We start from the raw sequence: 57,671 nt of genomic DNA on the forward strand, positions 1-57,671 counted from the left end.
TACAAAACAAGGTGTTCTCAGAGAAGAAGATAATTGAATAATATCTAGTTTTGAAAGAATAAGTTCTTTCATAGTGTGGTGGCGATAGCCTGAAGGATACACCTGTTCCCATGCCGAACACAGAAGTTAAGCTTCAGCACGCCGATAGTAGTTGGGGGATCGCCCCCTGCGAGGATAGGACGTTGCCACGCGATTATTCCGGCATAGCTCAGTTGGTAGAGCACCTGACTGTTAATCAGGTTGTCGACGGTTCGAGCCCGCCTGCCGGAGTCGGGTTAACGGAGTTAACCAAGTATGCCGGCTTAGCTCAGCTGGTAGAGCATCGGTATCGTAAACCGAGGGTCGGGGATTCGAATTCCTCAGCCGGCATCAGAGTAAACGCTCAGTCATCGGACTGAGCGTTTTTTTGTACAATCATTTCTATTGTGATTGGTATAGATGAATTATATAAACTGGTATAGACACCGTATTGCCAGTACAGTAGCTTTAATGACGAACATGTCAAAAATGGAATCGTTGTAAATTCCTGTTGTGGTATAGGAACTTTAGTGATACGCTTGGTTTATCGAGAATTCATTAAAGGGGAGCAACAATCATGAAGAATGTTTTGATTATATCTGGTAAAGAAGACGCTGGTCGGTTATTTTTAGGGGAGGCCAAGCGTTGCGCAGAAACGAAGCAGGCGCCACTCAAGTTCGCGACCGTCGACATGAACACCCTAGCCGCAGACGACCTGGAAGATGCTGATCTTCTGCTACTGGACCCACAGATTTCGATTGCGGACGTCCAAGCGGTTAGTAAAGACGCCACACCGATTGCCGTCATTCCTAATGATGTCTATGGCTGGTTAAATGGCCAAGCATTAGTTAAGTTTACTTGTGATCAACTTGATTTGTTTCCTGTGATGGATTAAGGGCCTTTATAGATAAGGAAAACATCGGCGGCCGCGGCCGCTTTTTTTATAGTCATTTATTCACAATATGACGAATATTAGTTCCACAATATGGATGAATAAAAAATAAAAGGATTGTATGAGATGCCTAATAATTTCATCATTGTTTTTTGCCGTTAGACGGGGCTTAGACGACAATTAGGTGCGGAAAGTTGTTGCGTAATGGGAGTTCTGGCAGTATAATTACTACTATATTTTATTAAAGGTCTATGAGACATAGACGTCTGGTCAATTCTTGTCAGACGGATTAGAAGTCAGAATTATTCATTTTTGTATCACAATTGGAGGTATTATAGTTTTGAATAACAAACCAGAGTCAACTAGCGAAGACCGGTCATTCTTTGGCCAACCACGCGGGCTGCAAACTCTGTTCTTTACTGAAATGTGGGAACGGTTTAGCTACTACGGCATGCGTGCCATCCTTATCTACTACATGTACTATTCAGTGGCTAAAGGTGGTTTAGGTTTCGACCAACCAACAGCCGCATCAGTGATGTCCATTTACGGTTCAATGGTTTACTTATCTTCTGTCCTTGGTGGTTACTTAAGTGACCGTGTCTGGGGTAGTCGTAAGACCGTATTCATTGGTGGTATCCTGATCATGTTCGGGCATATCGCCTTGTCAATTCCTGCAGGTCCGATGGCCCTGTTTATCTCAATCCTCTTAATCTGTTTAGGGACTGGGCTCCTGAAGCCTAACGTTTCCGAAATGGTTGGGGGCTTGTACTCTAAGGAAGATACTCGTCGGGACTCTGGTTTCACGATCTTCGTGTTTGGGATTAACCTGGGTTCCTTGGTCGCACCAATCTTGGTCGGCTGGTTAGGGCTAAACTACAACTTCCACTTAGGGTTCTCATTAGCCGCTATTGGGATGTTCTTAGGTCTAGTTCAATACTGGTTCGGTGGTAAGAAGTACCTGAGTAAGGAAAGTCTTTACCCAACCGACCCAATGGAACCTGGCGACTTGAAGAAGTTGGGTGTCCGTGGAACCATTGGTTTGGTTGCGTTTGCCCTTATTCTGATCTTGATGTCCCTGTTGGGTAAGTTTAACTTAACCAACTTTATCCTCTTACTCTCGATTATCGCAATTGCAACGCCAGTCGTTTACTTTACCATCTTCTTGACGAGTAAAAAGGTTACACCTGTTGAACGGAAGCACGTTTGGGCATACTTAGGTTTGTTCATCGCCGCTGCTATCTTCTGGGCCATTGAAGAATCTGGATCATCCGTCTTGGCCTTGTTCGCGGCTAACCAAACCAACAACAATCTTGGTGGCTTCAAGATCCTGCCTTCTTGGTACCAAATGCTTAACCCAGCCTTCATCTTGATTTACACGCCAATCTTCGCCATCTTATGGACGAAGTGGGGCAAGAAGCAACCTAGCTCACCAGCTAAGTTCGCTGTCGGGATGTTGTTTGCCGGCTTATCATATCTGTTGATGGTTGCACCCGTTGCGATGTTTGGTTCTAGCGCTCGTGTTAGTCCATTCTGGTTAGTTGGTAGTTGGGCAATTGTTGAAATTGCCGAAATGCTGATTTCCCCAATCGGGTTGTCCGTGACGACGAAGTTAGCCCCTCGGGCCTTCCAATCACAAATGATGAGTATGTGGTTCTTAGCCGATGCCGCTGGGCAAGCCGTTAACGCCCAAGTGGTTAAACTCTATACGCCAGCAAATGAAATTGGTTACTTTACCGGTGTGGCCGTCGTGGCCATTGTCGCTGGGTTAATCATGTTTGCTCTGGTTAAGCCATTGAAGAAACTCATGGCTGGTATTAAATAATTAATCCATGTACAATGAGTGCTATCCGCTTGGTCGGGTAGCACTTTTTATTTGGAGGTGAATCAACTTGCGCGTGGGATTGATTAGCGATTTGCATCTTGACATCAATCGGATACCCATTGAAGATGCCGTTAAAATTCAAGCAGATTACTTGCTGCAACAACAGGTTGACCTCTATCTGATTGCGGGAGACATCACGAACTACTTTGACCAGTCGTTAGCCTTCGTTAAGCAGCTCCAACAGGCCCTAGCACCACGCCAGGTTCGTTTCATTGCCGGGAACCACGACATGCTACATGACCGCTCATACGCCGCGCTAGAGGCACCAGGAGATTTGACGTATTTGCATAATCAATTTATCGATCTCCCGGGGACAGACTGGCGGGTCATTGGCAATAACGGCTGGTACGACTATCAATTTGCAGATAATCTCACCGGCCGCGACTTTTTAACCTGGAAGCGGGCCTTTTGGGTAGATGCTACGATTAAACAACCGATGACCGATCCGGAAAGGATGGACCGGGTCTTGGATCAGACCAGACATCAGTTAGACGCTGCCAAGGCAGCCGACAAGCGGGTCTTCTTCATGACGCACTTCGCCCCCGTACGGGACTATATTCGGTATACAGACGATGACCGTTTCTGGAACATGGCGAACGCGTTGATGGGGAGTCCACGGCTCGGGGCCTTGCTCGAGTCATATGGGGTTGAACACGTTCTATTTGGGCATCTTCATCAGCATCACGGCCCATTGGTGAAGGGGAACACCGAATATTTAAACCAAGCACTGGGTTATCATAAGCGGCGAGTGAATGAGTGGCAACAATCGGACTTTGCGACCGAATGGGTGCAACGGCTACGAGTGATTGAATTAAAATAAAAAACCGTCAAAAAAAGCTTGACGGTTTATGCAGAATTTTGTATGATAGTGAAGTTGATTCGTTTCGACGATTCATCTTTTTGGTGGGGTAGCGAAGTCTGGCTAAACGCGGCGGACTGTAAATCCGCTCCTTCGGGTTCGGTGGTTCGAATCCACTCCCCACCATTTTTTATTATTGGGCTATAGCCAAGCGGTAAGGCAACGGGTTTTGATCCCGTCATGCGTTGGTTCGAATCCAGCTAGCCCAACTTTTAACCAGTCACGGTGTGTGGCTGGTTTTTTTGTGCACCTAAATAAAAGTCAGCTGATTAAAAATATTTTAGTTTACCCACTTTTAGTAAGTTGTTCCCCAGAACGATGGGGCAATCGGCAATCAACTGTAGGCCCGACCATGACAGTCCGGGAAACGATGCCATGCCAATCAAAAATACGACATGCCCCTACCTAATTATAACGATAACCGTTGCCCCCTTGTCCGGTTGAGTTTCAATTCTATCGTGCTATCGTGTATATGGGTTATTTTGTAATCGATTAAATTAATCATGAGATTTAAGAAAAAGGGGTGGCATGTCATGCACGAAGAAAAGTTGGTAGCGAAACATAAATTCTGTCGATCTAGTTGTAAGTGGCTTTACGCTAGTGCAACAATGGTCGGATTAAGTGCGGGAATTTTGGCGGATGGACATGTTGCTCACGCTGATACCAATCCAGGCTCCGCTGCCGATAACAGTTCATTAGTTGTGGCCAGCCAATCTGATAGCGGATTTAAGGGGGTCAGTGCGTCGTCGAACGCGGCCATTCCAGGGACGGGCTCTGGATCAGCTATTCAACAAGCCCCTTCCTCCGACGGTGTAGGTCCCGCGGCGACTGAGTCCGGGTCAAAAGACACGGATAAATCCTCGACGACTTCCAAAGTCGGCGCTCAGCAGAATGTGAAATCGCCACAGAACAATGAAAAAGATGATAGCAATCATGTCACGTCTGGGTTGCCGAATGCCACGGAGCAAAAGTCTACACGAGATTTTGTGCCGGAAAAGACGGACACGACCGTTAAAGAGGCTACTGATGAAGTGTCTCAGACGAGCTTAACCTATGCACTGAACGATCAGGGAACAGCCTACACCGTCACGGGATTTGCCGGCGGTAACACTGGTGAACACACGACTAATTTGGTCATTCCCGATGACTATCTCGGCAAGCCAGTCGTCGCTGTTGGTGCCGGGGCCTTTAAGGGGGCCGGTTTAACGTCGGTGACCTTGGGACAACAGATCCAATGGATTGAGGCCAACGCGTTTGAAAATAATGCGTTGAAGTCAATTGTTTTACCAAATGGGCTTTGGTCCGTGGGTGCAGAAGCCTTTGCGAACAACCAGTTGACCAGTGTCGACCTTAACCAAGTGGTGGCCATTAATTCCGGCGCCTTTGAAAACAATGCGATTACCAATTTGCTGGTGCCCAACACGGTTACCGGGATTGGGGAACAGGCCTTCATGAATAATGCTATCACGACCTTGAACTTGAGTGACCAGGTTACGACGATTGGCACCGGTGCTTTTGAAAATAACGCCATTGGTGGGGCATTAGTGCTACCAGAGACCTTGACGGGACTGGGCGATGAGGCCTTTGCCAATAATCAATTGACTGGCGTGACGCTTGATAATGGTTTGAGCGTGATCAACACGGGCGTCTTCAGCCACAACCTGCTAGGCGGTCCATTAATCTTGCCTACCACGATTACCAGTGTTGGTGATGAGGGCTTTAGTTACAATCGACTGACCGGCGTGACCTTGAACGACATCATAACCTCGATTGGGACGGCAGCCTTTGCTCATAACTTAATTGGTGGTTCCCTGACCTTGCCAGAGAGCCTACAGGACTTGGGTGACCAGGCCTTCTATGATAACCGGCTGACCGCGCTAACTCTCAACCATCAAATTACCGGGATTGGAACCCAGACGTTTGCGGATAACCAATTGACTGGTGTACTGGCCATGCCCGATAATATTACCCATATTGGGGAAGAGGCTTTCGATGGGGATGCATTGACAGGGTTGACCGGTGGCGCCAAGCTTGAAACGATCGAGCAAAGTGCCTTTTTAGGCGACCACTTAACCGGTGTTCTAAATCTAGCCGATACGTTGACTGTCATCGGGCATGATGCCTTTGCTGGAAATAACTTAACCGGGCTCACTGGTGGTGCTAATCTGGAAACGATCAACGACCGGGCGTTTGATAATAATCGTTTGGCAGGAACCCTCGAGCTGTCCGATACGGTGCATGACGTTGGTCAATATGCTTTTGCTCACAATGATCTCGTCGATCTGCAGTTGGGTGACGCGGTAAACAGTCTGGAAAACTATTCTTTTGCCTACAACGATCTGAAGAAGATTAATGCAACCGGTAAGATTGGGACCATCGGCGACTTTGCCTTTGCTGGACAACGGAACCTGGACCACGTTGAGACGGCGGCCTTGGTGGCCAATCAAAATGGAACGGTCACGACCACGGTTTTCAATGTCCGAACCGCCATTATGAAGCGACTGGGCCTGAGTAATTTGGATATTGCCGGACTCTCGTTTATCGACACGGATACGCAAGCGGTCTTGACCTACGATGGGGTCAATGACACGCTGACACTGCCGTTGAACTTTGAAGGCGCCACGATTATCGTCAGCCTGAATACCGATAGCACGGATACTGGACGGTACGGGGTTACCAACCTAACCCTCGACATGACGCGGCGAGTCGTCGCGGATGTGGCCATTCCAAGCAACCTGGTCGATGAAGGCATGAGCGATTATCTGGCAATAATTGGGGCCGACAAAGACGAGAACGTTGCGGGTTACGTTGGACAAACGGTAACCGTCGACGTTCCTAAGGTTCCTGGCTGGGTTGCGGACAAGTCCACCATTCAGGCGACAGTGAACGCTAACGGCACGATTACGGCGATTGAGGCCGTGATCTACTCGCCAGACACCAATCCGCATACCGGGCATGACCAGCCTACTGACCCGACAGATCCAACGGGGCCAACAGGGCCAACTGGCCCAACAACTCCCACTGACCCGACAAATCCAACGGGGCCAACCGAACCGGCTGATCCTGTCAGCCCTGCGGATCCCAGTGAGCCAACGACACCGGTTAATCCCACCACGCCAACCACGGGGGATGGCGTCACACCGATGGCCCCAATCGTCGATGACCATAAGGCGGCCTTAATTCAACCGGCGGTCAAGTCGGGTGTCGACACCCGCTGGACCTATCGCCATGACGCATCTACCAAAAGGATGGGGCACCCATCACAATCTTCCGAACCACAGAGAATTGTCAGCGGTCGTTTTGAACAGACGGGTCAAGCAGACCGGGCCACATTCACGAACAACATGGTGAAAACCGGTCATCAGCAGGCGGTAACTGCTACTGGACCATCATCGGCAGAGCGGAGGCTACCTCAGACCAATGATCACCCAACTGGGTGGCAATGGCTGGGCTGGGCCTTGCTAACTATGCTGGGCTGGCTAGGGTTTTCCAAGAAGAAACGTCGTCAATAAATAACTATGAAAAAGGGATTCGGTTTCTTTAACCGAATCCCTTTTTTTCGTGTCGTGCATAAAGAAAGGCTGAAGGATCTTGAAAACAAGAGTTTTAGAATCAGACAACTAGCCAAACATGTGGGGGACAATCCAATCCTAATCAGCTTTCATAACCAATCATTAAAATGTGAGTAGAAAATCAAAAAACTTTTTTCACCACATAAGTGGTCAAATGTGGTGAAACGATGACAACCGTTTAGGGGAATGACGATTTCTACTTACTGTTTGTGCGTGAATTCTCGTTCGTGGAATAAACCATCCTTAATGTCGAGCCACGGATAGGCAAAATGGTTACCCTAGTGTCCAATTAATTAATGCTGGTAATTAATATTAGACGTGATACGATGAATAAACGTTGATTTTACAATGAATAAAGTGATGTATAAGGAGAAAGCATGTTAGGACAAAACGAATGGCCCTCACGGCAGCGAACGAATCGCGGCTGGTTATTTGCCGGAGCGACCTTGGTCGCCTTGAGTGCCGGCTGGATGGTTGGGATGCCATCCGCCCAAGCCGCGAAACAAGTGCCTGCCGCTAAGCTGGTGGCCAATGAAAATACGGTTGGTCAGGTTACTGGGGAGAACGAACAAGCCAACGATGCGGCCGAAGTTACCGCGGGACAACCGGGGATGACGACTGAAGACGAAACGACAGAACCCGATAATCCAAGCGATCATGAATCCGAGGCAATCAACGGGGATCCTGAAGCGACGGAAGACGAAACGCCTGTCACACCACAGACCCAGGCATCGACCGAACGCTCGGATTTTTCTTACTCGCAGGATGAATTTGGCAATTACGTTGTGACGGGCTACACCGGGGAAGCCCAACAACAGGCCAATGGGTCAGCGCCAGTTGCTGGGTATTCGACAAGCATCACGATTCCTGATACTTATCGGGGTGTCGCTGTGGTAGGAGTTGCTGCCAATGCCTTCAACAATGACAATTCGGCGAATGATAACCTCCACATCATTACGGCCCTAACCGCCGTCAAGTTGGGGGCCAACATTCAGTGGATTGGGGCGGATGCCTTTAAGAACAATCTGCTTACAAGCCTCGGCCTGCCGGATAGAACGTGGTCGGTAGGGGATGAGGCCTTCATGGACAATCAGCTGACGATCGTCGATTTGAATCGGGTGGAGCAAATTAACCGCTCCGCCTTTCAAGGCAATGGCATTACTCAGTTGGCAGTTCCGGATACCACGACGGCCATTGCTGAAAAGGCCTTCGCGGATAACGCCATCACTCACCTGACTTTAGGCGATCGGCTAGGCGTGATTAACACCGCGGCCTTTCAGAAAAATCAAATACAGGGCCAGTTGGTGTTACCAGCTAGCATGTGGGGATTAGGCGATCAGGCCTTCCAGGATAATCAAATCACCGGGATTACGTTTAACGCCCAATTAGCAGCCATCAATACGGCAGCGTTTGATCACAACGCACTCGTAGGAACCCTAACGCTGCCGACGAGTGTCACGGCCATTGGGGACAATGCCTTCAGTAACAATGAGTTGTCGACTGTCCAACTACCTGATCAATTGACTAGGATTGGGACGGCGGCCTTTGAAAATAATCAATTAGCTAGTGTGGTGTTACCGGACGCGTTAACGGATTTAGGGTACCGGGCGTTCAAAAATAATCAATTGACGGCGATTACCTTTGGCCAACAGATCCATCGGGTTGGGACGCAGACGTTTGCTAATAATAAGTTGCCAGGAATGTTGACCCTTCCGGAGACCATTACCAACATTGGTGAAGAGTCGTTTGCCGATAATCAGTTGACTGGCGTCCAACTGGGTAGTCAGGTTGCCAGTGTAGATACCGATGCGTTTGTCCGCAATAATTTGCAACACATCAACGCCGCCGGACCGATTGGTAGTGTTGGTCAGGGGGCGTTTGCCGAACAACGCCAACTGACGGTGACCGTCTACGCCACCACCACGGTTGGCTTGGCGGTCAGAAACGCCATTAGCCAGCGACTGGGCTTGGCACATTTAGACCTTGCGGGTCTACAGTTCATCACGAGTGATGGCACCGGCCTCGCCTACGATGGCGTTAACGATTGGCTGACGTTACCGGCCGGTTTTTCTGGCGATACCTTGGTCTTACGGTTAACGTCTGTTAGCGAGGATACTGGTGAATATGGTGTTCAAGAATTAACGTTGCAAATCAAGCCAGCTATGGTGACGGCGCCGGTGACCATTGGCAGTAATCGCGGCGACCAGACGAGCCTGCCCGTTACGGGTCAGGTTGGCAGCCAAGTGAGTGTGACCGTGCCGGCCATTGAAGGCTTTCGGTCGAATAAGCAGACGGTGATGGCGACGGTTAACCTGGATGGGACCATTACGACCACCGAGTTTGTCATGTATGTCGGTGGCCATGACGGTCGTGGCGGGTTACCAGATCCAGTGGTTCCGGTTACGCCAGAACAACCAACGGTGCCAGCAAGACCAGTCGTCCAGCCGGATAAACCTGTTCAGCCGCTGACGCCGACCGTGATGGTACCGACCACGGGTGGGTCAACCGCCCGTCTCACGCCTTATCAGGAGAACCATGAACCGGCGGGATTAACGGCTAATCGTGGGCAGTCTACCATGATTCAATTGACGAGTGACCAACCACAACCGGATCGGTCAGTATCAATGGGGGATGAGCGTCACACGGGAACACCGTCACAGGCAGCAGTCGGTCAGTCTGAGACGACTAGTAGCCAAAAGTCCATGAATGCATCGGCAACCTTACCCCAAACCGGGGAGAAACCGACCTGGTGGCAGGCGTTAGGCGTGGCCATTTTTGCCCTGTTGAGTTCGCTAGGATTCGGGAATCGGCGCTCTCGTCGGTCATAAGAATTTGGTCCTAAAATACTGAGTTAGTCGTCGATCGGGGTTAGAAGGCGTTCTAGCTCATTAAGTCGGCGCTTAAAAAGGAGTTGTGAGAATTTTCACAACTCCTTTTTGTGCTTCTAAGTCACCGTGGCCTAGCCCTTAATTGACATCGTCCGCGAATTTCGCTAAAGTCAACTTAATTACAATGGGAGTTAGGTGACGTTGGCTTCAGGAAAGTGGGGACAATGATGGCAACACTTGTGGAAGCAGAAGATCTGTATAAGTTACGACCGATAGCCCAGCCAGTGAGCGATGGCCAGCGGGTGTATTACATCGAAAGTCGACTGGACCAGGCCACGAATCAGAGCTGTTCAGCCGTTTATAGCGTGTCGCTACACGATGGTCGCGATCGGCGGCGGTGGAGCCCGGAAGGCGTGACGGTTAATGAATTGGTGCTGAGCGCTAGTTGTCGATACCTGGCGTTTGCGGGGGTCGTGGCGGATCACAGTCAATTGTTTCTAGTCGACGTTTCTGGTGGGGCTCCCGAGCAGATTACCCGTGGGGATGCCGACGTGACTGACCTGGTCTGGTCTGCCGACACGGATGTGTTGTATTATCAAACGACGGCCGGTCCGGTCGCCACCGAGTTACCGGCGGTCAAAGTCATCCAGCGCCTGCAGTATCAAGAGAATGGGGTTGGATTATTGCCACAGGGCCGACGGTATCAGTGCATTCGCTACCAGTGCGCGGATGGCGATCAATCACTAGTCCTCTCACGCACGACGCCGTTTACCGTGAGTGCTGCCAACGAGGCGGGCCTCTTGTACAATCAGACGCGGTTACCCGACGATGAGCATGATTTTAGCGAAGGCGTCTACTGGCATTCGTTTAATGACGATGCGGATCACCTCCTGAACGAGGCGATTCGGGCGGGGGCCTTCAGTCAGGCTCGGTTGAACGATGATGGCCGCCATATTGTCATGTGGGGCCAGGATAATCATATACCGAATGTTTCCCAGTTTCATGCCTGGCTGGGGGATGTAGCCGGCACCACGGTTCGTGATCTCACAGCGCCTCGCGACGTGGAGGTGGGCAATATGCTGGCCATCGACAGCCAGCAACGGCTGAGTGGCCAATATGTCGCATGGCTCGATGCGACGACGGTCCTGACTCTGGAAAACGAGCAGGGTCGGTTGAGCCTGGTTAGCCAGGACATCGACGGTAACCGGGCGCCTCGAACCCTCTTAGGCGGTGACCGGGCCATTACGGACTTCAGCGTGGTCGATGATCAGACCGTGGTGTTCACGGAGACCACAATGACCAGTGTGAGCCGATTAAAGGCCCTAGACTTGGTGTCTGGGACCGAACGGGACCTGGTAAACCCCAACGTGACCTATGAGGCCAAACACGTGCTGGTGGCCGGAGAACGCTTTGTATTTAAGGGTGCCGCTGATTGGCCAATTGAGGGGTGGTATTTCGCCCCGGTGAATCAACACGGCCATCATCCGGCGGTGTTATACGTTCATGGTGGCCCGCAGGTCGACTTTGGCTACGGGTTTTATCATGAGCTACAGTATTTGGCGGGCCGGGGTTATGGCGTGATCGCCATCAATCCCCGTGGCGGAAACAGTTATGGTCAGGACTTTGAAACGGCCGTGATTGGTCATTACGGTGAGGGTGACTTCGATGATCTTATGCTGGGTGTCGACGCAGCGCTTAAACTAGACCCGACAATCGATGACCGGCAACTATGTGTGACCGGCAGCTCATACGGGGGCTTCATGACCAATTGGATCGAAACGCATTCCACCCGGTTTGCGGCTGCCGTGACACAACGGTCGATTGCCAACTGGATTAGTTTTTATGGGACTAGTGACATCGGCTATTACTTCACGCCGTGGGAGCTACAGGCGGGGATGCAGGACATTCAGACCTTGTGGCGCTTCTCACCGTTGGCGTACGTTGACCAGGCATCGACCCCGATCCTGATTTTACATGGGGAGGAAGACTTACGCTGCCCCACCACGCAAGGCAAAGAGTTCTTTGTCGGCCTGAAAGAGGCCGGTGTTGAGACGCAATTAGTCCTATTCCCGCAGGCAAACCATGATCTTTCACGGTCGGGCTTGCCTAATTTAAGAATCGATCGCTTAAAACGAATTAATCAGTGGTTCCAGGACCACTTGCCCAAGGAGGACATGACGAAATGAAAATTGGATTTATTGGTGTTGGCGGGATGGCGCAGGCCATCATTGCCGGGTTACTTAAAACGAAAGCATTTACCCCAGAGGATATTGTTGTGCACAGTCGGCGTTCCGAGGTTTACGAACCCTATGCCCAGCAGAATGGTTTAGTGGCCGCGGCCAGTAATGAAGCCGTGGTAACGGCGAGCGACCTGGTTGTCTTAGCGGTCACACCTAATGTGGCCCAAGATGTGTTAGAAGGGGTTCAACCGGCCTTTGAGAACGGAAACCGGACGCTGATCTCGATTGTTGCCGGCCTCTCTTTAGAAGAAATGGCTAACATTGTTGGTCAGCAGGTGCCGACGCTGCGGACCTTGCCCAACCTGAATGTGGCGATTGGCGCAGGGATGACGGCGGTGGCGGCCAATGCTGCCTTGACCGGCGACGATTTGGCCACGGCACAAAACGTCTTTGAGGCGATTGGGTCGACCACCGTTTTGGCCGAGGACCAATTTGGCGTTTTCAGTGCCCTGGCAGGAAGTTCACCCGCCTTCATTGATTTCTTTATCGATAGCCTGAGCCGAGCTGCGGTTAAGCATGGGCTCAGTAAGGATCAGGCGACTAAGATTGCCGCTCAGGCAACCCTGGGTTCCGCACAGATGGTCTTGGCCAGCGACCAGATTCCATTCGACCTAATTGACCAGGTATCTTCACCGGGTGGTAGCACGGTTGCTGGGCTCTTAGCCATGGAAGAGGCCGGGTTCATGACGTCGGTGGTGAAGGGAATTGATGCCACGATTAAGCGGGATGCCGGCGGTCCAGCTTAGCCAACACTGTTGGAAATTGTCTGCGCGTGTGAGTTGCCATCTTGGTCTATACCGATTATAATGAGAACATAAGTGAGTTGTGGTCATTGATGAGGAGGAGACCCATGAGTATTGTTTTGAAGCACGCGAAGATTTACACCGGGGATGACGTGATTGCGGATGGTTATATCCGCTTTGACCGTCAAATCGAAGCGGTTGGCCCCGTTGCCGATTTTCGGCCATTACCGGCCGATGAGATTCACGTTGTGAAGGGGCAGACCATTGTCCCTGGGTTCATTGACGTTCATAGTCATGGTGGCTATGGTTATGATAGTATGGATGGTGATCCGGAACAGATTGACCGGATGGTTAATCTGATGGCCCAAGAGGGGATCACGGCCATCTTTCCAACGACGATGACCCAGTCCAATGAGGCCATTGATCATGCGATGCAAGGCATTGCCATTGCGGCTGAACGCAATCCAATTATTCAGGGGGTTCATCTCGAAGGGCCGTTTATCGCGGCTATTTTCAAGGGGGCTCAACCCGAAAAGTACATCAAGGATCCCAATGTGGCGTTGCTTGATCGGTGGAACCAATTATCCGGCAAGCGCGTCAAGCTCATTACCTATGCACCGGAAGATGCTGGTGCCAAGGACTTCGAAACCTACTGCTTGGCGAATGGCATCGTGCCATCCGTGGGCCATTCCAACGCCACTAGAGAACAGCTTCTAGACAGTCGGGCGACTCACGTGACCCACCTGTACAATGCCCAACGCGGCTTGCGGCACCGGGAACCTGGGGTGACCGGGCACGCGATGTTAGAAGACAGTCTTTACTGTGAATTGATCTGTGACGGGTTCCATATTGTTCCCGACATGATTGAATTAGCCTACCGGCAAAAAGGGTCACAACGACTAGAACTCGTGACGGATTCCATGCGGGCTAAGGGGATGCCCGAAGGGGTTAGCGAACTTGGCGGTCAGAAGGTTATCGTGAAGGACCGGCAAGCCCGGTTAGAGAGCGGTAATTTGGCTGGGTCCGTGCTACGCTTCGATGAGGCCTTTAGGAATGTCATGGCCTTCACCGGCTGTGATGTTGCCGACGCCGTGCAAATGAGTTCCGTCAACCAGGCCGAGGAATTTGGCTTGACCCAGAAGGGAAAATTGACGGTGGGTAGAGACGCTGACCTGAACCTAATGACCAGCGATCTGAATATCAAGAAGACCTATAGCCTGGGCCGCGACATGCAGGCTGTATTAAACAATAAATAGTTGGATTTCAAGAAGGGACGTTGAGTAGTGTGAGCTCACCGATTTATATTCAAATTCATAATGACATTAAACGAGCAATTGAGGCTGGTAAGTGGGCCGTTGGCGACCGGATACCGTCTGAACGAGAATTGTCCCGTGATTTTGATGTGAGTCGAATGACGCTTCGTCAGGCGATTCAAACGTTAGTTGACGAAGGGATCTTGGAGCGTCAGGTGGGTTCCGGAACTTACGTTGCCAACCAAAAGGTTCAAGAAAAGATGTCTGGGGTCACGAGTTTTACCGATCTGATGTTGACCCAGGGCAAGCAGCCAACGAGTAAAACCATCTCGTATCACGTGATGAATCCATCACTGAGTGAGGCCGAAAAGCTGGAATTGAGTGAAGACGATCGGGTCTTGCGGATGGAACGAATTCGTTATGGCGACGATGTGCCGATTTGTTTCGAAGTTGCCACGGTGCCAGAAAAGCTGGTGGACGGCCTGAATAAAAAGGAAGTTACGAGCTCACTGTACCGTGCCCTAGAAGACAAGAAACAATTGAATCCGGGGAAGGCCCAACAGACCGTTTCCGCGATGTCTGCTTCCGAAAGGATTGCCGAGTACCTGAAGATTAAGCGGGGCGACGCGATTCTGCGTCTGCGTCAGGTCACCTACCTGCAAGACGGGACGCCATTCGAATATGTTCGGACCCAGTACGTTGGGGAACGATTCGAATTTTACTTAGAGAAGTAATTAAAAATGCCTCACGAAACGAGCCAGTTACTGACTCGTTTTGTGAGGCATTTGTCATGAATGTTAGTGATTAGCGTCGCTGCCGCTTGGCCTGTTGGCGAACCAGGCGCAGGTATTGTGGAATGACGGCAATCCGCTTTAAACGTTTGGGTTCCTTGACCGTCCGGTAGAACCACTCAAGGTGATGAGTTTGCCAGAATTTTGGCGCCCGGTCGACCATGCCGGCGAGAACATCAAAACTACCACCTACCCCCATCCACAGGCCGTTGGCAACGTGACGATGGGCCTGAATGAACTCTTCTTGCTTGGGGAAACCCAAGGCCGTGAAGACCATGTCGGGTTGCTTATCCCGGATGTCTTGGACGATGGGCCCGTCATCGGTGAAATAACCATCGTGAAGGCCGGCAATCGTTAAACCAGGAAAACGTTCAGGTAAGATTTTAGCGAGTGCTTCGATCACGGCTGGCTTGGCACCAACAAAGTAGGCGGAACGGTGGTTCTGACTGCCCCATTCGAGGAGGGCTTCCAGGGTGTCATACCCGGTAATTCGTTCGGGAAGTGGCTGATTCAGGATCTTGGCACCGTCCAGGATGCCGACGCCATCCGGTGTAATGAAGTCCGCGGTGTGTAAGAGGCCATGATAGGCGGCGTGCTCATGAGCGTACATCACAATTTCAGGATTGGCCGTGACCACAAAGGTATTCGTGTGCGTGAGAATACGGTCCTGTAAGACGGGCAGCAGTTCGGCCGCAGTGGTTTTGACGAAGGGAACGTCGAGGACGTTAACGGTTGGAAATAGGGTTTGCATGGCGGTGACTCCTTTCAGGGATAGTCATGGGAACTAATTAAGCCAGCATGACCGTATTAAAAATTAGGACGCTCTATGTATTTCATGCTAGAATAAGCCCATTAGAAGTAAAAAACAGGCATAAAAAATCGGTTACTGACCGACTAAGGGAGTAAGTTTATTATGACTAATTTGTATCCAGACGACAGTTATACTCTGCATACGGATGCGTATCAGATTAATATGATCCAGACCTATTTTCAACAAGGGATTGCCGATAAACACGCGGTTTTTGAAGTGTTTTTCCGCGACATGCCCTTCCATAACGGGTATGCCGTTTATGCTGGACTGGAACACATCGTCCATTATATCCAAAATCTACATTTTTCCCAAACCGATATTGAATATTTACGAGAAGCTGAAGAATATCCTGAGGACTTCTTGAAATATCTTGAAAACTTTAAGTTTACCGGCACGGTTCGCTCAGCGGTAGAAGGGGAACTGGTCTATGCCCATGAACCGATTCTCCAGGTGGAGGGCCCCTTGGCCGACTGCCAATTGGTTGAGACCGCGCTCTTGAATATTATTAATTATCAGACCCTGATTGCCACCAAGGCCGCGCGGATTCGTTCCGTGGCCGGGGATGACGCGTTGATGGAATTTGGCACACGGCGGGCCCAGGAATTTGACGCCGCCATTTGGGGAACTCGGGCCGCCTATATCGGTGGGTTCAATGCGACCTCAAATGTTCGTGCGGGCAAAATCTTTGGGATTCCCATTAGTGGAACTCATGCGCACGCTCTGGTTCAAACGTATGGCAACGATTACGAGGCGTTCAAGGCCTACGCAACCACACATCGTGACTGCGTTTTCCTGGTGGACACCTACGACACCTTACGGAGTGGGGTCCCAACGGCCATTCGCGTGGCTAAGGAACTGGGCGACCAGATCAACTTCCAAGGGGTGCGAATTGATTCCGGCGATATGGCCTACCTGTCCAAACGGATTCGCCAAAAATTAGATGAAGCCGGTTTTCCTAACGCGAAGATCTATGCGTCGAATGACCTGGATGAAAAGACCATTCAGAGTTTAAAGATGCAGGATGCCAAGATTGACGTCTGGGGCATTGGGACGCGGTTAATCACGGCCTTCGATCAGCCTGCCTTGGGCGCCGTCTACAAGATGGTGGCCATTGAGGGCGACGATGGTGAGATGCGGGCAACAATTAAGCTGTCCAATAATGCGGAGAAGGTTACAACCCCAGGCAAGAAGCAAGTTTGGCGGATTACTAAGAAGGCCGACGGCAAGTCCGAAGGGGACTATGTGACCCTGATTGACGAGGATCCGCGTCGTGAGGAATCTCTGTTCATGTTCCATCCTAGCTACACGTATATCAATAAGACCGTGACAGACTTCAATGCTCGGCCGGTCCTTCAAGATATCTTTAAGGATGGCGAGTTAGTCTACAAATTACCAACGCTATCGGCGATTCGAGATCGCTGTCGTGGGGCATTAGCGAACCTTTGGCCAGAGTACAAGCGGGATCTGAATCCGCAGAAGTATCCGGTCGATCTCTCTCAGGACTGTTGGGATAACAAGATGGCCATTATCAAGGACATCCATGACTACGTTCATAAGTTACCAGAATAAGGCTTAAGTAGATGGGGGTAAGCAACATGCGAGCAATGCAGCAGGAAATTATTGAAGCTTTGAAGGTTCAACCGGAGATTGATCCCGCTACCGAGATTCGCCGGAGTGTCGACTTCTTGAAGGCTTATTTAAAGCGGTACGACTTTTTAAAAACCTTGGTCCTTGGAATTTCTGGCGGCCAAGATTCAACATTGGCCGGCATTCTATCCGAACAAGCGGTGACCGAACTACGGCAAGAAACCGGTGACGAAGATTACCGGTTCATTGCTGTACGGTTGCCATACGGGGACCAGGCAGATGAAGATGATGCCATGATGGCGATTGACTTCATGGGTGCCGATGAGGTTGAACGCGTGAATATTCAACCGGCCACGGACGCCATGGTGGCCGCCGTCAGTGCTAACGAGGCTGACATTAGCGACTTCAACAAGGGCAACATTAAGGCCCGGCAACGGATGATTGCACAGTATGCCATCGCGGGTGCTCGAGCGGGGGCTGTCGTCGGGACCGACCATGCCGCCGAAGCGGTCACGGGTTTTTACACAAAATACGGTGACGGTGCCACCGATATTTGCCCATTGTGGCGCTTGGATAAACGACAGGGTGCGGCCATGTTACGGCACTTGGATGCACCAACGCATTTGTACGAAAAGGTGCCAACGGCAGATCTGGAAGATGACCGACCGGCGTTGCCGGATGAGGCGGCGTTAGGCGTTCGCTATGTGGACATCGATGACTACCTTGAGGGTAAGTCGGTGTCCGCTGAGGCGGCCGAAAAGATTGAATCCTGGTATCGCAAGACGGCTCATAAACGGCATTTACCAGTCAACGTCTACGATACTTTCTGGAAAAAATAATAGTTAACGGGGGCAGTCACGATGCAAAAAGCAAATATGTCAGGATACATTAATCGTTTATCACAGGTCTTACAAGGAACCGAAGAAGCCGCCGGTCAGATGAACGCCGACTTCGAAAAGCTACGGGGGGCCATCGACAACCAAACCGTCGGCGACTTTTCGCAGGCCGACTTACAAGCCATCGCCGATAACTTCCAACGGGGAACTGAGGGCTACGTGGACAAGTTAAATCAGTTGGAACAGGCCAGCGTTCCCGTCCGGGTTTTGGGCAAGCATAAGTCCTTAGTGGGCGCCTACCGGGTCTATACGGAGGCTTGTCAGTCGATGACGGACAGCATCGATGTTGAACATTTGACGGTCGACCAAGCGGCGTTTGATGCTGCTGAGAAGACCCAAGAGAATGCGATGGAAAAGGTGACCGCAACCACGCAACGGATCATGAGTAACCCCATGTAATCGATGATCTGGTAGGCTTGAGCTTAGTGCTCAAGCCTATTTTGATCCGGTTCAGCGGTCGGTGGATTGCTCTGGCCAGGAGGGAAACCATGGTATAATGAGAGCATTAGTGAGCATGATGGAGGATGAGTATGGTACAGAGTAAAACAGAAGCAAGCATGAGTGATTTTGCCCGTCCCGTGCAGCAGTTGCTCGGGCAATATCAGTTGCGCCAGGTCACGGCAGTCCTGAATCTGTTGGACGAGGGGAATACGGTGCCCTTTATTTCCCGATACCGTAAGGAACGTACGGGCTCATTAGACGAGGTCGCGATTCGTGATATTGAAGATACGGCCAATCGTTTAGGCAAATTAGCACAACGCCGGGCCGAGGTCTTGAAAATTGTTGAAGAGCAGGGCCAATTAACGGCGAAGCTTCGTCAAGACCTCCAACGAGCAACGACGATTCAGCAGGTCGAGGACCTGTACCTACCGTATAAGCAGAAACGTCGCACCAAGGCGACGATTGCCCGGGAACATGGGTTGACGCCGCTGGCGGAATGGCTATTAACCTTTCCACAGGATCAGTTGACCCACAAGGCCCAAGGCTTCGTGAATCCGGCCAACGAGTTGCCAGATGTTGCGGCGGTCTGGGCTGGTGTCCATGAGATCTTAGCCGAAACCTTTAGTGAGCAGGCCGCCTTTCGTCAGTGGATTCGGCAGTATACCTGGAAGAATGCCCAACTCGTTAGTCGGTTGAAGCGAGGCGCGGCCGACCGGGATGAGCAACAGGTCTATGCCACCTATTACGAGTTCAGTCAGGCGGTCCGGCAGGTTCCGCCCTACCGAGTGCTTGCGATTAATCGTGGCGAACGGGAGAAAGTCTTGTCGGTTAGCCTCCTGGTTGATCCGGCTTCAATCCTACAGTACGGTCATTTTCGATTGATTGGTCAGCACAAGGGACCGGCAGTTGCCAAGATTGAAGCGGCCTTTGCCGATGCCTATAAGCGGTTCTTAGGGCCCGCGATCGAGCGGGAACTTCGACGGGAGTTGACGGATCAGGCCGATCAGCACGCCATTCAGGTCTTCGGTGATAACCTGTATCATCTGTTGATGCAGGCACCGATGAAGGGCAAGGTTGTCATGGGCTTCGATCCGGCCTACCGGACCGGCTGTAAGTTGGCTATTATGGATGCTAACGGTCGTTTCCTAACCAAGCAGGTCATTTATCCACATAAGCCCGCCTCGGCCCAGAAGCGCGCCGCAGCGGCACCAGAATTCCGGCGTCTCTTGGCCGACTATCAGGTTGAGATGGTAGCCATTGGGAATGGGACGGCCAGTCGCGAATCCGAGGAGTTTGTGAGTGATATTCTGAAGTCGCTTGACCGACCGGTTTACTACGTCATCGTGAATGAGGCTGGGGCTTCGGTCTATTCGGCAAGCGCCAACGCCCGCGCAGAATTTGCGGATCTACACGTCGAAGAACGTTCCGCCATTAGCATCGGCCGCCGTCTTCAGGACCCATTAGCGGAGTTGGTGAAGATTGACCCGAAGGCCGTTGGCGTGGGTCAGTACCAACACGATGTGCCGGAGAAGGCGCTCGATGAACAGTTGAACCGTGTCGTTGAGACGGCGGTTAATCAAGTTGGGGTCAACGTGAATACGGCAAGTCCGGAGTTGCTAACGCACATCTCTGGGTTGACCGCCACGACGGCCAAGAACATCGTGACCTATCGTAATGAGCATGGGGCTTTTCAGTCCCGCTCGACGTTGAAGGCCGTGCCGCGGTTAGGCCCTAAGGCCTTTCAACAAGCGGTCGGCTTCTTACGGATCATTGCCGGTGCCGAACCATTGGATAATACGGATATTCACCCCGAAAGTTATCGGGTCACCAAACAGTTGTTGGCCGGGTTGGGTGTGGCCAGCGACCAGGTTGGGTCCCAACAACTTCAACAACAATTAACGCAGCTGAATCGCTCTCAATGGCTTGAACAATTGGGCATTGGTTCGGCAACCTTAAATGATATTATCTCCAGCCTGCAAAAGCCCGGGCGCGACTTGCGGGACAACATGCCAGCGCCATTATTGCGGCAAGACGTCCTCACCATGGCGGACCTTAAGCCAGGGATGGAATTACAGGGGACCGTCCGTAACGTCGTCGACTTCGGGGCGTTTGTTGACATCGGGGTTAAGCAAGACGGTTTAGTTCACATTTCCCAGTTAACGGACCATTATGTGAGTGACCCTAGTACCGTCGTGACTATTGGCGATATCGTCACGGTTTGGGTGTTGTCCGTTGATGAACAACGGCAACGCATTCAATTAACGATGCGAGCCAATGCTCATGACTGATGCGGAGCTTCAACGGTTAGTTGAAACCATTTCGCAAAATAGTTTTGGCCGACCATTTCGGCACCACGCAACCTTTAATCGTCGTTTGCGAACGACGGGAGGGCGCTATCGGCTGGGTGACCACAACCTCGAGATTAATCCCCGGATGTTAAGCGAACACGGTGAGACGGTGCTGGTGGGGGTTATCAAACATGAGCTGTGTCACTATCATTTGCATCTAAACGGACAGTCGGGACAACACCGGACTGCGGCATTTAAGACCTTGCTAGCCCAGGTAGGCGGCTTGCGGTACGCCCCAGCGCCAGCAAGGCCGGCCCCGCAACCGCGTAAGTGGCAGTGTTACGAATGCACACAGTGCGGGCAACGCTATTACCGTGCCCGTCGAATTAATTTGAAGAAGATGGTTTGCGGTCGGTGCCGTGGCCAGCTTGTCTGGCAAGGAACCGTGATCGCTGCACAGCGACCGCAATCGACTTAGGAGGTCAGTGTTTATGGGTAAGACGATTATTCGTGTCCCAGCAACCTCGGCAAACTTTGGACCCGGGATTGACTCCATTGGGGCAGCGCTACATTTGTATTTAACCGTGATTATTGAAGAAAAGACCGACAAATGGCGGGTTAATCATGCGCTCGGGACAGAGATTCCCCGCGATGAAAATAACCTGATGGTGCAGACGGCCCTGAAGATTAAATCAGACCTGCCGGCCCACCAACTGACGGTCATGTCTGATATCCCGGTGTCACGGGGTCTTGGGAGCTCAACCAGTGCCATCATTGCCGGAATTAAGATTGCAAATGAGTTGGGCAATCTCGACCTGTCGATTGGGGAGCAATTGAATTGGGCCGTGAAGCTCGGTGGGTCACTGGATAACGTGGCGGCAGCTTTGCTAGGCCAAGCGGCAGTCGCCACGGTTAACGATGGTGAGGTCTCGGCCTTACAACTACCGTTGCCAGAATTGCGGGTCCTGGTCTTTATTCCGGGGCAAAAGCTATTGAGCCGAAAGAGTCGGAGTGCTTTGCCTAAGCAAATGGACTTGAGCAAGGCCATTCATGCCAGCAGTGTGGCCAACGTCTTAGTTGCCGCGTTGCTCACCAAAGACTGGGCGCTAGCCTCTAAGATGATTGAAAGCGACGAGTTTCACGAGCAGGCCCGGTCGCAATTGGTGCCGGAACTCAATGAGATTCGGGCGGCGGCCCATGATCTTGACATTACCGGGACCTACCTTAGTGGTGCCGGCCCAACGGTGGTGACCTTTGGCTCCGCGGCCCAGTTAACCTTGTTGCGGGCGAAGTTAGCCGATCTTGATTTGGCTGGTAGTCTGCGCATCTTGGACCTTGATCGAGATGGTGCGAGTGTGTTAACGGATGCATAATTGATATTTTTTTGAATTAACTTACAAAAAATATTGTCAGTGCCGCTTTCATTTGGTATACTATTTCTTGTGAGTTAATGCGGCCATGGCGGAATTGGCAGACGCGCAAGATTAAGGATCTTGTCCGGGTAATCCGGGTGGAAGTTCGAATCTTCTTGGCCGCATCATATTAATCGAGAATCTCGTCGAGTAATCGACGGGATTTTTTTGTGGTTTCACGAGGGGAAACAATTAAAGAGGCCCCTTAACATGACAAACAGATAACAATTGTGCTACGCAATCGTTTTCAATGAAAATAGGCCTTCTCAATTTCCTGGGATGGGCGTAATATTGAAAATTAATCGATTACTTTCATAAAGTTAAGCAAAACTGCTGACATTGAGCGCCAATGGCGTTATAGTAATCGTCCTGTGTCAATTGCGATTGACAAATTCTAGAAGGAGGTCGGCATATGAGCGACTTAACCAAGGGTAATTCCCTAAAACTTATTTTCTTTTTCACGATTCCATTGTTAATTGGGAATCTTTTTCAGCAATTATACAATGTGTCTGATACGGTCGTGGTGGGGCAAACCCTTGGTGTTAAAGCGCTAGCCGCCGTCGGGGCAACCGGATCCATTAATTTCCTAATTATTGGCTTCGCCCAAGGGCTTACCGCTGGATTGGCCATCATCACGGCCACGCGGTACGGGGCGCGTGATTATCGTGGCGTTCGCCGCTCCTTTGCCGCGAGTATTATTATCTCGTTAATCATGACCGTCGTCCTGACGGTGCTGTCCCTGACGTTTGTCGACCCGATTTTGAAATTAATGCAAACGCCGGCCTCAATCTTTGCCAACGCGCGGATCTTCATCACCACCATCTTCATTGGGATCTTCGCGTCAATGGCTTTCAACTTACTCTCAAACATCATTCGGGCCCTTGGAGATTCCCGGACACCCTTAATTTTCCTGGTTATTGGGACCATTATTAACGTGGCCCTGGAACTCCTCTTCATCTTGGTCTTTCACATGGGGGTGGCCGGTGCCGGTTGGGCGACCGTCCTATCCCAAGTGATTGCCTCACTGCTCTGTGTGGGGTACATCGTGCGGTCCATTCCCTTATTACGGATTGGCAAGGCCGACTTCAAGATGGGATTCGACGAACTCTGGCAACATTTCTCAACGGGGATGCCAATGGGCTTTCAACTCTCAATCATTGCGATTGGGACGATGGTTATGCAGGCGGCCCTGAACTCATTAGGAACTGACTCGGTGGCCGCGTCCACAGCTGCCTCTAAGGTGGACCAACTGTGTTCGCTACCAATGTCTTCCTTTGGGGTCACGATGGCCACCTTTGCCGCCCAGAACTTTGGTGCCGGTAAGTTTCAACGAATCATGGAAGGGGTTAAGAAGACCCTGTGGTTGTCAGGTAGCTTCGCCGTCTTCGCTGGGGCCATGGTCATCTTCTTTGGTCGGCCAATTGTTCACCTGATCATTGGGGATGCCGACGAACACGTCATTCAATTATCACAGACGTACTTCAACATCATCGGGAGTACCTACTTGTTGTTGAGTGTGCTGTTTGTTATCCGGAACACCCTGCAAGGACTGGGCCGGCGTGTGCTGCCAACCCTAGCCGGGGTTGGTGAATTGGCCATGCGGGTCTTTGCCGCCTTGTTCATGGTCAAGGCCTTCGGCTATGCGGGTGCCGTCTCGGCCGAACCTCTGGCCTGGCTGGGATCATGTGCCATCTTGATTCCATCTTGGTTGCGAGCCGTTAAGCAATTACGGAACTTGGTCCGGAGCCAAGCGGTGGCTAATGGCGAAACGGTTCCAGCCGACTCCGAGGAGGCCGTCGACTTGGCCGATGAAGATTTACCGGTTAAATTCGAGTCTTAATTCAAAACATGCTAAACTTAAAGCGAGACCAACACTGGTCGCGCTTTTTTTGCGGCGCGATTGAGGAGGAAACCTTTTGCAAACGTATATTTTTGATATTGATGGAACATTGATGGATACAGAGGCCATGTACATGCGGGCGTTACAGGCTGTGCTCAAGGAACAGGGGGATCCGCGGCCGTATGCTGACTTGACCGCAACCTTTGGCATTCCTAGTCGTGATGCCTTGGAAGATCTTCATGTGACTGACTTAGAAGATGTTCTGGTGGCATGGGGCGAGCGCACGGCGGCCTACCGGGAGACGGTGCACGTCTATCCGGGTGTCCTGGCGGCCCTGGATCAGTTACGAAAAAGGGGGGCGCAGTTGGCAATTATGACCTCTAAACGGCAATTCGAATACGAGCACGACGTGGTGGCCTCGGGCCTGGCCGACCATTTTTCATTGGCGATCGTGGCCGAAGATGTGCAACACGGGAAGCCGGCACCCGATGGAATTAACTTGGCCGTGGAACGGCTGAACGCCGATCCAGCCACCACCATTTATATTGGGGATACGCACTTCGACCAAGAGGCCGCCCAGGCGGCCAATGTCGCGTTCGGCTATGCAGCCTGGAACGACCGGCAACCGCGTGGTTTCACGCCGGCGATCAGTCTCGCCAGTCCTCGTGAATTAATCACAAAATTTGCCGCAAACTAGCTGAAAACGCTTATTTATGCTATATTAGGTGCAGATTTAATTTTGAGATGGCCAGAATCGATGGCCGTGGATGAAGAGGTGGCACGATGTTAGCCATAATCGTTACCAGTCACGGGCAGTTTGCCCGCGGACTGTTGCAAAGCGCAGAGATGATTTACGGCAAGTCGACCAAGGTGACAGCCGTGACCTTGGCTGCCAATGAAAGCCTGACCGACCTGGCCAATCACTACGAGACGGCTATTCAACAAATGGAACCGGTTACGGAATTATTGTTCCTAGTTGACTTGTGGGGTGGATCGCCGTTTAATGCGGCCAGTCAAATGGTTGCGCAACACCCAGATAAGTATGGGCTGGTTGCGGGGCTTAATTTACCGATGTTAATTGAAGCGTTATCGCTACAGGAGCAGACCATGGCCGAAGTGATTCCGCATTTGGAACGAGCAGCAAGAAGTAGTATTCGCCACCTGGATTTACAGGCGGGCACAGGAGATGACGAACTGTTATGACAATGACCATTAGCTTGGCACGAGTTGATAGCCGATTATTACACGGTCAAGTGGCGACGGTCTGGACCAAAACCGTCCGACCAAACCGAATCTTAGTGGTATCTGATGCCGTGGTCCAAGACCAGCTCCGCAAAACCTTAATCGTGCAGGCCGCTCCGGCTGACGTTAAGGCCAATGTCATTTCCGTTGATAAGATGGCTAAAATTTTTCACGATCCCCGGTTCGATAGTTTTCGCGTGTTGCTGTTAACGGAAAATCTGACCGACATGCACCGCTTGCTCGCGGCAGGAGTTGACCTGCGCGGCAGTGGGGTTAACGTGGGAAACTTGGCGTTTTCGACCGGGAAAACGATGTTGACGGACAGTGTGGCGGCGGACGCCACCGATGTTCAGGTTGCACAGAAGTTGATGGGTCAAGGAGTCACCGTGACGGCACAGACGGTTCCGTCTGATCGGCCACAGGATTTCTTGAATCTGGCAACAAAAAAAGGTCTAGCCTAAACACCTGACGCGGTGGGTTACCCCACTCGCAGGTGTTTTTGGATCTCTGATGAAAGGCGGTTGAACATGAATCTAGAATTTTGGGGAGTCTTGTTGGTCGCCTTTTTGGCCGGCCTTGAGGGCGTCATTGACGAATGGGAGTTCCATCAACCGATTGTGGCCTGTGCGTTAGTGGGGCTGGTTACCGGTAATCTGGTGGCTGGACTGGCATTGGGCGCCTCACTTCAGTTGGTGACGCTTGGATGGATGAATATCGGCAGCGCGGTGGCGCCGGATGCCGCCCTGGGGGCTGTGGGTGCGGCCTGGCTAGTGACCGGTCCCGCCCACTTACCCGTGGCGATGGGCGTGATCATGGCCATCCCGTTGGCGGTCGTGGGTCTTTGGTTGACACGGGGCCTTCGGCGAATTATCGTGCCGTTGGTGGCTCGCGGCGACCAAGCGGCCGCAGAGGGAAACCTGAGCCGAATCACGAGGCTTCAATGGCTTAGTGTCGGGTTGCAGGGGCTACGGGTCGTGATTCCCATGGTGATCCTGATGGCCTTACCGAGTGTCTGGATGACCACGATTTATCAAGGGTTACCTGTGACCTTACGCGGTGGGTTACGCGTGACGGCGGGGCTTTTAGTGATTGTGAGCTTCGCCATTGTGATTAACATGATGGCATCGAGGCGGTTGTGGCCGTTCTTCTTCATGGGCTTCGCCTGTGCGACGGACAGTCATTTGAACCTCACGGCATTAGTGATGATTGGGGTAGCCTTGGCGATTATTTATCTCAATCTAAAACCCAAGGATCAGCATCCCCAAGGTGGCGGTTCGGGAACCTCAGCGGATGATGACCTGGATCGTGAATTGGATGATTTATAGAAGGAGGGGCGAAGATGGCGGAACCAACTAAAGTTAAGTTAACCATGGGGGACCAGTTCCACGTCTTTGTCCGCTCAGGGTTTGAACAGGCTGCGTGGAACTATCCTCGGCTCCAGAATATGGGTTTTTGTTACCTGATGATTCCGGCCATTCGGCGCTTATATCCAAATAAGGCGGATCAGGCTGCGGCCGCCCAACGACACTTAGAGTTGTTCAACACCATGCCATACATGCAGTCGCTCATTACCGGGGTGACCTTGGCCATGGAAGAGGACCATGCCAACGGTAAGCCCGTCACCGAAACCGAGATTAAGAGCGTCAAGGTGGCGATGATGGGGTCATTGGCGGGGGTCGCCGATCCCGTTTGGTGGGGCATTTGGCGACCTTTGTTAAGTGCCTTCGCGGCAACCCTGGTTTTTAGTGGCTTTGGGATTGTAGGCCCATTGACCTTCTTTATTGGGTGGAATGTGGTGCGCCTCGGCTTTCGGTGGCTGACTCAGCGCTGGGGCTACCGCCGCGGCATTAGTGCCGTGACTGGCCTGCAATCGGAGACATTACGGCGGCTGACGGAAGGCGCGTCAATTGTGGGGCTCTTCGTCATGGGGGCCATCGTGCCTCGTTGGACGCAGTTACAGTTGGCACCGTCGTTTCATCTCCCTGGTGGGGCCACTAAGAGTCTGCAAGCAATGCTGGATCAATTGTTACCCGGTGTCTTGCCCCTGTGCTTAACCTTGTTAGCCGTCTGGTTGTTGCGTCATCGTGTTCGACCACTGTGGCTCTTTGTTGGGGTCTTCGTGATCGGCATTGGCGGTTACTGGATCGGGTTGTTTCATTAAAGTGAAAATAAAAAGCGGCTGTGACAGCGAACTTTCAGTGATGAAAGTGGTTGTCACAGCCGTTTTTAGTTAGGCCAGGGTTTCAACAAGACTGGGTTGCCCGTACAGGTAACCCTGATGGAGATTGATCCCGAATTGTTTAGCCAGTTCTTGGTCCTCGGCGCTTTCGACACCTTCTAGAACTAACTGAAGGTGATCCTCACGAGCCGTCTGCGCCCAAAAGGCCAGGCTGGCGGGAATGAGATCGCGTTCACCGGTAGACCGCAGATTTTGCATGGCAAACTTGATCCCGTCAACAAATGGTAAAAGATGCTTGATGTTTTCGTAGGTGTTGGAACCCGTGCCAACATCATCCAGGATCAAACCAACGCCATATTGATGAATCGTCATACTGAAAAGCTTCATTTCCTCGAGGGTCGGGGCCTCGGTCAATTCGATGTTTAGCGAAGCCGGTGCCAGCCGTTTCTTCAATAGGATAATCGCACCCAAGGTGTAGGGATTTCGCAACTGTTGGGTGTTAAGGTTGAATGACAGCGTCTGTTTAGTCACCGCCGTATGTAAAGCAACGGCCGTTTCTTCGAGGAGCTTCGCCTGGTCGGTCACAGAAATATCAGTGAAGTGATGTGGAAGAACCCACTCATCGTTATCGTTTTGTTTGCGGAGAAGAACTTCGTAGCCAAACACGCGGTTGTCGTCTTCATTGATCTGTGGTTGAACAAAGAACCGATACATGTGGTCAGCCCCTTTCATAGTTTTAAGTATCTCTATTTTAACGCATTTGAGGCAAACCACAAACAGATTTTATGGCAATGTGACAAGCGGTCACGCTTGGCTAAGGATAGCCACCGATCAAGGCAAATGGCTGAGACGGATTCATTGATACAGATGAAATGAGTGGGATGGCACGGTCTATCGGGGTCACCATTCGGACAGAGTGTCGAAAATGTTTCGTCAGATTCTAAACAAACTAACGGTTGCCAAGACGGTGGGATGGGATCAAAAAAGTCCGAACCATTGGTCCGGACTTGATGTCATGATTAAAATTAGTAACCGTAGCCGTTGTTACCGCCCGTGGTGTCGGCGGTTGGCGTCGTGCCATCCGCATTCGTGGAGCCATCGGTCGTCGAGGTATCGGCATCAGTGGTGAACTTACTGGTGTTACCCAGACCCAACGTCTTGCGAATGTGGTTCGAGACCTTTTTCAATTCTTGCGTGGTTGGGACTTGGTAGGAGAGACCATCGATCATCGCGTCTTGTCCTTGTAAGGTTTCAGAACTGATGTGATGAGAGGCATCGCCATACTTGGCCCGAATTTGCATCAAGTCATCGAAGGTCAGGTCGGTCTTCAAGTTACCATTCAGTGATTTCAGGATGGACTGGTAACGTGTGATTGAGGATAAACCAGCAGCCTTAACGACCAACTTCTGGAGGACCTCACGTTGCCGCTTTTGGCGACCGTAATCACCAAGTGGGTCATCATGCCGCATTCGGGAGTAATCCAGGGCTTGTTTCCCATTCAAATGGGTCTTCTTGCCCTTGACGACGTTCGCCGCACCATACTTGAAGGTCAGGGTTGGTTTGACATCGACCCCACCAACGGATTCAACCATCTTTTCCAATCCGCCCATGTTCACAATCGCATAGAAGTCGATCGGAATGTCGAGCAGGTCCTCAACCGTTTTAACGGCTGTCTTGGGACCACCAATGGTGTAAGCCGCGTTAATCTTTTGGATGGAAGCATTCGCCCCAGAGCCAACCGTTACCCGGGTATCCCGGGGAATACTGGTCAAATAGGCGGTTTCCGTCTTTGGATTAATCGTCGCGACCATCATGGTATCGGTCCGGCCGACATCGGAACGGCCCAAGGCCCCAGTATCGGTTCCCATTAGAAGAATCGAGAAGGGCTGGTTCTTCTTCAAAACAGCCGAAACATTTCGACTCTTGGCGCCGCTAGAGGCCTCATAGGTTTCACCGAAGGTCTTCTTAGCTGAATTCCATGCCTGATAGCCATAGGCTAGGCCCCCGCCTAGTAAGACTAATAGGGTGACTACAATGGTCCACATGACCGGACGATGTGGGTGGACCTGGGGCTGTTTAAAGTGGGAGTTGCGGTCAGCCCGCCGGTCATACACCTGTTCAAAGTCCTCGGGCGCGTGACGGCGCCGACTGTTTTCGTTATCGTTTGGCATAATTTATTTCCTCATCCTCGTCAAAATCTTAACCCAATTATAGGCTTCTCCGTTCATTCCTCAACGAAATCTCGGGGACCTTACCGGATTTTTAAAAATCCCCGATCCGGCAGCGGGCCCAATTAACCCATTAGACCATAAAAACGGCCATTCGTAAATGTTTCGGGCGAGAAAACGCTTTATAATTATGGGATTTGTAAAGTGGTATTAAAAAGTTGCTGATGACGGCATGCCTTGGGTAACCCCGTTCTGCCACTATTATGAAGGAATGACACCGAACGATCATCATCATTTATGCTATAATGGTGCAGTGTTGCTTAAGAAAATCTAATTTTTTTGGCGGGGAGGATCGTGGATGGCTGTATTTATTCGAAGTGTTTCTGGCGTCTTGATAATCCTCGTCATGATTGGCTTGGGATACGTCTTGTCGCGGCGGGGATGGTTTGATGATCAAGCGCCCCGGCTAATTGCTCGACTTGTCACACAGATTGCATTGCCGGCCTATATGATTAGTACAATTACGTCAAAGTTCACGGTTAAAACGTTAAAGGAAACCTTGCCGGACCTGCGTTTCCCGGTGGTTTCGATGCTGATCATGTTTGGCCTTTCGATTGCGGCGTTTCACCTGTTTCGTATCCGTCGAAGTCATCAAGGCTTATTCGAATCGATGTTTTTGAATTCCAACACGGTCTTTGTTGGTTTACCCGTCAATGAAGCGTTGTTTGGGACCAAGAGCCTCCCGTACGTCCTGGTTTACTATATGGCCAACACCACGTTCTTCTGGACGTTAGGGGTTTATTTGATCCAAAAGGATGGGAAGGGCAAGGCAACGTTTAGTCTTAAGGAGACGCTCCAGAAAATCTTCTCACCACCGTTACTCGGCTTCATCGTTGGGGTAATCCTGGTGCTCTTAGACATTCAATTGCCTGCATGGATCATGCAAGATTTCCAATACATTGGTGGATTAACTATTCCACTATCAATGATCTTCATTGGCACGGCGATCGCGGGTGCGGGTCTGCAAAATATGCGGATCGACCGCGATGGTTCCGGAATCCTACTGGGACGATTCATTATTGCCCCCATCCTGATGGCGTGTTTGGTGGTGCCAACCAACATGCCCGTCTTAATGAAACAGGTTTTTATTTTACAAGCGGCGATGCCCGTCATGACCAACGCACCGGTAGTAGCGAAGCTCTATCATGCGGATTCTGACTATGCAGCCATTATGGTAACCGAAACGACCCTCCTAAGCTTAGTGGTGATTCCGATTCTGATGGTCATCGTTCAGCACATTGTCTAGTCAATTTTGATTTTACATAATAAGGAGAATTTCGTTTTGAGAAAAACGCTGTTGTACATTGCCTTTTCGACGTTAATGTTTAGTTCCATGGAAATCGCTTTGAAGGCAGCTGGCGGGGCGTTCAACCCCATCCAGCTGAACCTCATTCGATTTTTAATCGGCGGGATTGTTTTATTGCCCATCGCTTGGCATGCCCTGCGGATGGAGAGCCGTCTAATCACCTGGTCCGATGTGGGGCTCTTTTGTCTCACCGGGTTAGCCTGTGTGATTGTCAGCATGACGCTTTATCAATTGGCAATCATGGTTGATGAAGCGTCCACGGTGGCCGTTCTGTTTAGTTGTAACCCCGTCTTCGCGCTGATCTTCTCTTATCTGATCCTGCACGAACGGTTGGGCCGGGCAAACTTGATTGCCGTGATTGTGTCCATTGTTGGGCTAATTGTGATTGTTAACCCCATGCATTTAACGAACCCATTGGGATTAACCTTGTCGATTGCTTCGGCTTTAACCTTTGGGTTATACAGTATCATTTCTCGTTGGGGATCAACCCGTCATGGGTTAAATGGAATCGTGATGACCTGTTTCACCTTCTTGGCTGGTTCAGCTGAGTTGTTTGTCCTGGTCATGATTACCCACATTCCTGCCGTGGCAACGGCCATGCGTTCCGTTAGCTGGCTGCAGGAGTTCGCGGCAATTCCGGTTTTGAAGAACGTTAGCATGCAGTATTTCTGGCTACTCTTCTTCATCGGTGTTTGTGTGACCGGTGGGGGCTTTGCCTTTTACTTCCTGGCCATGGAACGTTCCGACGTGTCGACGGCGTCACTGGTCTTCTTCATTAAGCCAGCTTTGGCACCAGTCTTAGCGGCGTTATTGATTCATGAACACATCATGCTTAACACCATCATTGGGATTGTGATTATCTTGATCGGGTCCGTGATTACCTTTATGGGGAATCAGGTTCACGAGCAAGAATCGACTTTGCCGGATGATGCTGAAGCGGCCGGCGAGGAAGCTGGCGATGCCGACTTACCAGAGGACGTGCGGGCCAAGTTAAAGGCACGGGCGCGGATTGCGGAACGAGCACGTGAGAACGCGGAATCGTCCACAACCAATTAACGATAAATAAAGCGAATCCAGGACTTGTTCAGTCCTGGATTTTTTTGTGGTATGAACGACCTTGAATTTCGTTTAAGGTGACTCACTGACCGATGATTCACTTTCGGGCTGTGGTATGATTACAGCAGAGACTGAGAAGAGAAGGGAAGGATGGCAATGGCAACCCTAGTGGTTCTACGGCACGGGGAAAGCACGGCCAATCGCGATAATATCTTTACAGGTTGGAATGATGTGCCTCTGACGGCAAAGGGACGACAACAGGCGGCAAAAGCGGGACAACTGGTGGCGGAAACCCACCTTCAGTTTGGTCGGCTACACACGTCAATGTTGCAACGGGCCATCGTGACGTCAAACATTGTTTTAGAGCGTCTTGATCAACTGTTTATTCCGGTAGAAAAGTCCTGGCGCCTCAACGAACGGCATTATGGTGCCCTGCGTGGTCAGAACAAGGATGCCGTTAAGGCAGCGGTTGGTGAACGTCAGGTCAAGATTTGGCGGCGGAGCTTTGAAACGGTACCGCCATTACTGGATCACGTGACGCAGGATCGCCGATATGATAAATTTGGGCCGCACATCGAGCCTCGGGGCGAAAGCCTGGAGATGGCCTATCATCGATTGATGCCCTATTGGACGGATGAGATTGCACCACGGTTACTAGATGGCCAGAATCAGTTGGTCGTGGCCCACGGGAGCACATTGCGGGCCTTAATTAAGTATTTGGATGACGTCCCTGATGAACAGATTAGTCAGGTGGAGGTTGCCAATGGGGAGCCGATCCGCTATGATTTCGACGATCGACTTAGAATTCAAAATAAAATCGTTTTATAGCAACACCTTCGGTTGGTTTGAGTAAGGCCGACTAAGAAGCATGATCTTTTAGAATGGGGACTGAAAGAATTGAATAAATCAGGTTGGGGCCGTTGGGTGGCTCTCGTGATGGTATTGGTGGGCCTTGGGGGCGTCTGGTACGGACATCGGCAGGTTAACTCGAAGAATCAGGCACAACAGGTGGTGACGAACCATCGGCATGCCAAGAAGACCAAAGAAAGCATTGCCCAGGACGCGGCGATCAGTCGCGCTAAACGGCCGAAGAAGAAGTCGGCATTCGATCGTGAAAACTTGGGAAAGAAACACCCCCAGTTTGCGGCGGCCTTTACCAAGAAGCTTCGAAATAAGCGGTTTAGTGGGACGGCGCTCGTGGTGAAGGATGATCAGGTCATCTTTCAGCGTAGCTTTGGGATGGCCAACGCGGCGAAGAAGCGGCGTAATAAAGTGACGTCGCAATTCCTAGTGAACTCGATTCAAAAGTCGATGACGGGAACGCTCATCATGCGTGCCGTTCAGGCCGGCCAGCTACAATTGACGGACCGGCTTAGCCAGTATTATCCGACGATCAAGGACGCGGATAAGATTACCCTGCGGCAATTATTGGATATGCGTGGGGGCATTGTGGGCGCCATGGATCCGCCAACAACACTGACGGAGTCGGGGGTGTATCGCTATGCCGCCAAGCAGGCCCGAGTCGATCCGACCAAGGTCAATAAGTTTGACTATCAACCAATCAGTTATGTTCTCCTGGCGGGCGTGCTCCATCAAGTGACGCATGAATCCTATTATCAGGCGTTCTATGAACACATCGTGACGCCACTGGATTTGAATCATACGAGTTTTGCCCAGCTGCGATCGCATATCAAGGACATGACCTTGGGGTATGCCGGGACCATGCCGGGAGATTATTCTAACCCGGTTAAGCCTTCGATGCGGGAGCTGGAGGTGGAGATTGCGACTGGCAATGTGACCATGAGTGCCGGTGATACCTTCCGCACGGAGCGGGCCCTGATTCAAGGGACGTTATTGCCGACGGCTAGTGGTGCTGGCGTTTTGCATGAAACGAACGCGCCGGCCGAGACCTATTCGGGTGGGATGTATCACCTGGGTAAGATTGGTTACTATGGCCACGGTATTGGTGATTTTTACGAAGGGGCCTTTTCACTCAGTAAGGATGGTCGGACCGGCGTCGTTTTATTGTCGAATAACTTTTATAAGAAGACGATGTGGCCAGACTGGTCGATCGAATCGTTAACCAAGTCGACGTTTAAGCAGGTCCTAACGACGGCAAAATTAAAATAATAAAATAAAAATTGAGCAAGTTTCAGAGCCCGCTTAGTCGATCGGTTTACCGATGGCCTGGCGGGCTCTTTTTCGTTGTCACTAAAGGATTAGTAAAACGATCTACTGTTCGCAGAAGAGCTGAAACCGTGCCCCATCCACCTTCCATTTGTGAGAAATGTGTCGTATAATGCATCACGTTTGTTAAAGTTGTCACATTAAATAGTTGGGAGTGGACGCGACGTGTCAGTGTCAGTAAGTTGGATTGGGGCCTTGGTTGGATTAGCCCTCGCAATTATTTTGATTCTGCGAAAATTAAACCCAGTATATTCCCTGCTGTTGGGGACGATTGTGGGTGCGCTGATTGGTGGCGCGAACTTAACGCAAACGGTGAACATCGTGGTGACCGGGTCACAGAGTGTGATGGGCACGGTTGTCCGGGTTCTAGCCGCCGGTGTCTTTGCCGGGGTCATGATGGAGTCCGGGGCCGCAAATGCGATTGCCCGGGGGATTGTCACAAAATTTGGTGAAAGTTTAGCCATCTTGTCACTGGCTTTGGCCACCATGATTATAACGGCGGTGGGGGTCTTCATCCCAGTTGCCGTCCTGATTGTGGCGCCCATCGCCCTTGAAGTGGGGAGTCGCATGAAGATTTCCAAGCTGGCGTTGCTAGTGGCGCTGTCCGGTGGGGGTAAGGCGGGAAATATTATCTCGCCCAACCCCAACACCATCGCCGCCGCTCATGGCTTTAACATCGAGCTAAGCCAGCTGATGGTGGCTGATTTTATTCCGGCCGTGTTTGGCCTAATCGTCACCGTCCTTATCGCCACCTTGTTACGGCATCACGGGGAGATTGCCACGATGGCTGACGTCGAGGCCAACCAAAGACAGGGAACCGACGCGGCCCCCACGCAGCTACCTACGCTGAAGACAGCGATCGTTGCGCCGGTCCTAGCGGTCATTCTGTTGCTACTGAATCCGGTTGGGAACATTTTACATATTCAAATTCTAGAAAAATTCGAAGTGGATGCGATGTACATTCTGCCATTGGCGGGGTTGATTGGCATGTTAGCAATGCAGCAAGGTCGCCAGGTCTTGGCCTATACCAAGGCCGGAATGGCCCGAATGACCGATGTTGTCTTGATCTTAATTGGCGCAGGGGCGATTGGCGGGCTGATCACCACCTCGACCTTGCCGGCGTTGATTGTTCATCTGATCAAAGTCTCCGGGATATCCGGCACCTTCCTGGCGCCAATTGCCGGGATTCTAATGGCTGCGGCAACCGCCTCCACCTCGACTGGGGTTATTCTGGCCACCGGTTCCTTTGGCAAGGCCATTCTGGCCTTCGGAACGGCGCCATTGGCGGCCGCGGTCATGGTTCATACCGGGGCAACGGTCATCGACCATTTGCCACAAGGGAATTACTTCCATGTCACGGCTAACGCCATGAACATGACCCTGAAGGATCGGATGAAGTCGGTCCCTTATGAATCTGCCGTGGGGTTGACGATGACGCTCGTGGGAACCATCATGTTTGGTCTTTTATAGCGACGGGAAGGAATGTTAAAAAATGAAAATTGTCATTGCACCGGACTCATTTAAGGGCAGTCTGACTGCAAAACAGGCGGCTGGGGCCATTTATGCCGGCGTGAAGCGGGTCTTTCCCGATGCCGATTACGAAGTTGTTCCCATGGCCGATGGCGGCGAAGGGACTGTGCAGTCGCTGGTCGATGCAACCAATGGCCATTTTAAGACGGCCGAGGTCTTGAATCCGTTGGGTGAACCGGTCTCTGCCGAGTATGGTTTTCTTGGGGATGGCCAAACGGCGGTCATCGAAATGGCTGCTGCCAGCGGAATTCAATTTGTCAATGAGACCACGAAGAACCCCTTAATCACCACAACCTATGGGACGGGTCAATTGATGCTAGATGCGATGCATCATGGCGCCAAGGAAATTATTATTGGTATTGGCGGTAGCGCCACCACCGATGGCGGCCAAGGGATGGCCGAAGCGTTAGGCGTGAAATTTCTGACGGCCGCCGGGACGCCCATTGCCCGTGGTGGTGGCGGCCTAGCCGATCTAGCCACCATTGACACGAGTGGTCTCGATCCGCTGGTCAAGACCACGACCGTTCGGATTGCTTCTGATGTCACGAATCCTCTGGTTGGGGCCAAGGGCTCGGCTGCCGTCTTTGGTCCGCAGAAGGGGGCAACCCCGGCCATGGTGGCAACCTTGGACGCCAATCTGACGCACTATGCGGCGGTCATTAACCAGACATTGGGACGCAACTTAGCCGAGTTTCCGGGTGCGGGAGCCGCCGGTGGACTAGGCGCCGGTCTCTTGGCCTTTACACAGTCGCAAATGGAAAGTGGTATCGAGATTGTGGTGCGGGAAACGCGTTTGAAGGAACGTGCCCGCAACGCGGATTTGGCCTTCACCGGTGAGGGCGCCATCGATTTTCAAACGCAGTATGGTAAGACCCCGATGGGGACGGCCCAGGCCGTCAAAATGGCGAGTCCCCAGGCCAAAGTTATTGGGCTAGCCGGTAACGTGGGTGAGGGAATTGACCAGCTTTATGATTTGGGAATCGATGCCATCTTTGGCATCCTACCCGGGGTGGTTGACCTATCAACGGCCATCCAAACGGGCGAGGCCAACCTGACCCGGACGGCCGAAAACATTGCCCGGGTGATTAAATAATTAAAACGGATCGCAAAAAAAAGTCCTCGGAAATTTTCCAAGGACTTTTTAAATTGAAATCGATTCGGTTAAGCCAAGGCGCCCATTGGGTCCCATGGTGCTAAGACCGTTGGTTTTTCATTAGCTTGAATGGTCTTCAGGTCATCGGGCAGGAATTGCTTGTTGACGACGACTTGGTAACAGTACTCGTCCATCCAGGCATCGCTCATAACGAAGTAACCCTTCGTCCCGACTTTTTCACCCCAAGAGTTTTCAACTTTCCACTTGGTTGGTTGGCCATCGACCAGGTCGACACCGGTCAAGACCATGGCGTGAGTCATCAGGCTTTCGCCGTAATCCAAACGTTCGGCCTTGGTGGTCGAGAAGTCGATGTTGAACAGGGCGTCTTTGTCGTAATACTTGGTATCCATGATACCCTTTTGCCGTTCGGATGATTGACCAACATCACAACCAAACCAGACGGACTGGCCAGCTTGGAGCTGCTTGATGGCCAAGTCCTTGAAGTCCTTCATGGAAACGTTCAAATGCTTAACTTGCCGACCGCTGACCACGTTACCCAGCATTTCAACCGTGTAGGTATGATTGTAAGGCTTGTCATCGGTTGGGGCATTGATGATCGAGACGTAGTCGGAGAGGTCCCAGCCAACATATTTGTCGAAGAAGGTCTTTGGTGTCAGGCCCTTGTCGATATGGTAGTTTTTGTCATCGTCCCGGTATTCAAAGTCGAATTCGCTAACGGGTTCGCCCAGGGAGAAACTCAGTAAGCGGTAAACTTCCCCAAGCATCTTGTCCTTGGCTGCGGCGATATCGTCATCGCTGGCGTGATCGGCAACTAACTGACGTAAAATAATGGCATCTTTACGGAGCTTAAGGTTAAGCGTGCTGTTAAGCTCGCTGGACTTAGAGCTGTTGTAGGTTTCGGGCATGACAGACTTAGGCACGATCCCGTATTTTTCGATGATGGCACAGAGCATGTCCCATTGGCCACCGTCTTGTTGAGGGGTTGTCATTAAGAAGGCCACCTTACGGCTAGACGTTGGTTGGTCAGCGGTTGCTAAGACGTTTTCGTAAAAGTAGTTGGCCTTTTCAAATTTATCCCAGAAGTTGGTGTAATTTTGAGAAAGTTCGAAGTCGCTTAGGTTAAAGAGATCGGCTAAGTGATGACGCATGGTGTTCAGTGCGGCAAACATCCAGCAACGACCACTTTGTTTTTGGTTGGCAACTTTACCGGTATCTAGATCAATAGAGAAGACCGGGGTCATGTCGGCTTCAGAGGCATAGTCGGCTGAGGTGGCCAGAATTCCTTGATGGCTGACGGCGCGCTCCAGCACCTTGGCAGTGGGATCGGTTGCTAACGCATGTTGATAGCGGGCGGTTTGGTCCGCCGTGATTTCTTTACTCAATGACGTCACTCTCCTAACATATTTCTCTCATTGTACTCCAATATTCTCATTTTTGTATAGATACTCGGAAAGTTGTTTAAAAATTGGGCGGTTAGTCCCGACTTGGTAAAGCTCGAAGTTGCCAAATAATCGGGTCTTACAACAAAAAAGGTCCCTCGATACGAGTCGTATCGGGGAGGCCTAATGAGCTGGTTATTAATATATTTATTGATCCCCAGTGGGCTAGATACCCACGACCTAGTCGTAATTGAGGTGCTTGTCCTGATCGAGCGCGTTAATTTCCGCAATCTCGGCGGCGGTTAAGTTAAAACCGGAAATTTCGAAGTTTTCTCTAACTCGTGCTGGCTTTGAGGACTTAGGGAAAACCACGAAGCCGGTGTCAACTTGCCACCGTAAGACAATTTGTGCAGGCGACTTACCGTATTTGTCGGCCAACTTTGCGATCACGGGGTCTTCAAGAATCAGGTGACCATGACCAATTGGGGAGTAGCCTTCATTGATCAGTCCGTTATCGGTATCGAACTTTCCTAAGTCGGCTTGAACTTTGTAAGGGTGGCGCTCGATTTGGTTGACCATCGGCTTAACTGTGGCCATGGCAAAGACCTGTTTGAGTTGGTCTTCGGAGAAGTTGGAGACACCGATAGCCCGAACCTTCTTTTGTTGGTAAAGGGTCTCCAGCGCACGCCAGGTATCTAAGGTGAGGTCGAAGTCTTTTTCGTTAGGCCAGTGGATCAGGTATAGGTCCAAGTAGTCCAATTGTAAGTCAGTCAACGTCTGGTCAAAGGCAGCCAGCGTCTTGTCGTAACCCTGGTCAGCGTTCCAAACCTTGGATGTGATGAATAGATCCGAACGGTCGATACCGGAAGCCTTGATAGCCGCACCAACGGCAGGTTCATTGCCGTAAATATGGGCGCAATCGAGGTGCCGATAACCGGCATCTAAGGCTGTCTTGATTGCAGCAGGGACATCCTTACTATCGATCAAGTAAGTGCCGAATCCTAACATTGGGATGGTAACGCCGTTGCTTAATTGTGTCGTTTCCATGCAATTACCTCGCTCTACAAATATTTTATAACTTAACAAATATGCTTTCATGATACACTACTCCACCAATAGATCCATGGATTGGATCTTCTCGGTGACCATAAAAAAGTCACCCGCTCGGCTCCAACGGAGATAAGCGGGTGACTCGAGAAACTTATTTTATGAAGGCTAATCGCGGGCGTTTAAGACCTCTGGACCGTCGGAACGACCAACGATAACCGTGTTGACCGTGTCTAAGAAGAGGCCATGTTCGACGACACCAACGATACCATTTAGGGTATTGGCTAGTTCGTGGGGGTGGTCAATCCGACCCAAGTGCAGGTCGATGATGTAGTTCTTGGAGTCGGTCATGACGTGGTGACCGTCAGCGTCCATCCGGAATTCGGGATGGAGATCCATCTTGTCCAGTTTTTCTAAGACATGCGTGGAGCCAAAGGGAATGACTTCCAAAGGCAGTGGAAATTGTCCCAGGTGGTGAACCATCTTGCTTTCGTCAACGATCCACATATTCTTGGTCGAGTTGATAGCAACGATCTTTTCCCAAAGGTGAGCGGCACCGCCACCCTTGATACCTTGGAAGTTTTCATCGATTTCATCGGCGCCGTCGATGGTTAAATCGATGTGGTCGACATCGTCCAATTCCTTGATGGTGATGCCAAGCGATTCGGCCTGCTTTGCGGTCCGGTCGGAAGTGGCCACACCGATGATGTGCAAGCCTTCTTCGGCGACTCGCTTGCCGAGGGCATCAACCATGTATTTAACGGTTGATCCGGTTCCAAGACCGAGGATCATGCCGTCTTCAACGTACTTTACAGCAGCCTGGCCGACGAGGGCCTTGAGAGCGTCTTGATTCATTTTGTGTTTTCCTCCTCTAGAGATGGGTAATGTTCACTGACGGGTTGTACCGCACCTGGTCCGGTGACTGGTAACTGATTCGGTGCCAGTAACGAAGTTGGGTGGGCACTCAAGTAACGTTTAGCGTAGGGATCCAGAATCTTTAGAACCATGGATTTTTCCGCGGCAATTTCCAGAAATCGACGGATCAACTGATCGGCCAGCTCTGCCGATTGACCGGGCCGGACGAAGAGTTGTTCGAGAACCCAGGTTTGATCGGACAAGGCCAAATAGTGCAGGCTAGCCAGGCGTTGATCGGCCGCGATAAGGTTTAATTGTCCAGGTACTTCCTTGATTACCATCGTTCCCACCTCCGTTTCCTAATTGATTTTGGTCGATCACACGGGCAATGTCAACTCCTTTTGACCGGCCACGGTTTTACTGGTATTCTCTTACCAGTTTGCTTATTCTAGTAACAGAGCCAACGAAAGCGATTTATTTAATAGAAGGAGTGTCGATAATGAAACGTGGATTTGAAATTGTTTCACGGTACCAAAACCAGGGCTTACATCTACCTTACCGAACAACCCAACAGGCTGCGGGTTACGACTTTGAATGTGCGGAAGACTTTACCCTACCTTCGATTTGGCGGCATGACGTCCTGCACGCCTTTAAACGATTGCGGCAACAGGCGCCGCTGACTACGGCCGAGCTTGAGGCGGGGCAACACGATCTGAAACCGTGGCTAGTTCCCACGGGCATTAAGGCCTACATGGCGCCAGGTGAAGTCTTGATCCTGGCCAATCGGTCTAGCAATCCTTTGAAGCATAACCTCATCTTGCCGAACGGGGTCGGGGTGATCGACGCCGACTATTATGATAACGAAAAGAACGAGGGAGAAATCTTTGTTCAACTCGTGAACGTCGGGCTGAGCGACGTTGTGATTAAAAAGGGCCAGCGCATCGCCCAAGGGATTTTCATGCCCTACTACCTGGCCGACGACGAACAGGCGCCACAACAGGAACGCCAGGGGGGCTTCGGCTCGTCCGATCGCAAGTAAAACTTTAGAAAATGTGTCAACAGACTAGTGTAGGATCAGCTGGTAGTTATGCTAAAATAAAAGTATTCAGAAGAATGACTAAGGGGGAGCTACGGTGGCTAAAGCCAAAACTAATTTTGTTTGTCAAAATTGTGCATACAGTTCACCACGTTACTTGGGCCGCTGCCCAAACTGTGGCGAGTGGAATACCATGGTTGAAGAAGTGGTGACGCCAACGGCGAAGCCCCAATCCACTCGGGTTAGTGCGTCTGGTCAACATTCGCATCCCCAATTAATGAATGAGATTAAGCACACGAGCGAGACTCGGGTGAAGACCGAAATGGGCGAGCTAAACCGGGTACTCGGTGGGGGAATTGTCCCAGGTTCCTTAATTTTAATTGGTGGGGATCCGGGTATTGGGAAATCGACCCTGCTGCTACAGGTGTCTGGGCAGTTGAGTGCCACTGGTGGCAAGGTGTTATACGTTTCTGGGGAAGAAAGTGCGCCCCAGATTAAGATGCGTGCGGACCGGTTGGTTGTTAACAGTGATAACCTTTACCTGTATCCAGAGACGGACATGGCCAGCATTCGGGCCAACATCGAAGAGATGCAGCCGGACTACGTGGTTATCGACTCCGTCCAGACGATGCAAGCACCAGATGTGACTTCAGCGATTGGATCCGTTTCCCAGATTCGTGAGGTGACGGGTGAGCTGATGCAGATTGCGAAGACCAATGGCATCACCATTTTTGTCGTGGGTCATGTGACCAAGGGCGGGGCCATTGCCGGTCCCAAGATTCTGGAACACATGGTGGACACGGTGCTCTACTTCGAAGGCGACCTGCATCACACCTATCGGATTCTCCGGGCGGTGAAGAACCGGTTTGGGTCCACCAATGAGTTGGGGATATTTGAGATGCGTGAGGGGGGCCTTTACGAGGTCGCTAACCCTTCCGAAATTTTCTTGGAAGAACGACTCAAGGATGCCACCGGATCGGCTATCGTGGTCTCCATGGAAGGAACCCGGCCAATTCTGGTGGAGGTTCAAGCGCTGATCACGCCATCTGTCTTTGGTAATGCCCAACGGACGTCTAGTGGACTGGACCGCAATCGTGTGTCGCTATTGATGGCCGTGCTGGAGAAACGGGCTAACCTGATGCTACAAAACCAGGATGCCTTTCTGAAGGCCGCCGGTGGGGTTAAGCTTGACGAACCAGCGATTGACCTGGCTATCGCGTTGAGTATTGCCTCCAGCTACAAGGACACCGCGACCGAGCCCACGGACTGTTTCGTTGGTGAAGTTGGGCTGACCGGTGAAATTCGCCGAGTTAGTCGGATCGAACAGCGGGTGGCTGAGGCTAAAAAGTTAGGCTTCAAACGGATCTTTGTTCCTAAGAATAATCTTCAAGGGTGGGTTCCACCTAAGGGGATCGATGTCGTCGGGGTATCGACTCTACGGCAAACATTAAAGCTCGCACTCGACGTTTAAGGCAGGTGAGCAATGAAAGGAGGTGAAATTTAAAATGCGTAAAAAGAGTGTTGTTTTATTTATCTTTGCCGTTTTGGGTGGGGTTATGGGCGCCGCCTATCTCCCTCGAATCTGGCAAATTTCAGGCGTCACTAGCCCAATGGTGAACAATCTGGCGGTAAACATACTGGTTGGTGCACTTATTTTTCTTATTCTCGGGTTGCTCTTTGCAGGCTTACTGCTTCGATTGATTAACAAGATTGAAGCCTACCTGAATCGACAGAACCCCATGACGCTTATTTTTGGCAGTTTGGTCACCATTGTCGGGCTAGTGTTAGCGTTACTGATTTCAGTTTCACTTCGCGAATCAAAGTCGGTGTTTTTCAATACCGTGATTCCGTGGATATTGATGATTCTATTTGGTTACCTAGGGTTTCGAATTGGGACCCGTCTTAGCAAGCTTAAGCTGGAAGATTGGCGACGATTGTTCCAAGCACCTGGGCGTAAGGCCACAGGTGAAGACGCCGGCAAAGAGGTCTTGGACAGGGAAAGCGAACCAAATTTTCACCACTATAAGATTCTAGACACCAATATTTTAATTGATGGGCGGATCTATGACTTGGCGAAAACCGGATTCCTGGAAGGGACGCTGTTGGTTCCTAACTTTGTGTTGTATGAACTGCAATACATAGCGGACTCCAGTGATTCCATCAAGCGGGTTCGTGGTCGGCGTGGCTTGGACATCTTGAACAAGCTTCAAAATGAACAAATCATGCCAATCGAAATGTATGAAGGGGATTTCGAAGATATTCCTGAGGTTGATAGCAAGTTAATCCAATTGGCCAAGGAAAATGGCGGGATTATCGTGACGAATGATTACAACCTGAACAAGGTTATTCAATTCCAAAATGTTCAGGTCCTAAACATCAATTCGTTGGCCAATGCCTTGAAGCCTCGTGTTATTCCTGGCGAAGACCTGCATGTAATGGTTGTGAAAAACGGGACCGAACGGCAACAAGGGGTTGCGTACCTGGATGATGGGACCATGGTCGTCGTCGAAGACGGTCGGTACTTCATCAACAAGCAACTCGATGTGGTCGTGACGAGTGCCATTCAAACCGATGCGGGACGAATGATCTTTGCTAAACCGGTGCATTCAAGTAAAAATATTGAGGATGGCAACGGTGCTAAGAAGTCTGGTAATAACAATCGCAACGGTAAAAAGCCGTCGTAACGTTGGCGAAGAGTAACGAAACAATTAAGAAGTCGATCTGTCTGCCTATTGGCTGCAGGTCGACTTCTTAATTTTTGGTCGAATATGCTACAATAGACATAATTTATGTCGTGACGCGAAAGGAGTTTCGGGATGCTTAAAGTTTTTAATACCATGACTCGCCAAAAAGAAACCTTTGAACCGATGACCCCCGGCGTGGTCAACATGTACGTCTGTGGCCCGACGGTTTATAACTATATTCACATTGGGAATGCGCGGAGTGCGATTGCCTTCGATACCATTCGCCGTTATTTTGAATACCGCGGCTTCAAGGTGAAGTACGTTTCTAACTTTACCGATGTCGACGATAAGATGATTAAGCAAGCTAATAAATTAGGCATTACGGTGCCAGAACTGGGTGACCGGTTCATCAAGGCCTTCAAGGAAGATACGGCGGCGCTGAACATTGAACCAGCGACCGTGAATCCCCGGGCGACGGAACACATTAATGAAATCATTGAATTTGTTCAGGACCTAATCGATAAGGACTATGCCTATCCAGTTGATGGGGATGTCTATTATCGAGCACACAAGTTTGCCCACTATGGTGAACTTTCACACTTGAAGTTAGACGATCTGGAAGAAGGGGCTTCCCAGCATACGGCCGATGAAGAGACCGCCCGTAAGGAAGATCCCGTCGACTTTGCCCTATGGAAGGGCGCTAAGCCTGGAGAAATTTCTTGGCCATCCCCGTGGGGTGCTGGTCGGCCCGGTTGGCACATTGAGTGCTCGGTCATGTCCACCCACTATCTGGGCGACACCTTTGATATTCATGCCGGTGGCGAAGACCTGGTCTTCCCCCATCATGAGAATGAAATCGCGCAAAGTGAGGCTAAGACCGGGAAGACCTTCGTTCATTACTGGTTGCATAATGGCTTTGTCACCGTTGGCGATGAGAACGAGAAGATGAGTAAGTCACTCGGCAACTTTGTCACGGTTCACGACATCTTGAAGACGGTTGATGCCCAGACGTTGCGGTTCTTTATGGCAACGACGCAGTACCGGCGCCCCATTCAATACAGTCAACGCAACCTGGATACCGCTGCCCGCAACCTCGAACGCCTGCAAACGGCTTACGATAATATGGGCTATCGGCTGAAGGATGCCGAGGGTGGTAACGATCCTAAGACGGACCAAGAGGTTCGTCAGATTGCGGCCAACTACATGGATGCCATGGACGATGACTTCAACGTCCAAAACGGGGTCGCTGAAGTCTACGAAGTTGCCCGGCTGGGGAATGTCTATGCCGAACGGCCGGTCGTCTTTGCTGGTACGCTGAGCTTCATTCGCAAGACCTTAACCGATTTGCTCAGTGTCTTTGGGGTTGAACTCAAGGAAGCTACCGAATTGGCAGACCAAGACATCGAAGACTTAATCGCTGAACGGATTGCCGCACGGAAGAACAAGGATTTCCTGCGCAGCGATGAAATTCGTGAGCAATTGAAGAACCAAGGAATTATTTTGGAAGACACGCCCCAAGGGACGCGTTGGCGAAAGGGAAATTAATGACAACTGAAGTAGATTATCGACAATTAAACGGGGTCGCATTGGCCTATATGGGGGATGCCGCCTACGAGGTCATCATTCGGCGGCATTTAATCGCCGAAGGGTTGGCCAAGCCAAACCATTTGCAGAAGACAGCGACGCATTACGTCTCCGCTAAGGCCCAGGCGGCACTGATTAACTTGATGGAACAAGACGAGATTCTCAGCGAGGATGAATGGACGATGTTCAAGCGCGGGCGTAACGCCAAGAGCTACACGCATGCCAAAAACACGGACGTGGTGACTTACCGGATTTCAACCGGGTTCGAAGCCTTGATGGGCTATCTAGCCCTAAGCGGTAAACAGGACCGGGTCGATCAGTTAAGTCAATGGTGCATTGAACAAGTGGAAGCGGGGCGGACTGAATAATGAATCCAGAACAGACAACACCAGCCAACGACACCGACTTTGTCATCGGTCGTCATCCGGCCGTAGCGGCTTTACGGAGCCAACAAACGATTAACAAGGTCTTCTTGCAGAGCGGATTAAAGGCGGAAGCCATCGATGAGATTCGGCAACTGGCTAAGAAACGTCACCTGGTGATCTCCGAGGTGCCGAAGCAAAAGCTGGACCAACTGACTGACCACCAGAATCACCAAGGGGTGGCACTGGGCGTTGCGGCCTTTGAATATGCCACGATTGATGATTTGTTTGCCAAGGCAGATGCCGCCGGCGAGCCACCATTCTTCTTAATTCTGGACGGGGTCGAGGATCCACATAACCTGGGGTCCATTTTGCGGACCGCCGATGCCAGTGGGGTTCACGGGGTCATTATCCCTAAGCGCCGGGCCGTTGGCTTAACCTCCGTGGTGGCTAAGACCTCAACCGGGGCCATTGAACGGGTACCGGTTGCTCGGGTTACTAACCTGGTTAACACCGTTCGCGATTTGAAGGACCGCGGTGTCTGGGTCTTTGGCACCGACATGGATGGCAACGACTATCGTGACTGGAATGCTAAGGGTGCCAGTGCCCTCATCATTGGTAACGAAGGCAAGGGAATTTCTCGCCTATTAAAGGAAACCGTTGATGAAATGCTGACCATTCCAATGGTCGGCGAGGTGCAAAGCTTGAACGCCAGTGTGGCCGCCGGGCTCTTGATGTATCAAGGCTTCAGCTCACGGCATCCGGTTCAACACTAACTTTAGAAGAAATGAGTGCGGGATAAGATGAAAAAAGATATTTTAATTGTCGATGCTTATAATATGATCGGCAACTGGCCCGAACTCAACCGTCTAAAGTTGACTGATCGGTTACCAGAAGCCAGAGACCAGCTCTTAAATATGCTGGCTAACTATCATAAGCTGCGGGACGCGGCCATTACGGTGGTGTTTGATGCGATGTACGTTCCCGGTATTTCGAAGAGTTACCGGCAATTTGATTTAGACGTCGTCTGGACCAATCGTGACGAAACGGCCGACAGCTATATTGAACGGTTAGCCAAGGAACGCCAAACGCGATTTACTCAGGTGACGGTGGCCACCAGCGATCAGGCTGAACAGTGGACCATCTTCTCTGAGGGCGCACTACGAATCCCAGCGGGTGAATTACTGCGGGACATCGAGCGGGCACAGAATGAAGTCAAGCAGACGGCCCGCGAGTATGCCGACCGCGGGATTGTGCGAAAATCACCGTGGAATGATCAGCAACTCTACAAATTAGAAAAATTACGAGACCAAATGATGTCTCGGCCTAAGCAACGCCCTAAGAAAAAATAAACGGGTGTTCGCTAAGCGATTGGACGGGCGTCCTTTACACTGGAGTAACCAGTTGAAGGAGGCCTTTTTAATTGAAAACCATGAGTGATATTGTGTTAATTGAAATGATTCGACAAACCACTGAATCCCCAGCACTACCCGTGTTATTTGACCGGTATCGTCCGGTTTTACTGCGGATGGAGCAACGTTACTTTATTCCTGGGTATGATCGCGACGACTGGGAGCAGGAGGCCCTGCTGGTCTTCTGCCAAGTGGTCACCAAGTTTCAGTTAAGTCGATCCGTGAACTTCGGGGCCTTCTATCGGCTTAACCTGCTACATCGGGTCTACGATTTGATTCGTCAGAGCAGGGCACAGAAACGGCAGAATTGTCGGGGGATGGTTTCAATCGATGCCAATGGGCCGTTCTTTGCCGATACGCTGGTTGACCCGCGCTGGATTATTCGTGAGCAATTGGAGGTTAAGGAGGCCGTTGGTCTGGTTCAGAAACGGTTGTCGGCGATCGAACGATTGGTGTTCTTGGGACTGATTCGTGGGGCATCCTTGAGTGAGATTGCCCAGAATGCTCGTTTAACGGCTGCCCAGGCCTCGGCGGCTGCCTATCGCAGTCAGGCGAAACTTCGGCAAGTCTTGGCCGAATGATTGACGGTCTTGCCCAATGATGGTAAGCTAACACAGTATGAGTTAGACAGGATTTTATTAAAGGTGGTGGCAAAATGTCACAAAGAAAGATTGCGTTGGCCTGTTCCGTTTGTGGGTCACGAAACTACACCATCACAGCGAGTGCAACCCGGACTCAGCGACTTGAGGTTAAGAAGTTTTGTAAGTTTTGCGGGAAGCACACGCTGCATCGCGAAACACGTTAATTGATGAATTTAGCTTATAACGGATACTAACATTTAGGGAGGCAACACCATGCATTTACTCCGTTTCTTCAAATCGGTCGGCAAGGAAATGAAACAAGTTTCTTGGCCAGGCGTTAAGCAACTTCGGCACGATACCGGAACGGTTATTGGCATCTCAGTGCTTTTCTCCATCTTCTTTGGCGCTGTGGACTGGCTCGTTCAATACGGCCTGAAGTTCCTCGCGTAGTCGAATTATCGGTGGTCAAAGCAGCTTAAATATGCTATATTAGTAGCTAACGGGAACTTCGTGTATGCGGAGTTTTTTTATTTTGCTCGAAAAGTCAAAGACATTAAAGGAGTGCACCATACATGGTTGAGTCAGCTGAAAAACAATGGTACGTTCTGCATACTTACGCAGGATACGAAAACAAAGTCATGGCAAACTTGGAATCACGGGCCGAATCAATGGGGATGCAAGATAACATCTTCCGTGTGGTCGTTCCTGAAGAAGAGGAACATGAAGTTAAGAATGGTAAGGACAAGGTTTCCATGGAAAAGGTTTTCCCTGGCTATGTCTTGGTCGAAATGGTCATGAGTGACCAAGCTTGGTACATCGTCCGGAACACGCCTGGCGTTACTGGTTTCTTAGGTTCTCATGGTCAAGGTAGTAAGCCAACGCCATTGTTACCTGACGAAGTCGAACGGATTCTCCGTCGTGTCGGTATCTCGGCTCGGCATGCTGAATTGGATGTTGCTCCTGGTGACTCCGTAACCATCGTGGATGGTGCCTTCAGTGGCTTGGTCGGTAAGATTACCGAAGTCGATGACGAAAAGATGAAGTTAAAGGTTAACATTGATATGTTCGGTCGGGAAACCAGTACTGAACTGAACTTTGACCAAGTCGACCCAATCCTGGGTTAAGCCATTCGTCATTAACCAGTCATCACCCATGACTCTATCGGCCACCGTGTTTTAGTCGCGGTTGGCCGTTAAGACTGACGACGATTGTTCCGAAGCTGGGCAGGCTGAATCCTTGTTCTATCAGGATCAGCCGTCGTGGGTGACCTTTAAATTTTGGTTCCAAAAGAACTTGTTGTAGTTAGTAAAGTGTGGTATGATTCTCAAGTATGCGTTAGAGCATACAGTTAACGTGGGAGGAGCAAACTAACAGCTCCACTTACCACACACGGACTCAAGGAGGTATTGTCTCGTGGCTAAAAAAGTAGCTAATGTCGTCAAATTACAGATTCCTGCGGGTAAAGCAACCCCAGCTCCCCCAGTTGGACCAGCTTTAGGTCAAGCAGGGATTAACATCATGGGCTTCACTAAGGAATTCAACGCTCGTACCGCTGACCAAGCTGGTATGATCATTCCTGTTGTGATCAGTGTCTATGAAGATCGTTCCTTTGATTTCATCACCAAGACTCCTCCAGCAGCAACGCTGTTGAAGAAGGCTGCTGGTGTTGAACACGGTTCCGGCGAACCTAACACGAACAAGGTTGCTACTGTAACCAAGGACCAAGTTAAGCAAATCGCTGAAACTAAAATGCAAGATCTAAACGCAGCTGATGTTGAAGCAGCTATGCGCATGATTGAAGGTACTGCCCGGAGCATGGGCTTCACGGTCGAAGGTTAAGCTCAGTTTTCGGATAGTCGGACACTTCACGAAAATGAAATGTGTCAAGTGGGAGGTTTATCCGTTACAACCACATTTGCAAGGAGGAATACACAAAAATGGCTCACAAACGAGGTAAAAAGTATCAAGACGCCGTCAAGATGGTTGAGGCCGACAAGGTCTACAACATGAGCGACGCCATTGATTTGGTAAAGAAGATGGATTTCGCTAAGTTCGATGCAACTGTCGAAGTTGCTTTCAAGCTTAACGTTGACACAAAGCAAGCGGACCAACAACTCCGTGGCGCACTGGTACTGCCTAACGGTACTGGTAAGGATACAACGGTTGTTGTATTCGCCAAGGGTGACCAAGCTAAGGCTGCTGAAGCAGCTGGTGCTGACGTTGTCGGCGAACAAGACTTAGTAGAACGCATCCAAGACGGCTGGTTGGACTTTGACGTTGCTATTGCAACGCCAGACATGATGGCCCAAGTTGGTCGTTTAGGCCGTGTCTTAGGACCTAAGGGCTTAATGCCTAACCCTAAGACGGGGACTGTTACGATGAACGTCGAAAAGGCTGTTTCCGACGCTAAGAATGGTCAAGTTACTTACCGGACTGACCGGGACGGTAACGTTGCTGTTCCATTTGGTAAGGTTTCCTTTGATGCTGACAAGCTTGCCGGCAACTTGAAGACCATTGCCGAAACGATTGTACGTATCCGCCCAGCCGCTGTGCGTGGGACTTACGTTCAACACGTTTCAATCGCTTCTACGTTCGGCCCTAGTGTCGACGTTGACTTGAGCACTATGATCTAGTCCAAGTTATGAAGTGAATAAAAAAATCCCTCGCAATACATTGACACTGGTTGTTGAGTATTGTATGCTATTAAAGTTATTAATAGATCTACCTAAGACTCAGGTGGCCCAACGGCCTTAATTGACGCCTGCCGAGGCAGAAGTTTACTTAAACTTTTGTTTCCTTATGTCTTGGTGGCATAGGGATTTTTTTATCCCACCAATCTACTCTGGGAGGTGAACAATTTGAGTGAACAAGCTATTGCTATTAAAGCAAAACATGTTGATGCCGTTGTTAACAAGTTCAACAACGCAACGAGTGCCATCGTCGTTGACTACCGTGGTTTAACGGTTGAACAAGTAACCGACTTACGGAAGCAATTACGTGACGCTGGCGTTCATATGAACGTCATCAAGAACAAGGTTTTGACTCGGGCTGCCGACAAGGCGGGCTACGGTGACTTAAACGATGTCTTCGCAGGTCCTACTGCCGTTGCTTTCTCTGACGAGGATCCAATCGCCCCAGCTAAGATTTTGAAGAAATTTGCTGATAGTGTAGATGCCCTTGAAATCAAGGGTGGTTACATCGAAGGAAAGATCGTTTCCGTTGATGAAATCAACACCTACGCTACCTTGCCTAGTCGTGAAGACTTGCTCTCCATGCTGGCTAGCGAACTTCAAGCACCAGTACGGAACGTGGCCTACGCAATTAAGGCTATCGTTGACAAGGGTGACGAAGGCGACGCAGCCTAAGTACCCACGCTACACAAAAAATAAACCCAATTATTGGAGGAAAATAACATGGCTTTTGATAAAGATGCTATCATCGCTTCTCTTAAAGAAGCATCCATTACTGACCTTAGCGACTTAGTTAAGGCAATTGAAGACGAATTCGGCGTATCCGCTGCTGCCCCTGTTGCTGCAGCCGGTGCTGCTGGTGGCGACGGTGCCGCTGCTAAGGACTCATTCGACGTTGAGTTGACTGAATCTGGTGACGCCAAGGTTAAGGCTATTAAGGCCGTTCGTGAAATCACTGGTCTTGGTTTGAAGGACGCTAAGGGTCTTGTTGACAACGTACCATCTGTCATCAAGGAAGGCGTTTCTGAAGACGAAGCTAACGACGTCAAGGAAAAGCTTGAAGCCGTTGGTGGTGTGGTTACTCTTAAGTAATCATCCAACTTCTGAAATAAAACTCAGCGTCATCGTGTCGCATTATGCGGCGCGATGGCGCTGTTTTTTTGTCCCATTATTTTTTCCTAACGGTCAAGCTGGCCAGTAGAACTTCGACTCGTTGCTGACGGTTAGGTGTTATGGGAGAGTCTAATTCGTTCAAGATGGCGAACCCAGTGCTAATGGCTGATTGACAGTGATCGTCCGTGTCAACCAAAAAGGCCACCTTTAAGAAAATTTCCAGGTCTTTCGTGGCAGTCAAATCACCAGCTAACGCAGCGTGGCCATAGCGTAAGATGACCGTTTTAAACTTTGTGCGTCGTTGGTTAGCCATACGGTGGGTTGTCCAATAGGGTAGGAAGAGGGCGACACCGACGGCTAAGAATTCCGCGAGTGCCCCGATCCACTCTGATAAGGGTCCAAGTTCCAAAGTTATCACCTCTGGGAAAGCGTAGCATAGGTTGTTGGTGGCTAGCTCACCATTGCTTGTGGGCGGGCCTGTTCGGTGAGTCAATTAATGAGGTGTGGTGTAAGGGCAAGTCAAGGCCGCCTCGACGACCTAAGGAATTTCTGAAGCTTCTTAAATGTTTAGGTCAACCGGCTAGAAAATGATAGCTTTCTTCAACCTGGATGAGTAAGCTAGTAACAGAATGACAAACTGAACGGAGTGAAATTATGGCAGGGACGATCCTAATCGTTGAGGATGACGAAGCATTGCTGGCGTCATTAACGACCGAACTACAATTTGAAGATTATACCGTTCTTAATGCGCGTAACGGTAAAGAGGCATTGACCGTCTATGAAACCAATCGTGGTCAGTTGGATTTAATGCTCTTGGACTGGATGTTACCAGAGCTTGACGGCTTGGGCGTTCTACGACGGGTTCGCAAGCACGATAGCCTGCCAGTTATCATGATGACAGCCCGGGACTATGTTGGGGACAAGGTGGCAGGCTTGGACACGGGGGCCGATGATTATATTACGAAGCCCTTTGAGATTGAAGAACTATTGGCACGAATTCGGGTTATTTTGCGGCATCAACATCATCAGGAGGCGGCGGACACCCAACTACATGTTGCGGATCTAACTTTGGACACACGGTCGCGGCAGGTCCTAAGAAATGGCAAACTTATTCAATTGACGCAGCGAGAATATGAATTGTTGCTGTATTTGATGAGAAAATCCGGTCAGACATTAACCAGAGATGATCTTTTGGATGCCGTTTGGGGAGTGGATTTTGAAGGACAACCGAACGTGGTGGATGTTTACGTCCGCTATTTGCGGCGAAAATTACATGAAGACCCAACGGCGCCCCTGATTCACACGGTTCGTGGCATTGGTTACGTCTTATCAACGGATTACGACGGGTGATGGCATGTCAAAGAACAAGATGAAAACGACCGCACAGGAGATTCAGTCACGGTTTCTTTGGTTACTGGTATTGGTGACGTTAATTATGGGTGTGTCAGTGATGGGAATGGTTGGCTATAAATTAGTGAAACAAAGTGAACAGTCTTCGGTCGAACTGATGGCTAGTTTGAAACGGTCGATTATTGACGACCGACCTGACTGGGATCAGTGGCGGAAGAGTAGTTCCATTAATACGAAGAACACCTATGTACGGGTACATAACAGCCGGTTGGGTAATGCGCCAGGGACCTACTACACGCCGAATACCAAGGCTTTCTTAGGCGCCAAGCATTATCAAATGCCATTTTTTCCAGCGGTTGCCTACAGCAGAGACTATGGGTTTACCTACTACCGGTCGGGGACCCGTCTTGGCATAAAATCAGAGATTTGGCTCCGATTGGCCCCTGTGACAGCCATCCTGCTGTCCGTCATGCTGGTGGTACTAATGGTCATGGCCCTAACGGTCGGGCTGGGCTGGGTGTTTATTCGATTGACGGCCCGCAAGATCACAAAGCCGTTAACCGAATTGAACGTGGCCGCACAGGATCAGGCGGGGGCACAAAGCATTAAGGCAACCTTACCCATTCCGACTCATCCAAAGGAGGTTCATCAATTAGCGCTGAGCATCAACGATTTGTTGACGTCAATAAACGACCATGCCATGCAGGAACGGGAATTTATTTCCAATGCGGCTCATGAGTTACGGACACCCATTGCGGCCATCCGGGGCCACGTCCGGTTGGTCGAACGCCGAGGCGATCAGCACCCGGAAATTATTCCGCGCTCCATTCAGTTTATTGATGATGAATCGGGCCGCATGCAGCGGCTGGTCAACAGTCTGTTAACCCTGTCGCGAGCGGATCGGGGAACCTTAAAGCTGACTTTTTTTGATGCCACCGAGGTTATCCGTGAAACCGTTGCTGAGGAGCGGGCAGTACGTGAACAGTCAATTGTGGTTAAGATTCCGGATCGGTTCGTGATTTGGGGAAATGCCGAGAGTCTACAACAGATCCTCATGGCGTTAATTGATAATGCTGGGAAATACTCACCGGGTGATCACCCCATCACGATTACCGCCAAGACCGGCCAACTGGTCAATATCATTACCGTTCAGGATCTGGGGCCGGGGATCGCGGACGCCGATAAGGAACGCGTCTTCGAACGTTTTTATCGGGTGGATACCGCTCATAATCAAGCTGTGACGGGCACCGGACTTGGATTGGCCATTGTGTCACAGTTAATCAAGATGAACCAGGCAGAGATCCGTGTCTTGAATAATCAGCCACAGGGAACGAAGATGCAGATTAAATTTTTCTCGCCGGCAACGAATTCTGATAAATTCTCAGAATAATCTCCTTTCGAGCCAGTATTAGACCTTGGAACACTTAAGTATGATGGAATTAACCTCAATTCCAGCGTACCTAAGTGTTTTTTTGTTAAGGAGGATTTCGATATGCCATTAATCTCTATCGTGGTGCCCTGTTATAACGAACAGGAGAGTATCCCCATTTTCTATCAACGGGTTCAAGAAATTTTAAATAAGTACGACGGTCATCGTGAACGTTACCAGTGGGAGTATTGGTTCATCAACGATGGCTCGACAGATGAAACTTTACAGTGGATGCAGTACTTAAATGCTGCCGATCCAGAAAGGGTTCATTATGTCAGTTTTTCACGAAACTTCGGCAAGGAAGCCGCCTTGTTGGCCGGCCTTAAGCAGGCTGAAGGTGACTATACGGCGGTGATGGATGTTGATTTGCAGGATCCACCAGAACTATTGCCCACGATGATTGAAACCTTGGCGACGACTGACAATGATGTCGTTGCCACGCAGAGGACCGATCGCAAAGGGGAACCCTGGTTACGGTCAAAGCTTTCCCAGGCGTTCTACCACGTCATCAACCAGATTTCTCAGGTGAAAATTGTTCCGGGCGCGCGCGATTATCGTTTGATGAGGCGGCGCGTCGTTCAGGCCATCGTTGGCTTACCTGAGGTTAATCGGTTTTCGAAGGGGATCTTTAGTTGGGTCGGGTATAAGACGACTTACTTAACCTTTGAGCATCATGACCGGGTAGCCGGCAAGACTCATTGGTCGATTAGACAATTAATGGATTATTCGTTGGACGGGATTATGAACTATTCAGAGGTTCCCCTCGCGATGGCTTCCTGGCTAGGTGGACTGTCGTTTGTGGCGGCACTCTTTAGCTGCCTGTGGATTGTCATCAGGGCACTATTATTCGGCAATTCGACCGCCGGTTGGCCATCATTAATCACAATCATGCTGATGCTAGGTGGGCTCCAGCTACTGTGTCTTGGTGTTCTTGGAAAATATATTAGCAAGATCTACTTGGAAACGAAGCACCGACCGCTTTATTTAATTAAAGAAAAACAATAGGGGGAAGACCTGTGAGTAAGAGTGATCGTCATCAGATTATCGCCATAGTGGTATTGGGTATTTTTACCATCCTGGCGATACTCGTTAAAATTCAATTTGCACCATTATTGTCCCTGGACGAGTCTTGGCTTGAGCGGTTCCAAACTAGCGCCATCGGTCAACACACCCTGATTTGGCATACCGTCACCACCCTGGGCAGTCCGGTGATTACGGGCTGTGCGATGGTGATCGTGAGCCTATTCCTAATGAGAACGCATCAGTGGAGCTGGGCGGCGTTTATCCTGGCTACCTTGGTTGGTGGGGATGCTTTGTTGCTAGTGGTTAAGCATCTTGTGGGACGACTTCGCCCGATCCATCAGGTCATTCAGGACACCGGTTTTGGTTTTCCAAGTGGGCACGTCTTTAGTGCGGCCCTATTGGCCTGTATCCTGATTACGCTGATCGTTCGAAGCCTGGATCTCAATTGGTTGAGTTGGGGATTAATCGCTGTTTTCAGCGTTGCCGTCATCGGGTTAATGTTGGCCCGACTTGGACTTAGAAATCATTATCCCAGTGATGTTATGGGTGGTGTCTTATTGGCAAGCGGTTGGTGGTTACAACTGCTGAGCCTGGTGGAGCGTCTCCCCCAATATTTTGAGAATGAAAGCGAGGCGAATAATCGTGCGGTTAAGAAAGGCTGACGAGCAGCGACGTCGGTGGGAAAATGTTGGCTTGGCTTGGCTGATTGCATTAGGAATAGTGATGGTCGCCTTTGGTTTTTGGCACGTGACGCCATTTGGCCATCGCAACCTGTTGATGAGCGACATGGGAACGCAATATATTCCGTTGCTAACCGCGTTGCAACATGCCTTGCGGTACCAGACGTTTCATCTATTTTCCTTCTCACTCTCGTTGGGGAGTAACGTGGTGCCAACCGTTGCCTATTACCTCTTGAGTCCCTTTAATATCATTGTCTTGGCGTTTAGCGCCGCCAATGTTCCGATTGCGGCCAGTGTCATTATTATGGTAAAGATTGCGACGATTGCGGCCACGATGGCTTGGTTTCTGCAAGACCATTTTCTGACCAGTTCCCGGGTCACGATTGTTTTTGCACTGGCGTTTAGTCTGAGTGGTTTCGTAGCGGTAGACTTCTTTGACCTGATGTGGTTGGACGCGTTAATCGTTCTACCATTGGTCGTGGCCGGGATTGATCGATTGGTCCGCGCACAGCGATTAGGCATGTTCTATGGTTGGCTACTGGTCAGCATGGTAACGAACTATTATTTGGGGTATATGATGTGCCTGTTCAGTATCCTGTACTTTGGCTATACGCTATTCAATCAGTGGGGGCGGCTGGGTTAGAGTCGAAGCAAGCCGGCTATGGCCGACTGGGATGGTTTACGCTGACGGGGGCGTTGAGTGGGCTTTCCGCGGCGGCTATCTTACTTCCAACCGGATTGGGAATGTTGTTGACGGCTAAGGGAACCGCCAACGCCATTAACTTTCGCCCCGTACCTGAGTTTGGCCTGGAGTTTTTCACACAATTTGGCCTCGGCGCCACGAACTTTACGCAACGGTTGATGCACGCACCCACGGTTTTTGTTTCCAGTGCGGTGGCCTTATTAGTGCTGACGTTCTTCGTCAATCCGATGATCGGCCGGCGGAAAAAATTCGCAACGGTTACCCTGCTAGGCATGCTCTTCCTGGGAATGTGGCTGCGAGTGTTTAACACGTTCTGGCATCTTATGCAGGCCCCAGCCGGTTTTCCTTTCCGTAATGTCTTCTTCTTTAGTTTTGTGATGGTCATGGTCGGGTATGAGGCATGGATTGCCGAACCACGGCAAATTAGCCAGGGATGGCAATGGGTATTGCCTATCGGACAGGTCATGATCATGGTATTGGGGGCCGGCATGATGCCCTTGATGCGCCAGTTAGTTAGTGGTCATTCGCCTAAGTTGGTGGCGTATTAT

At 50.7% G+C, this 57,671-nt stretch carries 56 protein-coding genes, 5 tRNA genes, 1 rRNA gene and 1 other annotated feature (1 of these 63 running past the window's edge); of the genes, 54 read left to right on the plus strand and 8 right to left on the minus strand.

The features are described 5' to 3' along the window. Positions 1-74: 74 nt before the first annotated feature. From rrf to EKM96_RS07205, 14 genes are all read left to right on the plus strand, one after another. Positions 75-191, plus strand: a 5S ribosomal RNA gene (gene rrf / locus EKM96_RS07140). A gap of 6 nt (positions 192-197) precedes the next feature. Then, positions 198-270, plus strand: a tRNA-Asn gene (locus EKM96_RS07145). 26 nt (positions 271-296) lie between these two features. After that, positions 297-369 (plus strand) — tRNA-Thr (locus EKM96_RS07150). A gap of 226 nt (positions 370-595) precedes the next feature. Then, positions 596-913: a cellobiose PTS IIC subunit gene (locus EKM96_RS07155; protein WP_125641810.1), complete on the plus strand. Its 318-nt coding sequence runs from the start codon at positions 596-598 to the stop codon at positions 911-913. A gap of 337 nt (positions 914-1,250) precedes the next feature. Continuing rightward, entirely contained in the window at positions 1,251-2,732 is a 1,482-nt protein-coding gene (locus tag EKM96_RS07160; protein ID WP_125641813.1) for a peptide MFS transporter, read from the plus strand. Positions 2,733-2,799: 67 nt separating this feature from the next. Then, a complete protein-coding gene (locus tag EKM96_RS07165) occupies positions 2,800-3,612 on the plus strand; it encodes a metallophosphoesterase (RefSeq protein WP_125641816.1) in 813 nt (270 codons plus the stop codon). Positions 3,613-3,694: 82 nt separating this feature from the next. Next, positions 3,695-3,777, plus strand: a tRNA-Tyr gene (locus tag EKM96_RS07170). An 11-nt stretch (positions 3,778-3,788) separates the two neighbouring features. After that, a tRNA-Gln gene (locus tag EKM96_RS07175) sits at positions 3,789-3,860 on the plus strand. A gap of 423 nt (positions 3,861-4,283) precedes the next feature. Then, complete coding sequence (locus EKM96_RS07180; RefSeq protein WP_164510999.1) at positions 4,284-7,163, plus strand: leucine-rich repeat domain-containing protein; 2,880 nt, start codon at positions 4,284-4,286, stop codon at positions 7,161-7,163. 437 nt (positions 7,164-7,600) lie between these two features. Then, positions 7,601-10,051 (plus strand): leucine-rich repeat protein, encoded by a 2,451-nt coding sequence (locus EKM96_RS07185; RefSeq protein ID WP_125641822.1) that lies wholly within the window; start codon positions 7,601-7,603, stop codon positions 10,049-10,051. A 224-nt stretch (positions 10,052-10,275) separates the two neighbouring features. Then, the gene (locus EKM96_RS07190; RefSeq protein ID WP_125641825.1) at positions 10,276-12,237 is read left to right on the plus strand and encodes a S9 family peptidase; all 1,962 of its coding nucleotides are present in this window, start codon (positions 10,276-10,278) and stop codon (positions 12,235-12,237) included. Further along, the gene (gene proC, locus EKM96_RS07195) at positions 12,234-13,037 is read left to right on the plus strand and encodes a pyrroline-5-carboxylate reductase (protein WP_125641828.1); all 804 of its coding nucleotides are present in this window, start codon (positions 12,234-12,236) and stop codon (positions 13,035-13,037) included. Before EKM96_RS07190 ends, proC begins: the two co-directional genes overlap by 4 nt. 104 nt (positions 13,038-13,141) lie before the next feature. Next, positions 13,142-14,290 (plus strand): N-acetylglucosamine-6-phosphate deacetylase, encoded by a 1,149-nt coding sequence (gene nagA / locus EKM96_RS07200; RefSeq protein WP_125641831.1) that lies wholly within the window; start codon positions 13,142-13,144, stop codon positions 14,288-14,290. A gap of 29 nt (positions 14,291-14,319) precedes the next feature. Next, positions 14,320-15,021 (plus strand): GntR family transcriptional regulator, encoded by a 702-nt coding sequence (locus EKM96_RS07205; protein WP_061777149.1) that lies wholly within the window; start codon positions 14,320-14,322, stop codon positions 15,019-15,021. Between the two features lie 70 nt (positions 15,022-15,091). On the opposite strand, the gene EKM96_RS07210 is transcribed toward EKM96_RS07205, so the two are convergent. Further along, on the minus strand, positions 15,092-15,829 hold the full coding sequence (locus EKM96_RS07210; RefSeq protein ID WP_125641834.1) for a WecB/TagA/CpsF family glycosyltransferase: 738 nt from the start codon (positions 15,827-15,829) through the stop codon (positions 15,092-15,094). A 162-nt stretch (positions 15,830-15,991) separates the two neighbouring features. On the opposite strand from EKM96_RS07210, the gene EKM96_RS07215 reads away from it, so the two are divergent. The 13 genes from EKM96_RS07215 to EKM96_RS07275 all read left to right on the plus strand — a co-directional run bounded on the left by EKM96_RS07215 (position 15,992) and on the right by EKM96_RS07275 (position 27,756). Next, positions 15,992-17,458, plus strand: coding sequence for a nicotinate phosphoribosyltransferase (locus tag EKM96_RS07215; protein WP_125641837.1), 1,467 nt, complete (start codon positions 15,992-15,994; stop codon positions 17,456-17,458). 26 nt (positions 17,459-17,484) lie between these two features. Next, positions 17,485-18,315 carry an ammonia-dependent NAD(+) synthetase gene (nadE, locus tag EKM96_RS07220; protein WP_125641840.1) on the plus strand — a complete coding sequence of 277 codons (831 nt, stop codon included), beginning with the start codon at positions 17,485-17,487 and terminating at the stop codon, positions 18,313-18,315. Positions 18,316-18,336: 21 nt separating this feature from the next. Further along, positions 18,337-18,771, plus strand: a complete 435-nt coding sequence (locus EKM96_RS07225) for a hypothetical protein (protein WP_125641843.1) — start codon at positions 18,337-18,339, stop codon at positions 18,769-18,771. Positions 18,772-18,902: 131 nt separating this feature from the next. After that, positions 18,903-21,101, plus strand: coding sequence for a Tex family protein (locus EKM96_RS07230; RefSeq protein WP_125641846.1), 2,199 nt, complete (start codon positions 18,903-18,905; stop codon positions 21,099-21,101). After that, on the plus strand, positions 21,094-21,579 hold the full coding sequence (locus EKM96_RS07235) for a SprT family protein (protein WP_125641849.1): 486 nt from the start codon (positions 21,094-21,096) through the stop codon (positions 21,577-21,579). The genes EKM96_RS07230 and EKM96_RS07235 overlap by 8 nt, the downstream gene beginning before the upstream one ends. A gap of 13 nt (positions 21,580-21,592) precedes the next feature. Further along, complete coding sequence (thrB, locus tag EKM96_RS07240) at positions 21,593-22,474, plus strand: homoserine kinase (protein WP_125641852.1); 882 nt, start codon at positions 21,593-21,595, stop codon at positions 22,472-22,474. 79 nt (positions 22,475-22,553) lie between these two features. After that, positions 22,554-22,638, plus strand: a tRNA-Leu gene (locus EKM96_RS07245). A 287-nt stretch (positions 22,639-22,925) separates the two neighbouring features. Then, entirely contained in the window at positions 22,926-24,353 is a 1,428-nt protein-coding gene (locus EKM96_RS07250; protein WP_125641855.1) for an MATE family efflux transporter, read from the plus strand. A 76-nt stretch (positions 24,354-24,429) separates the two neighbouring features. Next, positions 24,430-25,050 carry an HAD family hydrolase gene (locus EKM96_RS07255; RefSeq protein WP_125641858.1) on the plus strand — a complete coding sequence of 207 codons (621 nt, stop codon included), beginning with the start codon at positions 24,430-24,432 and terminating at the stop codon, positions 25,048-25,050. Between the two features lie 86 nt (positions 25,051-25,136). Further along, complete coding sequence (locus EKM96_RS07260; protein ID WP_125641861.1) at positions 25,137-25,556, plus strand: PTS sugar transporter subunit IIA; 420 nt, start codon at positions 25,137-25,139, stop codon at positions 25,554-25,556. Beyond that, positions 25,553-26,056, plus strand: a complete 504-nt coding sequence (locus EKM96_RS07265; RefSeq protein WP_125641864.1) for a PTS system mannose/fructose/N-acetylgalactosamine-transporter subunit IIB — start codon at positions 25,553-25,555, stop codon at positions 26,054-26,056. The genes EKM96_RS07260 and EKM96_RS07265 overlap by 4 nt, the downstream gene beginning before the upstream one ends. A 66-nt stretch (positions 26,057-26,122) precedes the next feature. Beyond that, on the plus strand, positions 26,123-26,920 hold the full coding sequence (locus EKM96_RS07270) for a mannose/fructose/sorbose family PTS transporter subunit IIC (protein WP_125641867.1): 798 nt from the start codon (positions 26,123-26,125) through the stop codon (positions 26,918-26,920). A gap of 14 nt (positions 26,921-26,934) precedes the next feature. Continuing rightward, complete coding sequence (locus EKM96_RS07275; RefSeq protein WP_125641870.1) at positions 26,935-27,756, plus strand: PTS system mannose/fructose/sorbose family transporter subunit IID; 822 nt, start codon at positions 26,935-26,937, stop codon at positions 27,754-27,756. A gap of 69 nt (positions 27,757-27,825) precedes the next feature. Here EKM96_RS07275 and EKM96_RS07280 read toward each other — a convergent pair whose 3' ends face one another. Further along, positions 27,826-28,488, minus strand: coding sequence for an EAL domain-containing protein (locus EKM96_RS07280; RefSeq protein ID WP_125641873.1), 663 nt, complete (start codon positions 28,486-28,488; stop codon positions 27,826-27,828). Between the two features lie 311 nt (positions 28,489-28,799). Then, a complete protein-coding gene (locus tag EKM96_RS07285; RefSeq protein WP_125641876.1) occupies positions 28,800-29,945 on the minus strand; it encodes an LCP family protein in 1,146 nt (381 codons plus the stop codon). A 355-nt stretch (positions 29,946-30,300) separates the two neighbouring features. Here EKM96_RS07285 and EKM96_RS07290 point away from each other — a divergent pair, with 355 nt between their 5' ends. The 6 genes from EKM96_RS07290 (at position 30,301) to EKM96_RS07315 (ending at position 37,174) form a co-directional block, all read left to right on the plus strand. Next, positions 30,301-31,248 carry an AEC family transporter gene (locus EKM96_RS07290; RefSeq protein WP_125641879.1) on the plus strand — a complete coding sequence of 316 codons (948 nt, stop codon included), beginning with the start codon at positions 30,301-30,303 and terminating at the stop codon, positions 31,246-31,248. Between the two features lie 36 nt (positions 31,249-31,284). Next, the gene (locus tag EKM96_RS07295; RefSeq protein WP_125641882.1) at positions 31,285-32,364 is read left to right on the plus strand and encodes a DMT family transporter; all 1,080 of its coding nucleotides are present in this window, start codon (positions 31,285-31,287) and stop codon (positions 32,362-32,364) included. Between the two features lie 156 nt (positions 32,365-32,520). Beyond that, positions 32,521-33,192, plus strand: coding sequence for a 2,3-bisphosphoglycerate-dependent phosphoglycerate mutase (locus EKM96_RS07300; protein ID WP_125641885.1), 672 nt, complete (start codon positions 32,521-32,523; stop codon positions 33,190-33,192). Positions 33,193-33,300: 108 nt separating this feature from the next. Beyond that, a complete protein-coding gene (locus EKM96_RS07305; protein ID WP_125642033.1) occupies positions 33,301-34,494 on the plus strand; it encodes a serine hydrolase domain-containing protein in 1,194 nt (397 codons plus the stop codon). 222 nt (positions 34,495-34,716) lie between these two features. After that, complete coding sequence (locus EKM96_RS07310) at positions 34,717-36,021, plus strand: GntP family permease (RefSeq protein ID WP_125641888.1); 1,305 nt, start codon at positions 34,717-34,719, stop codon at positions 36,019-36,021. Between the two features lie 22 nt (positions 36,022-36,043). Next, complete coding sequence (locus tag EKM96_RS07315; protein WP_125641891.1) at positions 36,044-37,174, plus strand: glycerate kinase family protein; 1,131 nt, start codon at positions 36,044-36,046, stop codon at positions 37,172-37,174. 68 nt (positions 37,175-37,242) lie between these two features. Here the strand turns inward: EKM96_RS07315 and EKM96_RS07320 are convergent, their stop codons facing one another. The 4 genes from EKM96_RS07320 to EKM96_RS07335 all read right to left on the minus strand — a co-directional run bounded on the left by EKM96_RS07320 (position 37,243) and on the right by EKM96_RS07335 (position 40,817). Further along, a complete protein-coding gene (locus EKM96_RS07320; protein WP_125641894.1) occupies positions 37,243-38,577 on the minus strand; it encodes a C1 family peptidase in 1,335 nt (444 codons plus the stop codon). A 237-nt stretch (positions 38,578-38,814) separates the two neighbouring features. After that, a complete protein-coding gene (locus EKM96_RS07325) occupies positions 38,815-39,621 on the minus strand; it encodes an aldo/keto reductase (RefSeq protein WP_125641897.1) in 807 nt (268 codons plus the stop codon). 168 nt (positions 39,622-39,789) lie between these two features. Continuing rightward, the gene (gene rpiA / locus EKM96_RS07330; RefSeq protein WP_125641900.1) at positions 39,790-40,476 is read right to left on the minus strand and encodes a ribose-5-phosphate isomerase RpiA; all 687 of its coding nucleotides are present in this window, start codon (positions 40,474-40,476) and stop codon (positions 39,790-39,792) included. Beyond that, positions 40,473-40,817, minus strand: coding sequence for an acetyltransferase (locus EKM96_RS07335; protein ID WP_125641903.1), 345 nt, complete (start codon positions 40,815-40,817; stop codon positions 40,473-40,475). The genes rpiA and EKM96_RS07335 overlap by 4 nt, the downstream gene beginning before the upstream one ends. Before the next feature lie 158 nt (positions 40,818-40,975). Between EKM96_RS07335 and EKM96_RS07340 the strand changes: the two genes are divergently transcribed. The 15 genes from EKM96_RS07340 (at position 40,976) to rplL (ending at position 51,917) form a co-directional block, all read left to right on the plus strand. Continuing rightward, positions 40,976-41,515, plus strand: coding sequence for a dCTP deaminase/dUTPase family protein (locus EKM96_RS07340; protein ID WP_125641906.1), 540 nt, complete (start codon positions 40,976-40,978; stop codon positions 41,513-41,515). 94 nt (positions 41,516-41,609) lie between these two features. After that, positions 41,610-42,983 carry a DNA repair protein RadA gene (gene radA / locus EKM96_RS07345; protein ID WP_125641909.1) on the plus strand — a complete coding sequence of 458 codons (1,374 nt, stop codon included), beginning with the start codon at positions 41,610-41,612 and terminating at the stop codon, positions 42,981-42,983. Between the two features lie 34 nt (positions 42,984-43,017). Beyond that, positions 43,018-44,196 (plus strand): PIN/TRAM domain-containing protein, encoded by a 1,179-nt coding sequence (locus EKM96_RS07350; protein ID WP_125641912.1) that lies wholly within the window; start codon positions 43,018-43,020, stop codon positions 44,194-44,196. A gap of 132 nt (positions 44,197-44,328) precedes the next feature. Then, positions 44,329-45,741, plus strand: coding sequence for a cysteine--tRNA ligase (gene cysS / locus EKM96_RS07355; protein WP_125641915.1), 1,413 nt, complete (start codon positions 44,329-44,331; stop codon positions 45,739-45,741). Beyond that, positions 45,741-46,148 (plus strand): Mini-ribonuclease 3, encoded by a 408-nt coding sequence (locus tag EKM96_RS07360; protein ID WP_125641918.1) that lies wholly within the window; start codon positions 45,741-45,743, stop codon positions 46,146-46,148. The genes cysS and EKM96_RS07360 overlap by 1 nt, the downstream gene beginning before the upstream one ends. Further along, positions 46,148-46,918 (plus strand): 23S rRNA (guanosine(2251)-2'-O)-methyltransferase RlmB, encoded by a 771-nt coding sequence (rlmB, locus tag EKM96_RS07365; RefSeq protein WP_125641921.1) that lies wholly within the window; start codon positions 46,148-46,150, stop codon positions 46,916-46,918. Before EKM96_RS07360 ends, rlmB begins: the two co-directional genes overlap by 1 nt. Before the next feature lie 27 nt (positions 46,919-46,945). Further along, positions 46,946-47,494, plus strand: coding sequence for an NYN domain-containing protein (locus EKM96_RS07370; RefSeq protein ID WP_125641924.1), 549 nt, complete (start codon positions 46,946-46,948; stop codon positions 47,492-47,494). Between the two features lie 80 nt (positions 47,495-47,574). Then, positions 47,575-48,135: a sigma factor gene (locus EKM96_RS07375; protein ID WP_225417701.1), complete on the plus strand. Its 561-nt coding sequence runs from the start codon at positions 47,575-47,577 to the stop codon at positions 48,133-48,135. Positions 48,136-48,209: 74 nt separating this feature from the next. After that, a complete protein-coding gene (gene rpmG / locus EKM96_RS07380; RefSeq protein ID WP_125641931.1) occupies positions 48,210-48,359 on the plus strand; it encodes a 50S ribosomal protein L33 in 150 nt (49 codons plus the stop codon). A gap of 49 nt (positions 48,360-48,408) precedes the next feature. After that, positions 48,409-48,585: a preprotein translocase subunit SecE gene (gene secE / locus EKM96_RS07385; protein ID WP_125641934.1), complete on the plus strand. Its 177-nt coding sequence runs from the start codon at positions 48,409-48,411 to the stop codon at positions 48,583-48,585. Between the two features lie 122 nt (positions 48,586-48,707). Continuing rightward, positions 48,708-49,259 carry a transcription termination/antitermination protein NusG gene (gene nusG / locus EKM96_RS07390; RefSeq protein ID WP_061776211.1) on the plus strand — a complete coding sequence of 184 codons (552 nt, stop codon included), beginning with the start codon at positions 48,708-48,710 and terminating at the stop codon, positions 49,257-49,259. Positions 49,260-49,548: 289 nt separating this feature from the next. Continuing rightward, complete coding sequence (gene rplK / locus EKM96_RS07395) at positions 49,549-49,974, plus strand: 50S ribosomal protein L11 (protein WP_011667358.1); 426 nt, start codon at positions 49,549-49,551, stop codon at positions 49,972-49,974. Between the two features lie 98 nt (positions 49,975-50,072). Further along, on the plus strand, positions 50,073-50,768 hold the full coding sequence (rplA, locus tag EKM96_RS07400) for a 50S ribosomal protein L1 (RefSeq protein WP_061776212.1): 696 nt from the start codon (positions 50,073-50,075) through the stop codon (positions 50,766-50,768). Positions 50,769-50,841: 73 nt separating this feature from the next. Then, positions 50,842-50,969: a sequence feature (ribosomal protein L10 leader region), on the plus strand. A gap of 24 nt (positions 50,970-50,993) precedes the next feature. Further along, positions 50,994-51,500 (plus strand): 50S ribosomal protein L10, encoded by a 507-nt coding sequence (rplJ, locus tag EKM96_RS07405; protein WP_125641938.1) that lies wholly within the window; start codon positions 50,994-50,996, stop codon positions 51,498-51,500. Positions 51,501-51,548: 48 nt separating this feature from the next. Next, a complete protein-coding gene (gene rplL / locus EKM96_RS07410; RefSeq protein ID WP_061776214.1) occupies positions 51,549-51,917 on the plus strand; it encodes a 50S ribosomal protein L7/L12 in 369 nt (122 codons plus the stop codon). A gap of 76 nt (positions 51,918-51,993) precedes the next feature. On the opposite strand, the gene EKM96_RS07415 is transcribed toward rplL, so the two are convergent. Next, a complete protein-coding gene (locus EKM96_RS07415; RefSeq protein ID WP_125641942.1) occupies positions 51,994-52,347 on the minus strand; it encodes a hypothetical protein in 354 nt (117 codons plus the stop codon). Between the two features lie 245 nt (positions 52,348-52,592). Here EKM96_RS07415 and EKM96_RS07420 point away from each other — a divergent pair, with 245 nt between their 5' ends. The 6 genes from EKM96_RS07420 to EKM96_RS07445 all read left to right on the plus strand — a co-directional run. After that, the gene (locus tag EKM96_RS07420) at positions 52,593-53,288 is read left to right on the plus strand and encodes a response regulator transcription factor (protein WP_125641945.1); all 696 of its coding nucleotides are present in this window, start codon (positions 52,593-52,595) and stop codon (positions 53,286-53,288) included. Positions 53,289-53,292: 4 nt separating this feature from the next. Continuing rightward, positions 53,293-54,678, plus strand: a complete 1,386-nt coding sequence (locus EKM96_RS07425; RefSeq protein ID WP_125642036.1) for a HAMP domain-containing sensor histidine kinase — start codon at positions 53,293-53,295, stop codon at positions 54,676-54,678. Between the two features lie 102 nt (positions 54,679-54,780). Further along, positions 54,781-55,722 carry a glycosyltransferase family 2 protein gene (locus EKM96_RS07430; protein ID WP_125641949.1) on the plus strand — a complete coding sequence of 314 codons (942 nt, stop codon included), beginning with the start codon at positions 54,781-54,783 and terminating at the stop codon, positions 55,720-55,722. An 11-nt stretch (positions 55,723-55,733) separates the two neighbouring features. Then, positions 55,734-56,402, plus strand: a complete 669-nt coding sequence (locus tag EKM96_RS07435; RefSeq protein ID WP_125641952.1) for a phosphatase PAP2 family protein — start codon at positions 55,734-55,736, stop codon at positions 56,400-56,402. Further along, positions 56,383-57,063, plus strand: a complete 681-nt coding sequence (locus EKM96_RS10765; protein WP_164511000.1) for a YfhO family protein — start codon at positions 56,383-56,385, stop codon at positions 57,061-57,063. The genes EKM96_RS07435 and EKM96_RS10765 overlap by 20 nt, the downstream gene beginning before the upstream one ends. Next, positions 57,000-57,671: the beginning of a YfhO family protein gene (locus EKM96_RS07445; protein WP_164511001.1), read on the plus strand. Its footprint extends 1,332 nt past the window's final position; the window shows 672 of its 2,004 coding nt (coding positions 1-672); its start codon is at positions 57,000-57,002; its stop codon lies off the right edge, out of view. The genes EKM96_RS10765 and EKM96_RS07445 overlap by 64 nt, the downstream gene beginning before the upstream one ends.

Source organism: Levilactobacillus tangyuanensis, from assembly GCF_003946545.1.
Classification (GTDB): Bacteria; Bacillota; Bacilli; order Lactobacillales; family Lactobacillaceae; genus Levilactobacillus; species Levilactobacillus tangyuanensis.

Coding starts and splice junctions, on each gene's coding strand:
- EKM96_RS07155 (WP_125641810.1), top strand. CDS start 596: ATGAAGAATGTTTTGATTATATCTGGTAAAGAAGACGCTGGTCGGTTA.
- EKM96_RS07185 (WP_125641822.1), top strand. CDS start 7,601: ATGTTAGGACAAAACGAATGGCCCTCACGGCAGCGAACGAATCGCGGC.
- EKM96_RS07190 (WP_125641825.1), top strand. CDS start 10,276: ATGATGGCAACACTTGTGGAAGCAGAAGATCTGTATAAGTTACGACCG.
- proC (WP_125641828.1), top strand. CDS start 12,234: ATGAAAATTGGATTTATTGGTGTTGGCGGGATGGCGCAGGCCATCATT.
- nagA (WP_125641831.1), top strand. CDS start 13,142: ATGAGTATTGTTTTGAAGCACGCGAAGATTTACACCGGGGATGACGTG.
- EKM96_RS07210 (WP_125641834.1), bottom strand. CDS start 15,829: ATGCAAACCCTATTTCCAACCGTTAACGTCCTCGACGTTCCCTTCGTC.
- EKM96_RS07215 (WP_125641837.1), top strand. CDS start 15,992: ATGACTAATTTGTATCCAGACGACAGTTATACTCTGCATACGGATGCG.
- nadE (WP_125641840.1), top strand. CDS start 17,485: ATGCGAGCAATGCAGCAGGAAATTATTGAAGCTTTGAAGGTTCAACCG.
- EKM96_RS07225 (WP_125641843.1), top strand. CDS start 18,337: ATGCAAAAAGCAAATATGTCAGGATACATTAATCGTTTATCACAGGTC.
- EKM96_RS07230 (WP_125641846.1), top strand. CDS start 18,903: ATGGTACAGAGTAAAACAGAAGCAAGCATGAGTGATTTTGCCCGTCCC.
- EKM96_RS07235 (WP_125641849.1), top strand. CDS start 21,094: ATGACTGATGCGGAGCTTCAACGGTTAGTTGAAACCATTTCGCAAAAT.
- thrB (WP_125641852.1), top strand. CDS start 21,593: ATGGGTAAGACGATTATTCGTGTCCCAGCAACCTCGGCAAACTTTGGA.
- EKM96_RS07250 (WP_125641855.1), top strand. CDS start 22,926: ATGAGCGACTTAACCAAGGGTAATTCCCTAAAACTTATTTTCTTTTTC.
- EKM96_RS07260 (WP_125641861.1), top strand. CDS start 25,137: ATGTTAGCCATAATCGTTACCAGTCACGGGCAGTTTGCCCGCGGACTG.
- EKM96_RS07265 (WP_125641864.1), top strand. CDS start 25,553: ATGACAATGACCATTAGCTTGGCACGAGTTGATAGCCGATTATTACAC.
- EKM96_RS07270 (WP_125641867.1), top strand. CDS start 26,123: ATGAATCTAGAATTTTGGGGAGTCTTGTTGGTCGCCTTTTTGGCCGGC.
- EKM96_RS07275 (WP_125641870.1), top strand. CDS start 26,935: ATGGCGGAACCAACTAAAGTTAAGTTAACCATGGGGGACCAGTTCCAC.
- EKM96_RS07280 (WP_125641873.1), bottom strand. CDS start 28,488: ATGTATCGGTTCTTTGTTCAACCACAGATCAATGAAGACGACAACCGC.
- EKM96_RS07285 (WP_125641876.1), bottom strand. CDS start 29,945: ATGCCAAACGATAACGAAAACAGTCGGCGCCGTCACGCGCCCGAGGAC.
- EKM96_RS07290 (WP_125641879.1), top strand. CDS start 30,301: ATGGCTGTATTTATTCGAAGTGTTTCTGGCGTCTTGATAATCCTCGTC.
- EKM96_RS07300 (WP_125641885.1), top strand. CDS start 32,521: ATGGCAACCCTAGTGGTTCTACGGCACGGGGAAAGCACGGCCAATCGC.
- EKM96_RS07305 (WP_125642033.1), top strand. CDS start 33,301: ATGGTATTGGTGGGCCTTGGGGGCGTCTGGTACGGACATCGGCAGGTT.
- EKM96_RS07315 (WP_125641891.1), top strand. CDS start 36,044: ATGAAAATTGTCATTGCACCGGACTCATTTAAGGGCAGTCTGACTGCA.
- EKM96_RS07325 (WP_125641897.1), bottom strand. CDS start 39,621: ATGGAAACGACACAATTAAGCAACGGCGTTACCATCCCAATGTTAGGA.
- rpiA (WP_125641900.1), bottom strand. CDS start 40,476: ATGAATCAAGACGCTCTCAAGGCCCTCGTCGGCCAGGCTGCTGTAAAG.
- EKM96_RS07335 (WP_125641903.1), bottom strand. CDS start 40,817: ATGGTAATCAAGGAAGTACCTGGACAATTAAACCTTATCGCGGCCGAT.
- EKM96_RS07340 (WP_125641906.1), top strand. CDS start 40,976: ATGAAACGTGGATTTGAAATTGTTTCACGGTACCAAAACCAGGGCTTA.
- EKM96_RS07350 (WP_125641912.1), top strand. CDS start 43,018: ATGCGTAAAAAGAGTGTTGTTTTATTTATCTTTGCCGTTTTGGGTGGG.
- cysS (WP_125641915.1), top strand. CDS start 44,329: ATGCTTAAAGTTTTTAATACCATGACTCGCCAAAAAGAAACCTTTGAA.
- EKM96_RS07360 (WP_125641918.1), top strand. CDS start 45,741: ATGACAACTGAAGTAGATTATCGACAATTAAACGGGGTCGCATTGGCC.
- rlmB (WP_125641921.1), top strand. CDS start 46,148: ATGAATCCAGAACAGACAACACCAGCCAACGACACCGACTTTGTCATC.
- EKM96_RS07370 (WP_125641924.1), top strand. CDS start 46,946: ATGAAAAAAGATATTTTAATTGTCGATGCTTATAATATGATCGGCAAC.
- EKM96_RS07375 (WP_225417701.1), top strand. CDS start 47,575: ATGAGTGATATTGTGTTAATTGAAATGATTCGACAAACCACTGAATCC.
- rpmG (WP_125641931.1), top strand. CDS start 48,210: ATGTCACAAAGAAAGATTGCGTTGGCCTGTTCCGTTTGTGGGTCACGA.
- secE (WP_125641934.1), top strand. CDS start 48,409: ATGCATTTACTCCGTTTCTTCAAATCGGTCGGCAAGGAAATGAAACAA.
- nusG (WP_061776211.1), top strand. CDS start 48,708: ATGGTTGAGTCAGCTGAAAAACAATGGTACGTTCTGCATACTTACGCA.
- rplA (WP_061776212.1), top strand. CDS start 50,073: ATGGCTCACAAACGAGGTAAAAAGTATCAAGACGCCGTCAAGATGGTT.
- rplL (WP_061776214.1), top strand. CDS start 51,549: ATGGCTTTTGATAAAGATGCTATCATCGCTTCTCTTAAAGAAGCATCC.
- EKM96_RS07420 (WP_125641945.1), top strand. CDS start 52,593: ATGGCAGGGACGATCCTAATCGTTGAGGATGACGAAGCATTGCTGGCG.
- EKM96_RS07425 (WP_125642036.1), top strand. CDS start 53,293: ATGTCAAAGAACAAGATGAAAACGACCGCACAGGAGATTCAGTCACGG.
- EKM96_RS07430 (WP_125641949.1), top strand. CDS start 54,781: ATGCCATTAATCTCTATCGTGGTGCCCTGTTATAACGAACAGGAGAGT.